A 57,671-nucleotide genomic window follows, 5' to 3' on the forward strand; every position below is an offset into this window, starting at 1 on the left:
GCACCTGTCTGTGCTGTTTCCCAATCATACCTTTTGCCAAATAAGTTAAAATGATTGATTTCGGCAAAATCGTGATCTTCGGTGGCCATCCAGTATATAGGCACAAAATTGTAGCTTGGATACTTTTCCTGCAACTGTATGCAAGTATTAATGGCTGTGATGATTTTGTATATAAAGTATAATGGGCCAGTAAATATATTGAGTTGATGACCGGTAGTAACGGTGTAGGTGTTTGGCTGCTGCAGCAGCTCCAGGTTTTGCTGTACTTTGGAGCTAATGTTGGTTACAGAAGTATACTGCTGCTGTAGCGCCTGGTAAAGCACTTGTCGCTGTGCTGCACTAAACTGCTTCTCCTGTATCTGAGCCTCAAAAGCTTCCAGCGTCGGGAAGCGATTATAGAACGGTTGTAGCTTTTCGCTTTGACAGAGATAGTCTGCTACAGTTTTTGAAAACGCACCAGTGGCAGCGTAATCTATTTTAGTCACTTTCATAGTTGATACTTCCATCCGCATTCTAGGCTTTGGGTATAGCCTCTTTAACAGTTTTAGCCCAATTGTGTTGCAGCTTTTAAACTTTAACAGCTGCTGCGTAAAGTTAAAATTTTTATAATGGTATTTCAGACATTACGACAGAAAGCAGGTGCAGAGGGTCAGGTGCTAAAACTTATCAACTGTAAATCGTAAATAGCTTAAACTATTCAGACAAAACTATGGGATTACTAAGCGGTATGATGGGACACGCCTCTGAGGTGTCTATCGAAAAAATAACCAGAGAATTTCAGCCTATACTTTTAGAGGACGAACGAATTGAAAAGGCCTATAAATTGATCCGGGATATGTTAGTGTTTACTAATAAGCGGCTTATACTTGTAAATAAACAAGGCCTTACCGGCTCCAAAATCGATTACCGCAGTATACCCTACGGAAGTATTAAAATGTTTTCTAAGGAAAGTGCGGGCATAGCCGATTTAGACGCAGAGTTGAAGATCTGGCTTACCGGCGAATCAGAGCCAACTATTAAGCAGGATTTTAGAAAGGGAGATAACATTAACGAGGCGTATCGGGTGTTGAGCAGGTATGTGTTATGACCTCCCCCTGCCCCCTCCTTTTAAAGAGGGCCCCTACCCCCAAAACAGGAGGGGGTACTTTAGATACTTATAAATGTAGCGGCTATCTTTTGTAGTACCTGTTCAGGCTGTTCAAATACTTCGCTGTTTCTGATTCTGACAACTGTATATCCTAAGTGTTGAAGTGTTTCATCTCGTAACAAATCATTTGCTATTGCCTCCGGCCTGTCGTGCACAGAGCCATCAACTTCTATTACCAGCTTTTCAGAGGCGCAGTAAAAGTCTACAATGTAGCTGCCGATGTTATGTTGCCTTCTGAATTTGCGGCTACCCAGCTTGTACTTCCGAAGTAAACTCCAGAGCTCTTCTTCTGCAGGAGTCATATTACTTCTCAATTGTGATCGCACTTGCCTTAGATACGGCAAGGTGTGCAGCTGGTCTTTTCGCATGATTTTATACTTTGCCCACTAACACAAATGCACAATAATTCTGTTCCCTAAATACAAGAGCCCTTAGCTGAAAACAGCTAAGGGCTCTTGTTAAATATCTTACACCCCCTCCTGTTTTTAGGAGGGGCAGGGGAGGTAATTAACTTACCACTTCCCCATATAAATCAAAGTCAGAAGAATCAGTGATCTTCACGTTAGCAAAGTCGCCTAAGCGTACGTAGTAGTTATCAGCGGGCACCAATACCTCATTATCTACTTCAGGAGAGTCGTATTGCGTACGGCCAACAAAGTAGCCACTTTCTTTACGGTCGAACAATACTTTGTAGGTCTTGCCAACTTTCTCTTCGTTCATCTCTACAGATATACCCTGCTGCAACTCCATGATAGCATCGGCACGTTCCTGCTTAACCTCGTCCGGCACGTTGTCTTCTAAAGTATAGGAGTGCGTGTTATCCTCGTGTGAGTAAGTAAAGATACCTAGTCTATCAAAGCGTGTTTCCTCTACCCAATCGTACAACTCCTGGAAATCCTGGTCAGTTTCGCCTGGGTGGCCTGCGATAAGCGTTGTTCTTAAAGCAATGTCCGGTACACGCTGACGGATCTGGTCTACCAGCTCAATAGTTCTGCGCTTGCTAATGCCACGGCGCATAGTCTTCAGCATGTTATCGGAGATGTGCTGTAACGGCATGTCCAGGTACTTACAGATGTTATCGCGCTCGTTCATTACGTCAAATACATCCATCGGGAACTGCGACGGATAGGCATACTGCATGCGTATCCACTCAATACCGTCTACGTCAGAAAGGTTCTTTAACAGGTCAGCCAGCTTGCGCTCACCATAGTGCTGCAAGCCATAGTAAGTCAGATCCTGGGCGATAAGTATAAGTTCTTTTGTACCCATGCTTGCCAGTCGCTTCGCCTCCTTTACCAAATCCTCAATTGGACGGTCTACGTGTTTGCCGCGCATTAAAGGTATGGCGCAGAAAGAGCAAGGGCGGTTACAGCCCTCTGCAATCTTAAAGTATGCGTAATGCGAAGGTGTGGTTAAAAGGCGCTCCCCGATAAGCTCGTGCTTATAGTCGGCTTCCAGGGTTTTAAGTAGGCGCGGCAACTCTAGTGTACCAAAGTATGCATCTACCTGCGGTATCTCTGCTTCCAGAGAATCCTTGTAGCGCTGCGAAAGGCAACCGGTTACATACAGCTTATCTATCTGCCCGGCTTCTTTTGCATCAGCGTAGCGAAGTATAGTATCGATAGACTCCTGCTTGGCATTATCTATAAAGCCGCAGGTGTTTACGATGATGATATTGGAATCGTCTTTATCAGACTCGTGCGCCACATCGAACTCGTTGGCACGCAGCTGCCCCATCAGTACTTCCGAATCCACCAGGTTTTTAGAACAACCCAATGTGATCACGTTTACCTTATCCTTCTTTAAAGATCTTACTTTCACGTATTAATAACTTGCTTGATAATTGATCAGAAACTCTACGTTTGTTACCTGCCCCTTCTGTACCTCAACCGGATGGATATTCATCTCTCCGTCGAAAAGGTTGGCAAACATACCCTTCTCTTCTTTAGAGAACAGGCTATACTTGCCGGGCTTCAGGCTAACCGCAAAGTTGCCATTAGCATCTGTAACAACCTGAGTAACTAAATTAGTTTGAATGTTGGTGTGAAAAACACCATCTGTGGTTTTTGCCTGGTTGCTATTGGTAAGTTCGTAGATGTATAAGGTGCGTTGCACACCTCTGCCCTTGCTTGGCGGTGCATCCGGCGATGGCATTTGGTTGCCTGCTTCCCACAGCACTTTACCGGCTATACCCTGCTCTATAGGTGCCTGCTGGTCCTGGGCTTGTTCGGCAGTAGCTATAGGCACCTGCTCTTGTTGTGTGTTTGCCTGCCCGGCCTGCTCTTGTGGATTGGCAGATTGTGAGGACTTAGAACCGTTACACTGCAAAAATAACAGCGCCAACGGCAACAGCAGGAGCTTTTCCATGGCTTTTATACTTTACTTGCGTGAAAAGAAAGACTCAACAAATTCGTGCTTGTCGAATAGTTGCAGGTCCTCAATTTTCTCGCCAACTCCGATATACTTTACCGGAATTTTAAATTCATCCGAAATACCGATCACCACACCGCCCTTAGCAGTGCCATCCAGTTTGGTAATGGCAAGCGCTGTAACGTCGGTGGCTTTGGTAAACTCACGTGCCTGCAACAATGCATTCTGCCCAGTGCTGCCATCCAGTACCAATAGTACTTCGTGTGGCGTATCTTCGGTTACCTTCTGCATCACGCGCTTGATCTTGGCAAGCTCGTTCATCAGGCCTACTTTGTTGTGCAAACGTCCGGCTGTGTCAATGATCACTACATCAGCGTTCAGCTCCACACCTTTCTTTACAGCATCGTAGGCCACAGAAGCAGGGTCGGTGTTCATGCCATGCGATATTACCGGCACTCCTACACGCTCTCCCCAGATGATCAACTGGTCTACGGCAGCGGCCCTGAAGGTATCGGCAGCGCCAAGTACTACCTTTTTGCCTGCTTTATGGAATTGGGAAGCCAACTTACCAATTGTAGTAGTTTTACCTACACCGTTCACGCCTACTACCATAATTACATATGGCTTAATGTTGGCGGGCAGTTCAAAGTTGGCTCCGTCTCCGGCGCGGTTCTCTTCCAGCAGGGCTGCAATCTCCTCGCGCAGGATCTTGTCTAGCTCGTCGGTGCTCACGTACTTGTCGCGGGCAACGCGCTTCTCGATGCGATCAATGATCTTCACCGTTGTCTCTACCCCTACATCGGCATGTACCAGAATCTCCTCCAGCTCGTCCAGAACATCCACATCAACTGTAGATTTGCCAACAACAGCCTTGCTCAGCTGCCCGAAGAAGCTGGTTTTGGTTTTCTCTAGCCCTTTGTCTAGCGACTCTTTTTTCTTCTCTTTACTGAAAAAGTCAAAAATGCCCATACCAATGTTTTTGTAAGGATGAAGACGTACAGTGAAACTGTAATATACTAAAAAAGTCCCAGTAACGGGACTTTTTGATGTTGTCTATCTATGTAAAATAGAGTCGGCTTATTACTTCTTAGCAAGGAACTCCTGTACCTTATCTACAGGTACCATCTCCTCTTTAAAGCTGTAAGCACCAGTTTTTGGAGATCTCACAGCCTTGATAACTTTTGCCCAGTCTTTACCTGTAGCGGTCTTTAGGGTTGCAACTACCTTCTTAGCCATGGTTATTTAATTTCTTTATGTACAGTTACTTTTCTCAATACTGGATTATACTTCTTAAGCTCAAGGCGCTCAGTCGTATTCTTTCTGTTTTTGGTAGTGATGTACCTTGAAGTTCCAGGCATGCCAGTCGCTTTATGCTCTGTGCACTCCATGATAACCTGGATTCTATTACCTTTTGCTTTTTTAGCCATCTCTCTATCGTAATTTTTTATTTAGGACTGCAAATATAGGGGCTTAAATCTCTAATTACAAACAAAGTATACTATTTATTGTAAAATTTAAGCCGGATGCTTCACAAATGTTACATAAACCGGTGACAGTGTGCTATTAGTCTATCTCTGGAAGTATAAAATTGTCTAATCCACTAGGCTGAGCCATCGTCTTTTCTAAGTCTGCGACGGTGCGCGGAGCCAGCTTTGAGAGGTTTTCCCAGCCTTTATCTGTGATCAGAATATCATCTTCTATCCTTACCCCGATGTTCCACCATTTCTTATCGCAGGGGCTGCCTCCCGGAATGTAAATTCCCGGCTCTACTGTTATAACCGTGTTATGCTTAAAAGCACCGTAAGAACCTGGATCGTGTACATCTAAGCCTAAGTAATGTGAGGTTCCGTGCGGAAAATACCGTTGTACTTCAGATCTGTCTTTGATGATACCCAGCTTTAGTAAGCCGTTAGCTATTACTTCCTCTGCCGCTCTATGTGGAGCCTGAAAATTGTTGCCCACTTTACAGGCGGCAAAAGCTGCTTCCTGTGCTTTGTATACTAGTTCGTAGATTTCTTTTTGCTCTTTAGTAAACTTACCGTTGGCAGGTATGGTTCGGGTAACGTCGGCAGTATAACCTTTATACTCTGCTCCCACATCCATCAGCACCAGATCGCTATCTACTGTTGGCTTTTTGCTCTCAATGTAATGCAACACACAGGCATTTTTACCGGCGCCAACTATAGATGGATAGCCTACATGTTGGGCTCCGTACTTTTTGTGCACAAATTCGTGTATCCCCTGAAGCTCCATCTCCGACATCTTTGGATGCATGGCTTTCATTACCTCTATCTGCCCCTGCGCCGATATGCTAATAGCTTTGCGCAGCAGTTGCAATTCTTGCTCGGTCTTTACCTCGCGCAGGCCAGCCATGGCTTGCCCTAAAGTATGGCCATCCAGTTTGCTTTTAGGTGTTGCCGCCACAGCTTTTACACGACTACGGGCATCAGCCGACTGTAAATAATCGTTCAGGTATCTATCCTGCCGCAGTGCCGGGTAGTACTGCATCATCTGGCTCAAATAACCTTTTATTTCCTCAGGCTGGCTTGCCCCCTGCTCGCGCACTACATTGTAAAGCATGTTACGCTGTGCATCGAAACCAATTGGCATTTTCACCTTGCTTCTGAATTGGCCCAAAAGGCTATAAAGATCAGCCTGGTCAGCAGTAGCATCGCGTACATCGTGAGGAAGTTCTTTAAAGAGAATGTGCTGGAGACTAGCAGTATCTAGCTTAAAAGCAGCAAAGGTAGTATTAGGCTGCGTAGCTATTCCTGTTATAGAAGCTGCACCTTCTACACCTAAGCGTTCACCGTTCCAAAGTTCATACTGCGGATCGTTTGGCTGCACAAAAAGCAGCTCTTTGGTCTGCTTACCATCTATACTTTGCGGCTCCGAGAAAAGCACCAGCACCGCATTCGGCTCTTTATACCCTGTCAGGTAGTAAAAATCCGGGTCGGGATGGTAATAGTAATCCACATCGTTGGCGCGGTTGCGAACGGGAGAGGCAAAAAAAACAGCAACGGAGCGAGGCGGTAGCTGCTTACGCAGTTGCTCTCTCCGTTGCTGGTGAAATGTTTTATCTAAAGTATCAGATGGCTTATCCGGGTTAGTGCGTACCTGAGCTGTTGCAGCAGTTAAAGCTGCTAAAAGTATAAGTACACACAGCCGGAAGGCTGCCATTAGTACAGGATGTAGCCTTGCTCTACTGCCTTCTTCAATACTGCTGTGATACCGTTCTTATTGATCGTTCTCAAAGCAGATGTAGAAACTTTAAGTGTTACCCAAGCATCCTCTTCCGGGATGTAGAAACGCTTCTTCTGAAGGTTTGGATAGAACTTACGCTTCGTCTTATTGTTAGCGTGAGATACGTTGTTACCTACGCGTGGTCTTTTACCTGTTAAATCGCAAACTCGTGCCATCTTGTATTTTCTTCTAAATTATTTCAATAGGGGTGCAAATATCTGCAAAAAGATACAGAAATTCAAAAGCATAGAGAATATTTTTCCTGAAATTGTGTATTCTGCCATGTCTGGGCGCATTCTTAACACAAATTTTATACTTGCTTCTGCTCCTCTGTAGCTATTTTTCCTTTCTTAAAGCCATAAGGGCAGTGCTTGCAGGCGTTCTTGCAGCAGTATCCTCGCTTTTGCAGATACTTTGCTGTCAGCACCATCAAGCCTTGTTCATTAAAGTAAAAATCCTCCCCTTCTGTCAGTTTCTGGCTCACGTTGTATGTTGTTTATGCTTTGCAAAGTACGTTAAATACACCCCAAACACCAAAACCATAGTATAAAACCAGAAAGCAGTGTACTTATACTATTTACCAAAGCGTTATACTTAGGCACCAGCTGTTATACCTTAAAACATAGCCTATGCCAACTTACAGCACTTTTAAAGAAGCCATTTGCGCCATGCGTGATCGTGGGTTTACACATACGTTTAGCATACAGAATCAGAAACTTTACTGCTCTGAGTTAGACAAAACAATAGAACCCGAAAGGCTAACATTGGTAGAACAGCACCACGTAAAAATTAATGGCCAGGCCAGCGAAGAGCGGGATGTGTATGGTTTTAAAACCGACGAAAATATTTTGGGCTTGATGACGAGTACTTACGCAGCCTATGACCCTGAGGGCTTTAACAGTATTTTCAGGCGATGCAGAAAGGCTTGACCAAATAAAGGAGATACTGGTTAATATAAACAGGTTTTAAAACAGGCGCCATTTCACTATTTTTACAACAATAAATTAAAGCACCTGTACTTATATTATGCTGTTGCCGCTTGCGCATTACAGCCGTATGATACAGAGAAACCCCATAACTGAGAACTATGAGTACGCAGACAATTACTTCGAGCCAGCAGGCCATCGATACAGAACATAAGTATGGCGCACATAACTACCACCCACTACCGGTTGTACTAAACCGCGGCGAAGGTGTGCACCTTTGGGATGTAGAAGGCAAACACTACTACGATTTCCTGTCGGCCTATAGTGCCGTGAACCAGGGCCATTGCCACCCCAAAATTGTAAACGCGCTGGTAGAGCAGGCACAGCAGTTAACACTTACCTCACGTGCCTTTTACAACGACAAATTAGGCGCTGCAGAAAAGTATGTTTGCGAGCTCTTCGGTTACGATAAGTCGCTGTTTATGAACTCCGGCGCAGAGGCCGTAGAAACTGCCATCAAGCTTGCCCGCAAATGGGGCTACCTCAAAAAAGGCATTGCTCCGCATAATGCTGAAATTATTGTAGTAGAGCACAACTTCCACGGCCGCACCACCGGCATTATCTCTTTCTCTACCGATCCGGACTCCACAAAAGGATTTGGCCCATATATGCCAGGCTATAAAGTAATTCCTTATAATGATGTGGATGCCCTGGAACTAGCCTTGAAAGAGAATCCAAACGTTTGCGGGTTTATGGTGGAGCCAATCCAAGGTGAAGCAGGTGTTGTATTGCCCGACGAAGGTTACCTGGCTAAAGCATATGAGCTGTGCAAAGAGTACAGTGTCCTGTTAATGGCTGATGAAATACAGACTGGCATCGGACGTACCGGTAAACTACTAGCCAGCTATTACGATGACGTAAAAGCCGATATACTTATACTTGGTAAGGCCCTATCTGGTGGTGTGCTGCCTGTTTCCTGTGTACTAGCCAATGACGATATCATGCTTTGCATACAGCCAGGCGAACATGGCTCTACTTTTGGTGGTAATCCGCTTGCTGCACAGGTTGCCGTTGCTGCACTAGAGGTTATCAAAAACGAGAAACTAACTCAGAATGCCAACAAACTAGGAGAGGTATTTAGAGAGCGCATGCGCAGCCTGATGAGTAAACGCCCTGAGCTGGTAACGCTGGTGCGCGGCAGAGGCCTGCTTAATGCTATTGTTGTTGAGCCAACCGCAGATGGCCGAACTGCTTGGGATGTATGCGTGGAACTGATGAACAAGGGCTTACTTGCCAAACCAACTCACGGCGACATAATACGCTTTGCGCCACCACTGGTGATGACCGAAGACCAGCTGCACGAGTGCTGCGATATTATTGAGGATGTGATCCTGAATTTTTAAAGTATACTTTACTTATTGATTTTAAAAGGCGAGGCTAATGTGGTCTCGCCTTTTTTGTGAGCATGTATATCGATTGGAGTTATACTTACCTATTATATTACCTTCAACCCCTGATCCGCCTTAACCAGAGAGGGAATTCAACCACCGCTCTACTTTTAATCTTAATCATCCTAGAAATAGCAAGCTGCAGTCTGTCCTTACAAAGTATACTTATGTCTTAACTTCCATTGCAAAGCACATGATCGCAGCTATTGCAAAACCGCAATCCTTATCAATTCAACAATTAAATCGTACCTTTGAAGCAACTTGATTTTGAACAATTTCTGTAACAGGATTTATACTTATGATCAGAAGACCAAGACGTAATCGCCAGACAGAGGCGATCCGAAATATGGTGCAGGAAACAAGCCTGAGCACCCACGATTTTATTTACCCGCTTTTTATTATTGAAGGTCAGAACCAACGCATTGAAGTGTCTTCTATGCCAGGCATTAATCGCTTTTCTATAGATACCGCACTGGAAGAAGTAGCAGCTTGTGTAGAGTTGGGTGTGAAAACGTTTGCGCCATTCCCAAGCATAAGGGAACAACTAAAAGATAAATATGCCACCGAAAGCCACAACCCAGAAGGACTGTTCCCGACGCTAATCCGCGAGATTAAACGTAATTTCCCAGATGTTGCCCTCGTAACTGACGTAGCAATGGACCCTTACAGCTCTGACGGCCACGATGGTATTGTGATAAACGGCGAGATCATTAACGACGAGACCTTAGAGGTACTAGGCAAGATGGCGCTTACACAGGCACAGGCAGGCGCTGATATTGTTGCTCCTTCTGATATGATGGACGGACGTGTAGGCTATATACGCAAGGTACTTGATGAGAACGGCTTCCATAAGGTGGCTATCATGTCTTACACCGCTAAGTATGCCAGCGCTTTCTACGGTCCATTCCGCGACGCCTTAGACTCTGCACCAAAGGCCGGTGATAAAAAGACTTACCAGATGAACTACGCTAACAGCCGAGAAGCCCTTATTGAAGCTGAACTAGACACGTTGGAGGGAGCTGATTATTTGATGGTAAAGCCTGCTCTTTCGTACTTAGACGTGATTAAACTGCTGCGCGAAAACTCTAACCTACCCATTGCCGCCTACAACGTTAGCGGTGAGTATGCCATGGTTAAAGCTGCTGCACAAAAAGGCTGGATAGACGGTGAGAAAATTATGGTAGAAACTTTGACAAGTATAAAACGTGCCGGCGCTGACATTATTCTTTCATACTTTGCCAAGGAGTACGCGCAATACCTAAAAAAGTAAAAACAATAAATCCCAAAAGAAAATGCCCTGAAGAAGTTCAGGGCATTTTCTTTTGGGACCATTCAGATAAGCCTCTTATAACACCACATCAAAGATTAAAGCGACTTCACAATAATTAAGTACCTGTCTTTGTCATTCTTATCAATTTGTTATAAATTGAGAGAGAATTATATCTACCCAAGTACATTTTATGAGAAGATTAAGCCTTTGGTTTGTTGCTGCAGCAATGGCAACAACCACGACGGCATTCGCACAGCGTGGCGAAAACACTACCGCCCGCGCTAATGTAAAAGAGCTGAACCGAATAGCTGTTGCAGCAGAGAAGGATTATAAGGCCAGTTATAGCAAAGCTTTACAACTTGCTAAAAGGAATGATTGGGTAGTAGAAAAAACGTTTTCAGATGGCTCTCATATTTCGCTGCAGGGGCTTGATGCTAAAGGCATGCCCGTTTACTATATTACTTACAACAATAGCAGGGCCGCTGCCTCTGTAGGCACTACCGAACTGTGGGCCGGCGGCTCACTCGGCTTAAGCCTTAGTGGGGCCAATAGCTCTGTTGCGGAGAAGCTGGGAGTTTGGGACGGCGGCCGTGTGAGAGAAACGCACCAGGAGCTAACAGGACGTATACAACAGAAGGATAGTCCCTCATCATCCAGCGAGCACGCTACACACGTAGCGGGCACCATGATGGCGAAAGGTATAAATCCATTAGCTAAAGGCATGTCGTTTGGGCTTAAGAAACTACTTGCTTACGACTTTAACAACGATGCAACAGAGATGGCTAACGCTGCCAGCGATCTGCTTATCTCAAACCACTCTTACGGCTCTATCTCTGGCTGGCGCTATAATTCCGATAGAAAAGGAGGCACAGATGACCCTTATTGGGAATGGTGGGGCGACACAGACATCAGCACAACAGAAGACTACAAGTTTGGCTACTACAACGAAACCGCTGCCACTTGGGACCGCATTGCCTATAATGCACCTTACTATCTTATCGTAAAGTCAGCGGGTAATAACCGGGTAGAAAACGGGCCAGCTGTAGGCCAGCCATATTACCAGCGCGACAACTCCGGAAAATTTACCAAAGTAACTAGCAGGCCGGCAAACTTAAGCAGCAACAATGGTTATGACATCATCTCTACCTACGGTACTGCTAAAAACATACTTTCTGTAGGAGCTGTAAATCCCCTGTCAGAGGGCTACAGAGATACTTCTGATGTGGTTATATCTTCGTTCAGCAGCTTTGGCCCTACCGACGATGGTCGTATTAAACCAGACTTGGTGGGCAATGGTGTTGCTGTACTGTCTACTTCAGATAAAAGCAACACAGCCTATACTTCGCTTAGCGGTACCTCCATGGCAGCACCAAACGTATCTGGTAGCTTGCTGCTGCTACAGGAGCACTACGCTAACCTTAACAATGGGAAGGTAATGCTTGCCGCAACGCTAAAGGGTTTAGCCATTCATACTACCGACGAGGCAGGCAAGCACCTTGGCCCTGATTATAAATTTGGATGGGGCCTTCTGAACGCAAGGCGTGCGGCTTCTGTCATCTCTAACACAGATAAGACAAACATTATCCAGGAAAACACATTGGCACAAGGCCAAACATACACGCACCAGATAGTAGCATCTGGCTCAGGCCCTTTGGTAGTGACTATATCCTGGACAGATCCGGAGGCCACCGCTTTTGCTGTTGGCTCTGAAGCATTAAATAATCGTATGGCACGCCTGATAAATGATCTGGATGTGCGCGTAACAAAAGGCAACACTGTTTATCAACCTTGGATTTTGGACCCGTTAAACCCTGCTAGCCCTGCCACTACCGGAGATAACAAGTTAGATAACGTGGAACAGGTAAAAATCATGAACGCCGTGCCAGGTGAGTCTTACACTATAACTGTTAGCCATAAGAAAACATTAACGAAAGGCCCTCAAGCTTATTCGTTAATTGCTAGTGGCGTAGGCGGCACTGCAGTTTGCGAGAGCAAGCCCTCTTCTGATCAGGGAGCAAAAATTACTGCACTCACTGTTGGGGGAGAATCCTTCACATACAACAGCGGCTGCACTACTTATCAAAACCTGACGGATAAGGTGCTTCTTTTCGAGCCAGGGCAACAGCAAAACTTAAGCTTAACATTAGGCAACTGCACAGCCGATGCTGCTAAGATTGCAAAAGTATACATCGACTGGAATGGCAATGGCAGCTTTACCGATGCCGGCGAAGAAGCAGCTGCTTCCGGAGTGTTAAATGGAAGTGCTTTTGCCTCTACTATCACGGCTCCTGCCAGTGCTCAAGTTGGCACGACAGTGCGTATGCGCATAGTGGTACAGGAAACAAACAATAGCACAGAGGTATTACCTTGCGGCATATATGCTAAAGGCGAAACACAGGATTACCTGGTTCAATTTGTACAGCCTAAAACGGATGTAGGTATATCGGCTGTTTTACCTGCAGGCTCGGCTTTATGCGCAAACTCAGCACAGCAAATTGTAGTTAATATTAAAAACTTCGGCACCACGCCACAAGGTAATATACCTGTAACAGTACGTATACTTAAAAACAGCATAGAGGTCAAACAAATTTCGTTTGTTTATGCTGCTACTCTTCAACCTTATGCACAGGCAGAGGTACTGCTAAGCGAAACATTTGCTACACAGGATGGCGAAACGTACGAACTTGTAGCTACGTCATCGCTACAGGGAGATCCTGTAGAGAACAACAACAGAATGATAAGAGCCTTTAATGTAGGAGGAGCGGCTTCCACTCCAGCAGATGCATCAGCCTTCCGTTGTGGTACAGATCCTAATTTCGTTCTTTCTGCCAATGGTAGTGGTACACTTTTCTGGTACGAAGACGCTGCATCTACAAGACCAATTGCTGTTGGCAATCAAATACAAGTCCCGGCGAATCAGATAACAGGTAAATTATATGCAGCCTATAACGACTACAGCAGCAACATAGGCCCTGCCAATAAAAAGTTTGCAAGCGATGGCGGTTATAATGCTTTTAGCCCAGATGTAATTGTCACGACCAAGGCTCCTATACTTTTAGAAAGTGCCAGGCTCTATATCGGGCATAGTGGTAAAATTACATTCACTGCCTTTAACGATGAAGGTGCCCCTGTTTCTGCTAAAACACTATATGTAACGGCTACGAGAACTACGCCTGCTACAGGTGCCCAACCAAATGACCCAAATGACGAGGGTGCTCTATACTATTTAGGATTAGAGCTACCGGCAGCTGGCACTTACAGAATAGCCATCGCCTATGAAAACGGAGCCACCATCTTCAGAAACAATGGAGGTGTAGCGGGTTACCCATTTAGGTCTGCCGGAGGAGTTGTGGCTATTACTGGAAACACTGCCACTACTACGCCAGAAGCTTTTTACTATTACTTTTATGATCTTAAAGTACGCTCTCTTGGTTGCCCTAACCCACGTATAGAAGCAAAAGTAAAAGGAGGAGTGCCACTTGACAAGCCAGTTATTGCGCGTCAGGGCCAAACACTTGTATCCAGCGGCGAAGATGGCAACCAGTGGTTTAAGGATGACAAGCCAGTTGATGGCGCAACAGGCAAAGTGTTTGCTCCTACTGAGAGCGGTAACTATAGCGTTATGATCTTTAAAGATGGCTGTATTTCTGAAATGTCGATGGCGTACAACTTCTCTTTTAAACCAGGTATACGTGAGCTAGGCACTGAACTGGTAGTATCACCAAACCCTACTACAGGCCGCTTCAGGTTTGAGCTGGAGACAAGCCAAGCTGAAGATATTACCTTTGAGGTAGTGGACATGTTAGGCAACTTTATACTTTCCGGTGATGTGAAGAACTACTACGGCCAGTACGAAGGCTTTATAGACCTGAGCAACAGAGCTTCAGGCTTGTACATCTTCAAATTGCGCCACGGCGATAAATCATACTCTAAGAAAGTGCTGGTGCAACACTAAGTATAGCAGTTAACCAAAAAAGATAAGCCCAGGCATCTGACCAATGTCTGGGCTTTTTTATACTTCTTTTCAGAGTCTTTTTGTTAATTTGACCTCATGAAGCAACTCCTACTATCTCTTTGCCTGCTGGTAATATTTTCCTGTACTAGGCAACAGCACCAGCTAAGCAATTCTCAGCAGTCTTTCTACAAAAGTATAGCTAACCACTGCGGAAAGTCATATGCTGGCAAGGTAATTTTTCCTTCCGATGGCAAAGACCCATTCGCCGGTCAGGCACTTACCATGCATGTAGCCAGTTGCTCCGATACCACTATCCGTATTCCTTTCCATGTGGGTGCGGATAAGTCCAGAACGTGGGTATTAAATAAAACAGCAGAAGGCTTGCAACTAAAGCATGATCATCGCCACGAAGATGGCACTCCAGATGAGGTAACCATGTATGGCGGCATAGCACTTGCCTCTGAAGATAAACTAGAGCAGCGCTTCCCGGCAGATGCCTACACAGCGCAGCTTATTCCTGCCGCTGCCACCAACGAATGGACAATGGCTTTGAGCCCAGACGGCAAAACCTTTAGCTACATTTTAAAGCGTGACAACCAACTCCGTTTCCGGGCAGATTTTGATCTAACTAAGCCATTGTAAAAGCTATACTTTCATAAACAGAAAAGCCGAAGTAAGTATAGCTTCGGCTTTTCTGTTTTATAAACTAGTAGCATCAGGATTTTTTCAGCTTATTTTTCAGGGTAAGGTAATCTATGTAATAAAGCACCTTAACTGATAAGCTGTTATTTTGTGGCGAGGAAATAGTGTTAGAGAAGTTGTCCAAGTAACGAGGTACTACAACATCTTTACTTTCTTCTATGGCATTTTTCCAGACAATGCTTATTTCGCTGCCAGGGGCAAACCACCATGAGTATACCATATCAATATTAAAAGCATTAAAGTTGATGTTGTGGTTGTTATTTTTGTATTCATCGCTGTAGCCGCCTGGGTATGCATCAGGACTTAACAGGCCATCTGTAGCTAGCCTGTAGTAGCGGTTATACTCTGCTTTAGACCAGTAATGGCGTGAGCGTAACGAAAGCGTCATGCGGTTGCTGAAGCTGTAACTTGCCGTAAGAGTGCTGGTAGTAGCATTTACATCGCGTAGTCCGAAAATAACAACTTGCTCTTTTACTTCATCGCCGTTTTCATCAAACTTAAATTTGTTGGCGAAACCCATATCATCTAGGCGCAGGTTTCGGCTAAACTGGTATACAAAAGAGAGCTTATCATTAACCCGGTAACGCGGCGAAATAGCATAGCTGTAGTTGTAACGGCTGTTCTCATCAAACCAGCGATAGTTACCACTAATATCTAGGGCAAACTTTTTCCGGTAATCAGACGATACATAACCTCCTGCACTGTAGTTAACCGGGAAAGTATAATACATGCCATCTACACGCGGTTCAAAGAAGTCATAAGTTGTAACCGGCTCCAGGTTAAAGTTAAGCCCTGCACTCATGAAGTTTTTAAACGTGGCATTTACATTACCATAGATCACAAAATTTTGAAATGTATCTGGTTTATAACGGCGGGCATAAACAGCACCCACGCTAGTATACATGTTCAGGAGCTTCCAAAAAGGTTGGTAAAAGTTATAGTTAAACTGCAGGTTTTCCTCCATAGAGTTGTTGACAAACAGTATACCCAGGTCGTTGGGGTCATAAGTATCAGAGATGAGGGTGTGGGAAGTATAAACCTGAAACCGGCCACTTGTTTTGCTTAACCCAATGCGGTAAGTATGGCCTAGAGCTGTGCTATCAGAAAAGTACTTCTGGCTTAGTGCAGCTCTACCTTCTATGGCATAGGTATTTGTTTTATCATTAAACCTGAATAACCCTCCTGTTAGGTTAGCATCGTAAGTACCTCCCTGCCGCATTACATTGTTATTTATTAGCGTAACATAAGAGTTGTTTTTCAATGACTGATCGAAAACAGTGATATTATAATTTGTAAGCGGCTGTATCTGCTTTTTAAACCTGTTGCCCTCGCTGTCTTCAAGTGTGGCATACTGCCGGCCAACTACAGCATTAAAAATACCGATACCTAAACCAGAACTGGTGCGGCCCGATACTTTAGTACCATTTAACATTTTGGTTTCTATTGGGTGGTCAATTATGGTATTACCCTGCTCCTCTTCTTCGTCGCTGTTTAAAGGATTAACAGGAGCTCCACCTATACGCCTGGAGTAAAAAAAGCCACCTTTGTTAAACAACTCTGTTCCCTCCATAAAGAAGGGGCGGTTTTCGTTAAATTGTACTTCGAAAGGAGAAAGGTTCAGCACCTGGTTATCAGACTGCACCTGGCTGAAATCTGGAATGAGGGTCATATCCAACGTAAAAGCATCGCTGATGCCATACTTCACATCCATGCCGCCGCTAAAGCTGTAGTTACTTTTATAATCTACATCTTCGCTTCCCTCCTTTTGGCGTGGGTAGCTTTCGGCAAAGGCAGCCACATAAGGCGTAAAAGATAAGCGGAGCGGAGCTTCAATGTTTTTGAGACCAGTAAGCTTACCCCACTGGTTGGCAAAACCGTCTATTGCCGGATCAACATGGTTCCAAAAATAACCTTGTTTTGTAGACTGACGGTTGCGCATAAAATTAAGCCCCCACAACTGTTCAGGCTTGCTGCTGAAGCGAATAGCGGAGTATGGTATTTTGAACTCGGCTACCCAATTAGAACCTTGAATACTAGCATTGCTTTCCCATACGGTATTCCAGCTCCAGTCTTCGCCATTGGTTGAATAACGGGCATCTAGTTGTACACCAGCAGGTGTAACAAGAAAACCAAAGCCGTTGATCTGATCATTATAAGTATCCAGAAAAACGCCGAAAAAGTCGGTATTACCCAAATCATCCCGCTTCCCCATTTGCCGGAAGATGCTATCCTGCGATACATCGTGCATGATGGCACCCACATAAATAGCTTCGTCATCATAAAGTATTCTGACTTCGGTTGGGTGTACTTCTAATGGGCCTGGCGTTGGCCTGTTTTGAATAAAATTAGTAGCAATCTGCGCCTGCTGCCAAATAGCTTCATCTAATACACCATCTATCTTAGGAGCATCGTTGATACGCAGCGCTTGCAACTCTTTTGGAGGCTGCTTTTTGGCATTTTGAGCACTTACGTTGGCGCCAAACAAAGCGGCTACAACAAAAACAGCCAGAAACAGAAAGGAATCAGGTAATATTTTTTTCATAGTAAAGGTATGGGTAGCAAAATTTTAGCTGTAAATGTACTATAAAAGTACAGCTATTTATAAAGATAGACCAACCACACCTAAAGTTGCTTCTGCTGAATTATTTTTTAAAAAAATTCTCAACAAGCTACTTTACCATTACCTAAGCCCCTCGCCCTGCACTCACCACCACTTGGAAATTTAAATTTTAGCAACAATAATATAAAAAGGCGCTGCTCCTATCGGAACAGCGCCTTGTATTGCTCAAAAAAGTATAGGCTATAAATCTTCTTCGCGCACCAGCATTAGTACTGCCGACTGTGGCACTATAAAGTACTTTTCGCTAAGGTAGTTAATCTCTATAGCATCGCGTTGCAGGTATATGGCCAAGTCGCCTTCTTTCGCCTGTAGGGGTATGTAGCGCACCGGCTCTTCATCATCCTGCTCCCAGGGCTCCTCGTCAAAGCCATAATCGGCAGGAATTGGATAACCGGGGCCAACTTTCATAATATAGCCTTCCTGTACTTTCTCTTTTTCCTGCACGCCTGGCGGTAAGTATAAACCGCTTTTGGTTTGCTCTTTAGAAGACTTAGGTTTTATCAGCACCCTGTCTCCTACAATAATTATCTTTTCCAGTTTATTCTTTTCAGAAATCCTCATGGGTAGTGTGTGCATCTTATAAAGGATCTGCAGTTACTTTAAATCGCATGCTGGCTTCTATCGTTACATCTTTGGTTACAGCTTTTGCCAGTGTAGCGCGTGTGCCAATCGTGTAGCTATCGCCTTTAATATACTTGTCCAGTTTTGCGTTAGTTGAGACAAGCTCAATTTTGCTAACATTCTGAGGCACCTGCTCCAGGTAAGCAATTTTTACATCGTCTTGGCCTTCGGCAGAAATATAGATTTCGATTTTCTTCAGAAAGTTAAAATTCTCTGTTTGCGGATCAGTTATTTCAAGCTCCAACTTATTCAACGTAACATCTTTTACCAGCTCGGCACGCGTTTTATTGTTTTTGAAATCTTCGTTAGAGTTAGTAGTTATTGGGATTGGGGATATCGGAGCTACAGTACCTACCGGGAAGTAAGACTTAATTTCAATCGTCTCATTCTCTTCAATATAAAATGTAAGTAGATCGTCTATTTTGTCGCAAGCTAATCCTGCAAAAGCAAAAATAGCAACAAAGGCAAAAAGCGCTTTCCTCATAAGGGTAAATTAAGGTAATATAAAATATAATTGCGGCAGGAAAAGCAAGTGTAAACCACTTCTCCTGCCGCAAATTTACAAAATCTAGATTGTATTAATCAAACATATCGCCTTTTCGCACAGTACCGTTTCCTTTCTCGTTCCAGCTCATCGGGTAGTTTTCATCCATATAAGCCACAGCATCTTCGGTTAAGTATAATGGCTTAAAGGTATCAATCATAACAGCATACTCGTGCGTTTCTTTTTTACCTATACTTGCCTCAACCGTGCCTGGATGCGGGCCATGCGGTATACCTCCTGGGTGTACAGTAAACGACGCCCTGTCTACACCCTTACGACTCATAAAATCGCCTTCTACGTAGTATAAAACCTCGTCAGAGTCTACGTTGGAGTGGTTATATGGCGCAGGTATAGACTCAGGGTGATAATCAAATAGGCGTGGCACAAAAGAACAGATCACGAAGTTGTGCGCCTCAAACGTTTGGTGTACCGGAGGTGGCTGGTGTATGCGGCCGGTAATCGGCTCAAAATCATAAATAGAGAAAGCGTAAGGGTAAAAATATCCATCCCAGCCAACGGCATCAAACGGGCTGAAATCGTAGTAGAACTGGTGCAGTTCGCCTTCTTTTTTTACTTGTACCAAGTGCTCACCTTTTTGAGTCTCAGTGATAAGCTCTACAGGCGGTCTCATGTCTCGCTCGCAAAACGGCGAGTGCTCCAACAACTGCCCAAAATGGTTACGGTAACGTCGTGGCGTTTCAATCGGGCTAAATGATTCTATCACCAACAGCCTTACCTGCCCCTCATCAAATCTAAACTTATGGATAACCGTGCGCGGAATTACAAGGTAGTCGCCGGGCCTAAACGGAATGCGCCCCATCTGGGTAAGCAGGTCACCGGTGCCGTCATGCACGAACACAACTTCATCGGCTTGGCCATTTTTGTAGTAGTAATCCATTTCACGCTCCGATGGGTTGCAGATGCTAATCGCCACATCGCTGTTAAAGAGCATGGTTTTGCGGGCGTTCAAGTAATCGGTGCCGGTGGATTCTACATTTAACGTGCGCAGGTGGTGTGGTTGTAGCTTAATGCCTTCGGCTTTTTTAGGAGCAAAGGGTTTAGGCTCGCCTATACGGCTCATTTGTGTAGGCGGGTTAATATGGTATAGCAACGACGAAACGCCACTAAACCCTAATGTGCCCACCAGCTGCTCTGCGTAAAGCGTGCCATCAGGCTGCCGAAACTGCGTATGTCTTTTATGCGGGATTTCTCCCAGCTTATAATAGAATGCCATGCTTTGGATGCTTATTAGTTCTGGTTCTGTTTTAGGTAGCTATAAGGCAATTTAAGAAACTATACTTATACTTTGTCCTACGCACCGCCTTTTGCCAAGCGCTGTGCATGGTTAAAGTGCTTCAGAGCCTGCTGAAACTCCTCGTCCTGCTCATGCAGCACCGGAAAAAAGCCTTTGTTGCCGTATACGCTTCGTGCAATAAATGCTTTCAGGTTATTACGGATCAATTCTTTAGAACGGCCATACTCTGGTCCGTTATACTTTACTCCGGCTTTATTGGCCATCTGCACCACCTCTTGCAGCATTTTATCGGTAACCATAAAGTTTTTGTTAAACTTATCGAAGGTCATCTTTTCTAAGGCTTTGCGATTATCTCGGTAATAGTTTAAAGTATACTCTCTGATAATGTTGTTATTATACAGCTCACTTAGGTACTGGGTAAGAGCCATGGTATCGCGTGGTACAAACACATCCGGCATTATGCCGCCGCCGCCATATACAGCACGACCTTTGGCCGTTTTATACTTTAATGAGTCTACAAACAAGCTGCTGTCTGGGTGGAAATACTCTCCGTTTTCGTAGCGGTGCAGCATGTCCTGCTGATACTCTTCTGGTTTACCGTTATAAGGTTTTTGTATAGAGCGGCCACTTGGTGTATAGTAGCGTGAAATTGTCAGGCGAAGCTCAGAACCATCGTTCAGCGGAATCGGCATCTGCACCAAACCTTTACCAAATGAACGCCGGCCCACAATTAAAGCACGATCGTTGTCTTGTAAGGCACCGGCCACAATCTCAGAGGCAGAAGCACTGCCTTCGTCCAAGAGCACGATAACAGGACCATTTTCAAAATCGCCTTTGGTTCTTGCAAACGTCTGAGAGTCATACTTCTCACCTTTCCCATCTGTGTACACGATCATTTTTTCGCCGGCAATAAACTCGTCAGCCATACGTATGGCATGATCCATATAACCGCCGGGGTTGCCGCGCAGATCAAGTATAAGTTGCTGCATCCCTTTCTGGCGAAGCGCTGTTAGAGCTTTACTAAATTCCTCGTAAGTAGTAGCTGAAAAACGGCTTACTTTAATATAGCCCACATGGTTATCCACCATGTAGCTTACATCTACTGAGTAAGTGGGTATTTTATTACGGTTAATGGTAAAGCTAAGCAGTTTGTTAGATCCTTTACGCTGAACATCAAGCTTTACCTTAGATCCCTTAGGACCGCGCAGCCGCTTAAACACACCCTCGTTATTTATGCCTATACCTGCTACTGTCTCTCCGTCTACTTTGATGATCTTATCGCCGGCCAGTATACCAGCTGCCTCCGATGGACCGCCACTTAATGGAGAGATAACATAGATAGTGTCTTTAATGATATTAAACTCCACGCCGATACCTTCAAAGTCGCCTTCCAGGTAGGAGCGGGCCATGGCTAGCTCATCAGCCGGAATATAAGAAGTGTGCGGATCCAGCTTCTCAAGCATCTTGTTAATAGCATAGTCAGAAAGCTCCTCTATATCAACCGTGTCTACATAGTCGCGGTCTATGTAACTGAGAATATCCCGGTATTTAAGATAGCTTTTGGCTGTTGCCTGCGGGTTATTTGTTGATGGTGAAAAAGTTGTAGCACCAATTAGTACGCCCACTGCCAGTGCCAATGCAATAAATAGTGGCAGCTTTACCTGAAATGGCGAATTGCTGACTTTACCTCTCTCCTTTCCATTCTCCATATTTTCCATAGTATACTTTTAGGTGTAGCTGGCTTAAGGTCTCCTGCGCCAGCAAGTGCTACAATTTAATAAATTCCTGTGTGGGGCTATTCATCTATACAAGCAGAAAATTGCGAAGGTTGCAAATACCCATGCTCGCACACTAGTTATAACTGCAACAATATTTTATATAAAATGATTTAAATTAAGGATTTACACTTTTATACCTTCTCACACCAAGTATACACAGGCATCAGTTAAAATTCTTACCTTTGCAGTGCAATTTATACTTATGGGCAGGATACTGGCAATAGATTACGGAACTAAACGTGTGGGACTGGCTGCAACCGATGTGCTGCAGATAATCGCGAACCCATTAGAAACCGTTCATGCCAAAGATGTGTTAACTTACTTGAAGGATTATGTGCAGCGCGAGCCTGTGGAGGCTTTTGTGCTGGGCATGCCAAAGCGCCTGTCTGGCGAAGATACACAGGCAACGCAACATGTAGTAGGTTTCCATAGGCAGTTACAGAAGCAATTTCCTAGCATTCCGGTACATCTGGTAGATGAACGCTTTACCTCTAAAATGGCTCAGCAGGCAATGCTGGCCGGAGGCATGAAAAAGAAAGACCGCCAGGACAAAGGTACCGTAGACCGCATTAGTGCGGCCATAATTTTACAGTCGTATTTAGATAGCAGAACCATATGATTTACCCAATCACCGCTTACGGCGATCCAGTTTTAAAAGAAGAAGCACAAGACATTCCGCAGGACTACCCAAACCTGCAGGAGTTGATCCAGGATATGTTTGACACGATGTACTATGCACATGGTGTTGGCTTGGCAGCTCCCCAAATTAGCAAGAGCATCCGCCTTTTTGTTATCGATTCTGAACCGATGATGGATGAGAAAGACGAAGGCAAGGGTGTGAAGAAAGCCTTTATCAACCCGGAGATTATTGAGGAAGATGGTGAAGAGTGGGGCTTTGAAGAAGGCTGCCTGAGCATACCAGGTGTACGTGAGGTAGTTTACCGCCCAGAGCGCATCGTTATCCGTTACTTTGATGAGGAGTGGAACGAGCACGAAGATACGTATGATGGCATGACAGCCCGCGTTATCCAGCACGAATACGACCACATTGAAGGCATACTTTTCACGGACCACCTGAACGGTTTAAAGAAGCGCCTGATCAAAAATAAACTAGCCAAAATCTCGAAAGGTGAGGTTGACGCAGATTATAAGATGAGATTCCCATCGCTGGCTAAGAAGCGATAGTTTTATACTTTAAATAAACCAGAACAGCCTGCTACAATTCTTGTGGCAGGCTGTTCTGGTTTACAGCTTTACACTTCTCCTAAGCAGGTTTTTGCTCAACAAGTACTTGATTCCTCAGAGGATTAGGACTGCTATTGTGCATAATGTTGTTATCTAACAAATCTAGAATTTCCTCACAGTATTCTGCGTCAAACTTTCTTGCAAACATCTTGTTGTTAGCTCTTTGACTAATGAGCTCTTCTAAGTTATTACTAGTAAAGGTGATAGGATGAGGTTCTTGTTTGCTTGACCAAGTTACATATGTCAAAGAAGGTTTGACCTTTATCTTTTTGTCAGTTAACGCCAGGTGCTTTATAATACTGTGAAAAAATATTTCATCAGGCACTAAGGTATCCTGATGAAATGTAACATACCTGTTATTGTTATGGGTAAACTCTACAACTTGCCGTAATGTATTATAGGTGAGCCCCCACCATAAACTGCCACCATAGTGTGCTATCAGACTTGGCTCCCGCTTTTTGAAAATCTTCCTCACCTCCAGCACTATCCTAAAATTCTTCCTTTGACATGATTTTATTGCCAACGCACCTATTTTTTTTAATGCACTTTTAATGCTACTCCCAAAAATATAAGGGAGTACCATATAGTCTCCCTTTTTGCTACTCAAGTTTATTTTATAGTTATAAACTCTTGCTCTCCAATTTTTCCATACTTCTGCTACAGGAAATATATCGATATGCTCATATTGGTAGTTCTTCTTCAAGTAGTTATTGAGTGCATCATTATCAACTATAGGATAACATTTTTCGCTTAAAAGGATTGTGTAGTTACATTTGTTGTCTGCAATAATCTCTGCATACAATTTAGTATAGCACCTACCAACGAAAAGTCTCCCCAAATACAAGATAGCCTATCTTTTATGAGGATTACATTACTAGACTGTTTTAGACTTTCATACTGACTGATGTCTAACCTTTTATCAACATGTATATAAAAGGCAGAAAAACCATCATCTAGTTTTTTTACAAGGCGAGTTAATTGACATGGATTATTATATGCAAGAATTATATAATTTTTATTAACCATAATCGCTCTTTGAGGTCAAATCCTTAAAACTGGTGCAGGTTATGGGTGAGGCAGCGGCTAAGCAAAAGTTTGCGTTACGTGTAGTTCTTGCTACTATTAAAGATATTATACGATTATTTCAAATAATAGCTATAAATCTACTTATATATTGTATAGATAGCTTGTAATGTTTTAATACAAAAAACTAAAATTGATAAAATATTTGATCGGTAACAGTATCAGATTTTGATAACTCCTCTTCTTAATTTGGCTTTGCCGATACGTTTCAATTAGTTACCACTTTGCTTTACCAATGCAATATGTTACCTCAGTTTGTTCTACTAACTGTTATAAAACTTATAGGAATTTGCAAAAGCACCATGTCTGTCAGCTAGTTAAATATAAAATCTCCTGTATTAAGCTCTAGGATAAAGGCTGGCATTGATATGGAAAATAGTAGTAATACCTAAGAATAAAATCCTGCACCTCTTATCATCTAAGTTTAACCTAATTTCAAGCTCATTGGCATTATTGCTCTGCTATTTATACTTTCTCTCATTCAAGTCACGGGGCAAGACCCGAAATGCAGCTTGTAGCTACCTTAATAGCTTATCAACAGAAATAACAGAAAATGAGCCATTTATTAAAATACATATTGTAGTTTAAGTCTACAAGTCCCAATTATCGTGCGTAACTTTACTCATAATCATTCGATTTGTGTTTAACTAACTTCAGTATTCACTCCATTTCAATCAACTATGAACGCAGTAAAAAGAAACAATGTAAAGGTTATCGGAGCAGGAGAAAAGACAATGCTGTTTGCTCATGGCTACGGCTGCGATCAGAATATGTGGCGCTTTATCACTCCTGCTTTTGTAAACGATTATAAGGTTGTTCTTTTTGACCATATAGGATTTGGAGACTCTGATACTTCCAGCTATAAAAAAGAGCGTTACGCTTCTTTACACGGTTATGCAACTGATGTACTGGAGATATGTAAGGAACTGGACCTGCAGGATGTTGTTTTTGTAGGCCATTCAGTTAGTGCCATGATAGGGGTATTAGCTGCTATTAAAGAGCCTTCTATCTTTTCAAAGCTGGTTTTAGTTTGCCCCTCACCAAGCTTTATAAACGATGGTGATTATGTTGGTGGCTTCAACAGGGAAGATATTGAAGGCCTGCTTAACTCTTTAGACAGTGATTACCTTGGGTGGTCTAATAATATTGCCCCAGTAATTATGGGTAATCAGGATCGCCCTGAGCTAGGGCAGGAACTAGCTGGCAGTTTCTGTAAAAGTAACTTAGAGATAGCCGCAGATTTTGCACGCATCACTTTCTTAACAGATAACAGAAAAGAATTACCTCAGGTAAAAACACCTACCCTAATCCTGCAGTGCTCTGAAGATGCCATTGCGCCTTTATCTGTAGGAGAGTACACCAACCAAAACATAGCCGGCAGTGAGCTGATTTTGCTGGAGGCTACAGGACATTGCCCGAATCTAAGTGCTCCGGAGGCAACCATTGCAGCTATTAAAAGCTTTTTATAGAAAACACCGTACAAACAATAAGCAGGAGCCTTTATGTGTTCCCTAACCATAAGCTCAGTAATTTGATGAAGTTGAAAGCAAGGTATCACTATTGATAGGCAGTATAAGTAGCAGTAAACTCAAGAAGGCAAACGGAGACGTTTTCTTCGAAGCGCGAAGAGCCTCTGATAATGCATATATTGTTGTTAATTGGATTGGAATACAATCACTTGAAACAATAGTTATGGGAGGCAATCATGTGTTGGCGATGCTACGGGAAAAACCTTGCCAGGGAATGCTGAACAGCAACCGGGAATTAATAGGACCTTGGGAAGTCGCGGTAAACTGGTTATCTAATAAATGGACACCTCAGGCTAAAGAACTGGGCCTACGTTATTATGCTCATGCGCTGTCTCCAGGAATTTATGGACAACGTTCTTTCGATTCATTTTATCCAAGCCTGAAATATAAATTAGAAGTAAAGGCATTTGTCGATGAAGAAGCAGCCAAAATGTGGCTTCAGTCAAAGTCCTTTTAAACTAGTGCCCCTTCTACCCTAGTATAGCGTCCCACAAAAATCTTGTTGTCATCAATATCAGACATCTAAATCAGCCTTACCTGCCAGATTTTTGAGCAAAACTCCGATACAAGAGTCACTCCAAAGTATACGTTAGCCTTATCAAGATCTATGGAAGTTACGTAAGCAGCAGTATGGCTAACAATGCTAAATTTATACTTCTACTCCTTGTCATACTGCTGCCAATACAAAGCAACGGCTGGGGCTTTTACGCGCACCAACGCATAAATCGATTGGCAGTTTTTGCCTTGCCACCGGAGATGGTAGGCTTCTACAAAAAGCACATCCGATACATTACCGAAAATACGGTAAACCCTGACAAGCGCCGCTATGCTGTTAATTACGAAGCCCCTCGCCATTACATAGATTTAGATGTTTACGGAGACAGCGCCTTGTACAAAATGCCACGCTTTTGGCAACAGGCCGTCGAAAAGTATACTGAAGATACGCTTCAGGCTTATGGTATAGTGCCCTGGCACATCAACTCTATGAAATACCAGTTAACAAATGCTTTTAAAGAGCGAAACGTAGACAAAATTCTACGACTGAGCACAGAGTTAGGACACTACGTAGCAGATGCCTGCGTACCACTGCACACTACACAAAATTACAATGGGCAGCTAACTGGGCAGCGTGGTATTCATGGCTTTTGGGAGTCGCGGTTGCCGGAACTGTTTTCTAATAACTATGACTTTTTTGTAGGACAGGCACAATATATTGAACAACCACAGCTAAAAGCATGGGATATTGTAGCAAGCGCACACATCGCCCTCGACTCAGTTTTATACTTTGAACGGCAGCTAACACAGGAGTTTGACGAGGAAAAGAAGTACAGCTTCGAAGCCCGGAATAATCTTACTACCCGGGTATACTCGCGTGCTTTTTCGCAGGCTTACAGCAACAGGCTAAAGGGGCAAGTAGAGCGGCAGATGAGATTAGCTATTAAAATGACCGCAAGTTTTTGGTATACCGCTTGGGTAGATGCAGGTCAGCCGAACCTAGGCACACTTAAGTCCACGTTATCGCTGGAGGAGTTACATCGCTTGGAGATGGAGAAGAGAGAGTATGAATCTGGCAGCCACAAACTCAGAGAGGATCACGAAAATTAAAATTTTAGCTTTTGGTAAGTAGTTGCGGATATCCTAATCTTCCGTTTTTAAAATTCTACCTACAAGTGAAGGCTACGCTACTTTACAATCAGCCTCTTTCGAACAAACAAAACAGTTTTATACTTACCAGCTTCACCTAATTCTGCTACGACACTCTTTCAATTAGATTACTGAACACCAATTGATTACGCATGACGCCTATAAATTCGGTAATGTGGCAGATGCTTACTCGGTTTGCTATAAAGGTATAATAACTTATTACTACGACCACTTTTCCCACTTCTTTAAAAATGAGTAACTTGCCGCATCTAACTCACAACATTTTTAACGAATGATACTAGCCCCTAAAAGCCTTTTTAGGTTAACGTTACTGTTGCTGCTTTGCGCCATATATGTGCTGCCACAGGCACAGGCTCAAACCAAAGTAGATCTAAACAAATTGGATACTTATTACCAAAAAGCACTTAAAGATTGGAATGTACCGGGTATGGCCATTGCCATTGTAAAAGGCGACTCTGTAATCTTTGCAAAAGGCTATGGCGTGCTTGATAATAAAAAGGGTGGTACTGTAGATGCAAACTCAGTTTTTGGCATTGCCTCTAACTCTAAGGCTTATACTGCTGCTGCACTTGCCACACTTGTTGATGCCGGCAAGATAAACTGGAAAGATAAGGTTAAAAAGTACGTGCCGAATCTACAACTTTACGATCCTTTTGTTACTGAAAACTTAACTATAGAAGATTTACTGAGCCACAGAGTTGGCCTTAAAACCTTCAGCGGTGACCTGCTCTGGTATAATACTACCTACAGCCGCGAAGAAATTATACACCGTATGCGCTATCTTAAGCCGACGTATGGCTTCCGTGATGGCTATGGCTATTCTAACCTGATGTTTATTACAGCCGGCCAGGTAGTAGAGAATGTTACCGGCAAAACATGGGAAAACTATATTAAGGAGACATTTCTGCAGCCACTGGGCATGAGCCGCACTTATACTTCGGTGAACGAGTTAAAAGGTGTTAGCAATGTAGCCTCTCCGCATGGCTTTGATGAAAACGGAAATCCATACGCTACCACACAGGTTGCATGGGATAATTGGAACCCAGCTGCCGGTATCTTTACCAGCGTAAACCAACAGGCACAGTGGATGCGCCTGCAGTTGAACAGGGGCATGTATAACGGCAAACGTATCTTCAGTGAGAACTCAAGCCGTAACATGTGGGCCGCACACAACCCAATGCCTATTTCTAAAAGAGCCGAAGAAATTACCCCATCTACTCATTTTGCGGCGGCAGGATTAGGCTGGTTTGTCAGTGATTACCAAGGTCGCAAACTAATTTACCACGGTGGCGGCCACGAAGGCATGAATAGCCGCACAGTGCTTGTACCCGAAGAAAATCTAGGAGTTGTAATACTAACCAACAGTATGAGCAGCATCATGTCTCCGTTGGCCAATTATACTATAGATCAGTTTCTAGAGATTGAAAACAGCCGCGACTGGAGCCGTTTTAACTTAGATGCAATGGCACAGGCAAAAAAGCAGTCAGAAGAGAAGAAGTCGAAGGAAAAGAAGAAATCTGCTAAGGCAACCCGAAACCTAAACGAATATGTAGGTACCTACCGTAGTCAGGTTTATGGCGATGCCACAATAACCCTCAAAAACGGCAAATTAGAATTGCAATTAGTACCGGCGCCTGCATTAGGCGGAACATTAGATTTTTGGCAACACGAGATTTTTAACCTGGACTGGAAGAACAAATTTGCCCTGTTACACCCAACAAAAGTGCGCTTTCTTACAGGTGAGGATGGAAGTATAGCTGAGATGCGTTTAGATTCAAATAACCCTGATTTCCACTTTGATGAACTAGAGTTTGTGAAAGTGAAAACTAACACTTCAGCCAAACTTTAATTATAGCTTCGCAGCAGGTCTTGCTGCGAAGCTATAATACACTAAATTAATTACTGAACAGCAATTGCGGCAACCACGCTTACAGCCGCTAGCCAGCCTGCAATAATCCAGTAAGCTAATGTTTCACTGCTGGTAGGGTAGACTTTTTTCATAACTCTAAATTGTTTAATTATACATTATATTATCCTAAAGCCATAAAAGCTTTAATATTAATAATATACGCTAAAATTTAAATTGAGTTATATTGATATTATACAATAATATTCTAATAAGCATCTATTGTTATAATGATTTCCTGTTTACCTTCTATATAAGTATAATATTATTTAACAGTCTGGCATTAACACATGTTATATCAACTTTAAAAAAGCAAATGATATAAGGATATTAAAAAAGGCCACTGCAGAAATTGCAGTGGCCTTTTTTAATTGATTAAACTATTGGATTAGTTTATGCAAGCTTCTTGTAACGAATACGCTTCGGCTCGATGTTACCCATGCGCTTCTTCTTGTTTTCTTCGTAATCTGTGTAGTTACCTTCAAACCAGTATACCTGAGAATCACCTTCAAAAGCAAGGATATGCGTACAGATACGATCCAGGAACCAACGGTCGTGAGAAATAATTACGGCGCAACCTGCAAAGTTCTCCAAAGCATCCTCTAGTGCACGGATGGCGTTCACATCCAAGTCGTTGGTCGGCTCATCGAGTAAAAGTAAGTTACCGCCTTCTTTCAGCGTCATGGCCAGGTGCACACGGTTACGCTCACCACCAGATAGCTTATCTACTTTCTTCTCCTGATCACCGCCCGAGAAGTTAAATTTACTTACATAGGCACGTGAGTTTACCTGGCGTCCGGCCATCATCATGTGCTCTGTTCCGCCAGATATTACCTCAAATACAGATTTGCTTCCATCCAGCTGAACGTGTTCCTGGTCTACATAGGAGATCTGTACAGTAGAACCTACTTCAAAATCACCGGCATCCGGTTTTTCCTGTCCTGTTATCAGCTTAAACAAGGTTGTTTTACCGGCACCGTTCGGACCAATGATACCTACAATGCCACCTTGCGGCAGGGCAAAGTTAAGATCTTCGAACAGCAGCTTATCACCGTAAGCCTTGCTAACGTGGTTTACTTCTACTACCTGGCTACCCAAACGCGGGCCGTCCGGTATAAATAGCTCCAGTTTTTCTTCCTTCTTAGAAGCATCCTCACTGGCAAGCTTATCATACTGGCTGATACGCGCTTTAGACTTAGCATGACGGGCTTTCGGGGCCATACGCACCCACTCCAACTCGCGCTGTAGTGTTTTCTGGCGTTTGCTTTCAGTCTTCTCTTCTTTAGCCAGTCGGTCAGCTTTCTGCTCTAACCAGCTGCTGTAGTTGCCTTTCCAAGGAATACCCTCGCCACGGTCCAGTTCTAGAATCCAGCCAGCCACGTTATCAAGGAAGTAACGGTCGTGGGTTACAGCGATTACAGTACCTTTATACTGCTGCAGGTGCTGCTCCAGCCAGTCCACCGACTCAGCGTCGAGGTGGTTGGTAGGCTCATCCAACAGTAGAACATCTGGCTCCTGCAGTAACAGGCGGCACAGGGCCACGCGGCGCTTCTCACCACCTGAAAGGTTTCCGATAATGGCATCTTCCGGAGGAGTACGCAGCGCGTCCATGGCACGCTCCAGGCGGTTGTCCAGTTCCCAGGCATTATGGTGGTCCAGTTTTTCCTGCACTACACCCTGGCGCTCGATAAGTTTGTTCATCTCATCGTCGGTCATCTCCTCGGCAAACTTCATGTTGATCTCGTCAAACTCCTTCAACAAAGCCACCACTTCAGCTACGCCTTCTTCTACTACCTCGCGCACAGTTTTGGTCGGGTCCAGCTGGGGCTCCTGCTCCAGGTAGCCAACACTATACCCCGGGCTCCAAACTACTTCGCCTTGTATCTGCTTATCAACGCCGGCAATTATTTTTAGCAAGCTTGATTTACCCGAGCCATTAAGGCCCAGTACGCCAATCTTGGCACCATAGAAAAAGGACAGGTAAATATTTTTAAGCACTTGTTTCTGAGGCGGGTAAATTTTGCTTACCCCAGCCATCGAGAAAATAATGGTTTCGTTACTCATACGTTAGCTTTATAATTATTCGCTTATTTTATTGCTACAGACAAATGTACTTTTACGAACATGGGCATCCATAGCCATACATTGCGTAAATATTTCGTACTGAATCACAAATATCGCAAAAATTCATGTGTTTTTGCTTCACAAAATTGATTTGAAATAGTTAAACTTGTAAAAAACTGTATGGGTAAAGTGTGTCCAAACTTATTTTAGCACCAACTCTGTACTTATCGAGCTTCATTTCTGTAGCTGCTTAACAAATAAAGCAAACGATGAGTGCTTAGCTGCGTATGCTACAGTTAGTTTAAAATTAACGCCTTACCCTAATTTTCGATCCATAACCTAGTCCAGTAACATGGAAAACAACAACCTATTGGAAGAAGCCAAAAATTATGGCTTTATTCAAGACCAGCAAGTGTGGTTAAAGCCCTTTATGAACTACCCTGCCAGGCAAGTGGGAGAGGTAAAAGAGTCGGAAGACGACTCGCTGGTATACTTCGCTAAGCGTTTCGAGATGTTTCAGGGCAAGGTGAACAACCTGCTGGAGCGTATCGCAACCTCCGAAAACAAAGGCTCCTTTTTAATGAAGGTGCTGCACATGAAAGAGCAAGTAGGAAACTACGATGCCCTCGGCGATTTTGAACAAATCTACCACACGCTAACCAAAGCTGAGGAAGATATTAATGAAACTATTAAGCAGAATCGCGAGAAGAACCTTTCAACCAAAATTGCCCTGATACAGGAAGCAGAAGCACACAGCAACAGCATAGAGTGGAAAGAAGCCACCGAAAAGCTGAAAGAACTGCGCAGCACCTGGATTAAAACAGGTCCTGTAGAAAAAGAACTAACCGACGAGATAGAAGAACGCTTCAGAAACGCTATTGATAAGTTTTTTGAGCGTAAGAAAAATTACTTTGAGGATAAGAAACGCATGCTTAACCGCACCTACGAGCGGTACAGAGACCTTATCAGACAATCTGTGGCCCTGCAGAACTCGGAAGATTGGGAGGCAACTACAGCCAAGCTAAAACAACTCCAGAACCAGTGGAAAGAAGTTGGTGGCAACCTGCCGCGCAAAACCACCACTAACCTCTGGACGGAGTTCCGTAAGGCGCACAACCATTTCTTTGACCGCCTGAAGCAAAAGATAAACAACGAAAAGAACGAATCGAGAGAGAAGTTTTACGAGGTTAACTTTGAGCGTAAAAAAGAGCTTGCCATAGAGGCTGAAAGGCTGCTACAGCAAAACAGCCTAAATGATGCTGTTAGAAGAGCTAAAGAGCTGCAGGCAGAGTGGAAGAAGGCCGGCCCAGTGCATCCTAGCGTATCTGACATGATTTGGGAACGCTTTATCAAAGCCTGCGACAGAGTATTTGAAATGAGCAGCCTGGAGCACTACATCCGTAAGCGCCAGCAAGCCAGCAACGATACATTTACTGAAACTGACGGTTTACAGGCCCGCATCAACGCATTAAAAGACTTTATCAAGTCTGATAAGAATGAGCTGAGTCTGCTTGAAGATAACTTAGGCAAATTAAGTGATGCACCAGGTAACGATTCATTCCGCAACATGCTGAAAGGAAAGATCCGCAACTTTAACCGCAAGATCAACACAAAACAGGAACTGATCGAGATGTTCCAAGGCCAGCTTAGCGCCATCAGCAAATAGCATTTTAAAAAATATACATTTTTAAAAAAGTGCCTGCTGCAGCTGCAGCAGGCACTTTTTTTGTACACTTATTTAAAGTACATTCATTGTTACAGCCCAGCGAAAAATAATTGCTCATTTTTGAACATTTGCTAATCATTTGCGTTGTGTTGTTAAAAACAGACAAAAAAGCAAACTTTTTTTCACAAAAAATTTTAGTTTATATATTTATTTATACTTTTGCAATCCATTCAAAACAGCCAATAAGTTAAAGGAGAAAATACTATGTACTGGACACTTGAATTAGCTTCATACCTGGAAGATGCACCCTGGCCAGCAACTAAAGATGAGTTGATCGACTTTTCAATCCGCTCAGGTGCCCCAATGGAAGTTGTAGAAAATCTACAAGCCCTGGAAGATGACGGACAGCCTTACGAGAACATCGAAGAGATCTGGCCAGATTATCCTACAAAAGAGGATTTCATGTTTAACGAAGACGAGTACTAAGATTAGTTATTAATGATGAATTAATAGTTATGGATGGATGCTCTGGCAACTGTTTATAATTTAGAATTCAGAATTTATAATTTAGAATTCAGAATTCATAATTAAGTAAAACTTGATCATCGAAGTAAAAAATCTGGTTGCGGGTTATGGCCAACGGGTCCTGATCCGCAACCTTTCTTTTTCTATACCCTCTCCCGGTTTTATCGCCATTATAGGCCATAATGGCGCCGGTAAAACAACTTTCTTTAAAACATTTCAGCAGAAGGTAGAGTACCAGGGGCAGTTGCTAGTAAAAGGCCACGACCTAAAGCACCTTTCCAACGCCGCCGAAAAAGGTATACTTTCCTACCTGCCCCAGAAAAATGTTATCAACTTTCCGATAAAAGTGCACGACCTGGTAGTGATGGGACTGTTCCGGAAGAAGCGTTTTTTCGAAAACTACGATGCTGCAGATTATGCACAGGCCGAACAGGTGCTGAAGCAGCTACAACTTACCCACTTAATTGACCACGATTTTACTACCCTCTCCGGAGGTGAACAGCAACTGGTATGGCTGGCTCAGTTGATGCTGCAGGATGCCGAGATTATACTTTTAGATGAGCCAACACAGCAACTAGATGTATACTATAAAAACAAAGTATTTAGCCTGCTGCAGGATTGGGCTGTAACAAAGGGTAAAACCATACTTTGCATTACCCACGACTTAGTTAATCTGCTGCCGCTTCAGGGTTACCTTTTAAACTTGTCTAAACCTGAACCCATACTTGAACCTATTTCCGAAGAGGTAGTACAGGAAAACCAGACATTCCTGGAGGCTGGCCCTCAAGTAATAACCAAAACCGGTACTGCCGGTAGTTTGCATTAATTATTTAAGCCCCTTACCCACCAGTTGCAAAAGCTTCAGCCAGAATAAGATCCTCGGGTGTAGTGATTTTGATGTTACGGTAACTGCCATCTACCAAAGTTATTTGCTGGCCTATACTTTCCACAACAGAGGCATCGTCGGTAAAGTGCTCCTGCTCGGGTTGCTCGTAGGCTTTGCGAAGTATACTTGTCTGAAAAACCTGCGGTGTTTGCACTAATTTATACTTTGTACGTGGCACGGCACGGCTTCCCTCCTGCGTCAGCTCCCGGATAGAGTCTTTGGGTGATACGGCTACTACGGCACTGCCATACTTTGATGCGGCATCAAAAGCAGCTTTAATAGTTTCTACTTCTACAAAAGGCCGTACGCCATCATGCACTGCTACCAACCCATCTCCCATAACAGCGTCCAAACCATTTTTAACAGAACCGAAACGTGTAGCGCCGCCGGCCACTGTCATATGAAACAGCTTGAAGTTATACTTACGGCACAGCTCACGCCATGTAACCAGCTGCTCCTGTGGCAGCACCACAATTAGCCTTACCGCAGGGTTATACTTACTGAAACGCTCAATTGTGTGCATCAGGATTGGTTTACCAGCTACCTCTATAAACTGCTTAGGTAAATCATGTTGCATGCGAGTACCGCTACCGCCAGCCACTATAATTGCGTATTCAAGTGTTTGTGCCATGCTGCAAAGTTACAAAGTATAGAAGTTAATGCATGGAAGCATTTATACACAATTTGCCAGTGCCTCAATGTCTGCAGAATGAATCAGGTGCAGATGGCGGGTGATCTTTTCCACATCCCAATTCCACCATGCTATACTTAGCAGTTGTTGCACCTGCTCTTCAGAGAAACGCTCTTTAATTATCACCGCTGGGTTGCCTGCTACAATAGCATAATCAGGCACGTCTTTCGTTACTACTGCTTTCGCAGCTACCACAGCACCATTTCCAATTCGCACGCCAGGCATAATCACTGCATCCGTTCCTATCCACACATCATTTTCAACAACAGTGTTTCCTTTTATAGGATATGCAACACTATCAGCAATACGCTCCCAGCCATTACCGAAGATCGAGAACGGGTAACTCGACACTGGCTTTGTTTCGTGGTTGCCTCCGTTCATGATAAACTTTACGCCAGAGGCTATCGCACAAAACTTACCAATCAGGAGTTTATCACCAATGAAATCAAAGTGATAGAGCACATTTTTCTCAAAATTATAAGGATCATCCAGGTCGTCGTAATAGGTGTAGTCGCCAACTATTATGTTAGGGTTCTGGATGATATTTTTAAGAAACACCATTTTATTATGGTGGGGCAGCGGAAAAGTTAAATTAGGATCTGGTCCGTTCATAGTTTTAAAAGAGCATCAAGTTTACAATACTAGCACCTACTGCAAGATTATGGCATCCGTAGCCTAAACTATAAAAAAATGCCCCAACCGTAGTGGCTGGGGCATCTGTATTTTTAAGCAAAGTATACTTTATATGATAAGCATCACATCGCCGTAGCTAAAGAAGCGGTATTTCTCTTTCACAGCCTCTTCATAAGCTTTCATTACCAAGTCATAACCGCCAAAGGCAGCAGCCATCATCAACAGCGTGCTTTCTGGCATATGGAAGTTTGTTACCAATGCGTTTGCGATTTTAAAATCGTATGGAGGGAAGATGAAACGGTCTGTCCAGCCTTCGTTTGGCTTCAGTCGGCTATTCGCTGATACTGAAGATTCTAACGCACGCATACTAGTGGTACCAATCGCACATACACGCTTTTTGTTGTCCAGTGCTTTGTTTACCAACTCAGCAGTAGCAGCTGGTACCGAGAAGTTCTCAGAGTCCATTTTATGCTTGGTTAGGTCTTCCACATCAACAGGACGGAAAGTACCCAAACCTACGTGTAGTGTTATCGGAGCCATTTCCACGCCTTTAATCTCCAGGCGCTTCATTACCTCTTTTGTAAAGTGCAAACCAGCCGTTGGAGCGGCTACAGCACCTACGTTTTTAGCATAAACTGTTTGATAACGTTCTCTGTCTTCAGGCTCAGCCTCACGCTTAATATACTTTGGCAGCGGCGTTTCACCTAAGTCGTTGATCGTTTTGTAAAATTCCTCGTCTGTGCCATCGAACAAGAATTTGATCGTACGGCCACGAGATGTTGTATTATCAATTACTTCGGCTACCAGATCACTTTCACCAAAGTATAACTTGTTGCCTACACGTATCTTACGCGCCGGATCTACTAGTACATCCCATAGGTGAATGTCTTTGTTAAGCTCGCGTAGCAGGAAAACCTCAATCTTGGCACCAGTTTTTTCTTTGTTGCCATAAAGGCGCGCCGGGAAAACTTTTGTGTCGTTTACCACCATCACATCGCCATCATCAAAGTACTCTAGTATGTCTTTAAAGATGCGGTGCTCAATCTTACCTGTATCGCGGTGCACTACCATCATGCGCGACTCATCGCGGTTTTCGGTTGGGTGCGTAGCCATCAGGCTTTCAGGGAGGTCAAACTTAAATTCTGATAATTTCATAAATTTAATATTACGGTATTAAACTTTTAGGTAAATTTCTGGTGGTAGAACAGGCAAAATACCTGTAAGGGTTCATATGGCCCCACGCCATCAAAAAACAAAAAATTGAGCCGCAAATTTACTTAGTTTGGCCGAATTATTCTTACTTTTAAGAAAATTACTTGCATATTACCTGATCTTACTACCTAAAATACTATGATATACCTGCGCCTAGTTGCTGAAAGCTTTCGATTTGCCTGGCAAGCCCTACGGGCTAACCTGCTACGCACTATCCTTTCTTTGCTAGGCGTAACTATCGGCATTTTTGCTATTATCTCAGTATTTACGCTGGTAGACTCGCTGGAGAAGAATGTGCGCGACAGCATGAGCTTTATTGGCGATAAGGTAATTTATGTGCAGAAGTGGCCGTGGTCTTTTGGGGGCAACTATCCCTGGTGGAAATATTTTCAGCGACCAGAGCCCAATATGCGCGAGTTCAGGCTAATGGAGCGTAACCTGACGAACGATGCCGGCACTGCTATTTTTGCAGACAAGGGCAACAATACATTTAAGCAAGGCAGCAATAGCTTCTCAGATGCAGGCCTGATCGGCGTTACCTTTGAATATAACAAAGTTTCTGAGATACCAGTTGAAAAAGGGCGTTACTTTGTACCGCAAGAGGTAGACGCAGCCCGAAATGTAGTAATTATTGGCCATGAAATGGCCGAAGCCCTTTTCCCATACACAGAGCCACTAGGCCAGGTAGTAAAAGTTAAAGGACAGAAGCTTGTAGTGATCGGGGTAATGGAGAAGCAGGGCGAAAGTATGTTTGGGATGCCCAATTTCGATCAGATGGGTATTGTTCCGTATGGTGCCTTTGCCAAAATGTTTGATGTGGGCCCTGATGGAATTGGCTCTACGATTGCCGTAAAAGGGCGCGAAGAGGATACCGGGCTGCTGGAACTGGAGTATGAGATTCGTGGCCTGATGCGCAATATAAGAGGCCTGCGCCCCCGCGATGAAGATAACTTTGCACTTAACCGCCCTGAAATGGCCACTCAAGCGATCGGAGGATTCTTTCAGGTGGTTGGTTTGGCCGGCTGGGTAATTGGTGGCTTTGCCATACTTGTTGGCGGCTTTGGTATTGCCAACATCATGTTTGTGTCTGTAAAAGAGCGCACCAACGTCATCGGGATACAAAAATCACTGGGAGCTAAAAACTATTTTATACTTTTCCAGTTCTTGTTCGAGTCGGTATTCCTGAGCTTAATTGGCGGAGGCATAGGCATTTTGCTGGTGTTCCTGCTCACGCTCATACCCCAGGATATGATGAAGGTAACGCTATCGGTGGGTAACATTATACTTGGGCTTGGCGTATCGGCGGTGATAGGAATGCTTTCCGGTATTATTCCGGCAGTTATGGCATCTAATCTGGATCCTGTAATTGCGATCCGCTCCAAATAAACAGATTTACACCTTTGGTTGATTTGCAGTGCTTCCTCACTTGATGCAAAACACCCTTAAATTTTTATTTTAACTGAGATGATGTGCGCCGGAGAAAAAGGCGCCCAGGGGCTAACGCGCCTCTGCGATGAAGATGACGAAAAAATTATGACAAAGCTTAGAAAGACAAGCAAAACCAAGCTCCAGGACCAGGAGCTTAACACTGGCAGCGGGCAAACTATCCTAAAGCCGGATGTAAACGAAAATAAAGCAAGATCGGTAACAGATTTGCGCGAAAGCGGTCAGGTAACGGCACCACCAGCCTCACCGGAAGACAGAAAAATTCGCCAGGCCTTTGTAGACAAAGACTGGAACGAGATTAAAATTGCGGACTCTTGGCAGATATTTAAAGTAATGTCGGAGTTTGTGGAGGGATTTGAGAAGCTGGCTAAAATTGGCCCTTGCGTTTCTATCTTCGGCTCGGCGCGTACTAAAAATACGCACAAATACTATGTAATGGCCGAAGAGATCGCTGCAAAACTAGTGCGCCATGGCTACGGCGTAATTACAGGCGGTGGCCCGGGTATTATGGAAGCCGGCAACAAAGGTGCTCACTCTGAGGGCGGTAAATCTGTGGGACTCAACATCCACCTGCCGTTCGAGCAGTTCAACAACATTTACATCGACTCTGATAAGCTAATCAACTTTGATTACTTCTTTGTGCGCAAAGTAATGTTTGTGAAGTATGCGCAGGGCTTTGTTGTATTGCCTGGCGGATTTGGTACGCTTGATGAATTGTTTGAAGCTATTACCCTAATCCAAACCAAGAAAATCGGAGCTTTCCCGATCGTGCTTGTAGGCCGTTCTTACTGGGAAGGCCTGTTTAAGTGGGTGGAAGACGTGATGCTGAAAGAAGAAAGCAACATCAGCCCGGAAGACCTGAACCTGGTGCATATCGTGGATGATGCAACTGAAGCCGTGAAGGTAATCGACGACTTCTACAGCAAATACCTGCTGTCTCCGAACTTCTAAGAGAAAAGAGGTTTTATACTTATACGAAAGCCCGCTACCCTAGTAGCGGGCTTTTTGCTTTTTTAAAATTAACACTTTAGTGTAAGCGACGTTACCTTAGGCTTTTTTGGTACTACATTTAATCCTGCTCAAAGCTTTATTTTATGCACTATTGTAGAAGAATTGCTACGCTTCTAGATGTTACTTTAAATGCAATCTTTCTTTTTTTCAGATTTGCCAGCATATGAAATTTAACTATATCCAACCTAAACCTTATTATGAAACAAGTTTATTTTAAATTACTGTCAGTACTGATGGTGGTAGCACTCCTTTCCTGTGAGAAGGAAAGCGAATTTATAAAACCAAATTACAGTGAGCAGGGCCTATCTGTTCATGAGGCAAGGCTATACTTTGAATCAGCTATTCCCAGCCAGCATACAACAGTTAACTAAGAAAACCGACAACAAGAGCGAAGCAGATCGCCTAAATCACCAGAATGGAACAGGGCTTATTACAAGCAATTACCTAACGGTCGGGTGGTAGTAGTACCACTTGATCTTTTAAATCAAGTAGCTTACAAGTTAGACAATGGAAGATATGAACCCTTGACTGGCAAAGTCTTCATGCTGCTGTACAAAGATGCAGCCGATTCAATTCGAATAGAAGTTGTAACCAGAATGCCAGACTCCGAGCATTTATACTCTGTAGAAAAAGATAAAAAATTCTCCGGAACCGTCTTAGTGGAAGACTGGCAAGGAAACCTGTTAAAAAGGTTTGAGATAAGTAAAGATAAAGTCAGTTAGGTATCTCCTCTTTCGCCTTCTGGTAAAGCCCAGACAGAGCAGGAGAAACTTAGTGGCACAGCAACCAATTCAGTATGGTGCCAGACTAGGACGTGGCAAGTCTGTGCATATGCTGCTTCAAACCCAGAAAATCGGTATTGCTATACAGAGAGTGAGAGTTATTGCTGGGGCAGTTGAGATGAGGGCAGTTCTGGAGGCTCCGACACCGATGAAAGTCACTACTGGGATGAAGGTAGCGGTGGCGGTAATTCTGGCTCACAGCCAGAGCCAACACCGACTGAGACCTTTGTTGCCTTAATCAATGACTCCAATTTAGCGCCATGCATGCAACCAATCATGAGTGATATTAAAAATCTGACGCAGGGTGTCGGGCAGATTATAATTAAATTTGCAGGTAGTACGCCAGGTTACAATTGTGAGGTAAAGAATGGAGTTATTAATAATCAATATACTAATGCATTTACTAACTCCAATTATGACCGCTTGAACGGAATAGTAACCACAACCTTTGATTCAAACGAATTTATTAATTCTAGCGATATATCTGTTGTGAGAACGATACTTCATGAGTCTGTCCATGCTTATTTAGTAGCGTATTTTAGTACTGACCCTCTTAGTTTTAACTAAACCTATGCTCAGTTAGTACAAGATTGGAATTCTCAAAAAAGGTCAGATTTAAATTCGATACAACATGATGAAATGGTTAGAAGTTTTGTTAATGATATTGCTCTAGCCCTACAAGAATATGGACAGTTAAACAACTATAATCTTTCAGCTCAATTTTATCAAGATCTCGCATGGGGAGGTTTAGAAGGCACGAGTGCCTTTAAAAACTTATCTTGGAGTGATAGAAATAGAATCTCAAATACTATACTAATAGAAATAAGTGGGAAAGATGCCTCTGGCCAAGCTCAGACACCCAAAGGTCAGCTTTCTGGATGCTAAATAGATATAATTTATGTGGAAAATAATATTACTTACAGTACTAACCTTTTTAGTCAGCGCGGCACATGGCCAACATAAGCTGTCTGGCAAATATAGTGCTATGCTGTCACATTCAGGTGCTACCACCACTTTAGTGTTTGTAGGTTCTAGCTTTACTTTTGTTGAAGACAATGGCATGACACAGTTGTTAGGTAGCGGTAAATTTGCTGTTAAGAAAGATAGCTTGTTCTTAACCTACCATGAAGTCGCAGCCAACGACTCTTCGAGATACACTATAGAATTTGCAGATGAAAAGTATCCGGCTACAACTGCTGCAGTAACTGTTAATGTTTTTGAAAAAGCTACAAAAAAACCATTTGGCCATGCATATGTAACAGCAAAAAATGATACGGGTAGTCCTGTTATCACTACAATTGCTGATGCCACTGGTCAAGGGAACTTTATTCTTTATCCAAATCAACATATAAGCATCTTAGATATTGGAGCAGTAGGTTACTATAGTGCGACAATACCATTTGTTAAGCTTTTAGGCAAGGCAGCAACTATTAATGTGTATTTAGAACCTGCCTCAAAAATTTATGTACCGGCAAAAACTGATGCCTACAGAATCTTGAGCTATAATGGCAAGCGTTTGGTACTTCAGTTAGGGGATGAGAAAATTGTTTTTTTAAAGCAATAAATATTTAAAGCTATAGCTATAAAAATTACTGATGTACTATCAAGGTGTTAAAATGTGAATTTTGTAGTGCCTGATGCACTCTCTGACTTAACCACTAAAGATAGAGCAAGGATATTGAACTTAATTATTGACTTGTAGAAAGAGTTATTGATAGATAAATTAAACATTAAATAAATGCCCCCCTTTACCAGAAAACTTTTACTTGTATCCACGGTAATTATAGTTTTATTTATATTATTCACTACTTATACATTTTGGCTTAGCCCAGAGGCGAGAGAAGGAAAAGCTAATAGAGAGAAAATACAGCGAGTAAAAGTTGGTATGACCAAAGATGAACTCATCCTTATTATGGGTCCTCCAAAGTCTGTAATTGCTCCAGTAGATTGGAAAAATGGAGCGCAGAAAGAGGGACAAGTATTTATATACCAGGCTCCTCCCCTTGCATCTGATAACCTGACTTTCTATTTAGATGCTGATAGCATCGTTAAAAGTATAAGCTATGGTGATTAACATTGTTTATTACATAGCATTGTTGGAATTTCAGTTTTAAAACAGCCTATTAGAGAAAACGTTTTTTATACATACACTAAAGCCCGCTGCCTTGGTAGCGGGCTTTTGCTTTTATACTATATTTGCTAATGCTGTTTAAAGTATAAAACCATGCCCAAGCAAAACATCCTGCACTTCGACTTTCTGCGGAACAAGTATGGGCCGGAGCTGCTGCTGGATGTGGGGCGGATGGAGTCGCTCCAGAACTTTATACTTTCGGACACGCCGCACGTGCTTTCGTTTTACGACATCATGTTCCTGGAGCGCGGCAGCGGCACTTTTAACCTGGATAGTGTGGCTTACACTTTGGAGCCGGGGTGTATTGTGTTTACCTCGCCGGGGCAGGTTCGGCAGTGGCATGCAGAAGGCGAAGTATCTGGTTATACTTTGTTTTTTGAGGAAGGCTTTATCACCACCTTTTTCAACGACCCGCTTTTCCTGAGCCGCTTCCAGTTCTTTAACAATGCAGGCAAACCATCTGGTATACTTGCCCCTGCAGCAGATTTCCGGCAGTACCTGCAAAGTATAAAAGCCATTGTGCAGGAGTTTAAAGGGCTGCAAAACGATAGCCCACACATGTTGCGTGCTTTGCTTTACCAGCTGTTGATTAGCCTGCACCGCCTTTATGCTCAGCAGCACAGCACCCACGCCGACACTGAGGGCAACCACACCGTTTATACTTTCCGGAAGCTACTGGAGCAGCATTACCAGCAAAAGCACCAGGTACAGGAATATGCTGAACTTTTGCATACAACACCAGCAAACCTCAACAGCATTACCCAACGCTACTTTGGAGCTACGGCCTCAACGTTGATTAAAAACCGCCTGTTACTAGAAGCAAAGCGGCAGCTGCTGTATACTTCTAAAACCGTTGCTGAGATTGCCTACAGCCTTAATTTCTCCGACACTGCCAATTTTAACCGCTTCTTCCGCACTCAAGTGGGAGTATCGCCTAAGATCTACCGCAGCAGCCAGGTTATAAATTGACCATAACAACCTACGAAACGACCTGTTGCCAAGCCATATTTTAGCAGACCTTTGTAGTGTGCAGTTACAAGTATAAACTGCTATTACAGCACTAGTACAAAGTATAAACTATGAAAAAGCTATTTATTTTCGTGTGGAGCATGGCCATCAGCGCGGCAGCGCTGGCCAGCGAAGGAGAATTTTCATTTAACTCCGGTAATTGGGCATCGGATGGGGAGAAGGTTAAAGTAGAGAAGCACCTGGGGCAGGAAAGCCTGCACCTGCAGCGCGGACACCTGCTTTACAAGGAGGCTGAAATGCAGGACGGCATACTGGAGGTAGACGTTGCCCCCGACCCAGCACGTGGCATGGCCGGCATTATCTTCCGGCACGATGGCAAAAACAACTACGAGGAGATCTACATCCGGCAAGGCAAGTCGGGGCAGCCAGACGCGCTGCAGTATACCCCTGTTTTTAACGGCAGCAGTTCGTGGCAGCTGTATGCAGAGCACCAGGCAAGGCAGGTATTTAAACCCGGCGAGTGGATACACCTTAAAATAGTGGTGCAAGGCGCTATGGCAAAAGTATACTTAGACCACTCCGATACTCCTGCTATGGTGATCCCAAACCTGCGCCTGGGCAGCAAGGGCGGCAAGTTCGGCCTCTGGACCCTAAATGGAGCATATTTCAGCAACTTCAACTTTACTCCATTAGATCCGGCCACAGCCCCTACCAAAACAGCTTCCACCGATGTACCGGCTAATATCATCAATAAGTGGCAGGTGTCGCAGCCGTTTCTGGTAAAGGATGTGCAAACTGAAGTATGGCCTAACCAGCAACAGCTGAAGTGGGAAACTCTTTCCACTGACGCGCAAGGTCTTCTGAACATTGCTCAGTTCCGCAGCAAGCAAGAAGCGGAGGCTTTCGAGAGCAATACTGACGACATGGTATGGGTAAAGCTGGAAATAAATTCAGATAAGGCCCAGACAAAGAAGTTATACTTTGAGTACAGCAACAAAGCGCACGTGCTCGTAAACGGCCATCCTGTATACTTCGGCGACAATAGCTTCAGGGCTAAAAACAATTTGTACCGAGGCGAGATAGACAAAAGCCTCCGCACCAATGCTGTTTATCTGCCGCTCAAAAAAGGGCAGAATACAGTACTCGTAGCCTTAGCATCCAGAGCAAATGGATGGGGCATTATGGCACGGCTAGAGGATGCAAAAGGAGTAAGTATAAAATAACTATCTAAATAAACTTAATGCATAGCCTTTGCCGGAGCGGTAAAGGCTATTCTCTTTCACTAAAAAACTATTTTCCACTCCCTAGCCATCATGTATTTATACCTATATTTACATCATCCTGGATAATACAGCTTAATCTAAAATTATGGCGCTTGGGTATCGACTTACAGTCTGCTGCAAATGGTCTTTTCTTATACTTCTGATCACCTTTTTGCTCCAGGTGCCAGCGCAGGCGCAGAAGGAAAACAACGTTTGGTATTTCGGCAATGGAGCAGGCCTTGATTTTAATTCCGGAACTCCTAAAGTGCTTACCGATGGTGCCTTTGATGCTTTTGAAGGTACAGCCTCCGTAGCCGATGCCTCTGGCAAGCTTCTCTTCTACTCTGACGGCGCAAGTGTTTGGAACAGGCAGCATCAGATCATGGCAAATGGCACTGGGCTAATGGGGAGTCCTAATTCAGCGCAGGCTTGTATTATTATTCAGAACCCTGGTAAATCGCACATTTATTATCTTTTTACCACAGATGCCGCCGGAGGAAGTAATGGATTACGATATTCTATTATAGATATAACCCAAGCAGGTGGTTTAGGCGAAGTAACAGTAAAAAACATCCCGCTCTATGCCCCCACTTCTGAGCGACTGACGGCTACACATCATCAGAATAAGCGTGATGTATGGGTTATGTCGCAGCACTTTGGCACCAGCAACTTTAGGAGCTTTCTTATTACTGAAGATGGAGTGGGCATAAGCACAAGAGTTACAAACGAACTAGACAACAAATTCTTTCCTGTATCATTAGATCCATTTAGTGGGATGAGCTGCATGAAGTTTTCGCCGAATAGCAAATGGTTAGCCGCTACGCATCGAAACACAAATACGGTACGGCTGTTTCCTTTCAATTCTGAAGATTCGGGACTAAATATTTACCCGTTGCACGGATCTCCGGGTGCAATAACTTTAAACGCCTTAGAAAACCCCTATGGCGTAGAGTTCTCTCCAGACAACTCTAAACTTTATGTGAGTACTAATTCCGGCACAAGAATTTACCAGTATGACCTTACCTCTAGTAATGAGGCTACTATAAATGCATCTAAAACAATTGTTGGCCAGGCTAATCTTGATACACAACTGAATTACATAGGTGCTAGCCTACAATTAGCCCCTGATAATAAAATATATTTTGCCCGGCCTGCCAGCGCACATCTGGGAGTAATAAATGATCCCAATGCTTCGGGCTCGGCTTGCAATTATCTAGATAAGGCAATCTATTTGAACGGGAAAACCAGTGCTTTAGGACTTCCTGCCTTTGTGCAGAGCACTTTTAATTTTTCTTATGAAGTAAAGTATACTATTAACTGCTTCGGCCAACCCAGCAATTTCGCTTTTGATGCACCTGCCACTGAACAACCTGATTTTATGCAGTGGGACTTCGGTGACCCCGCCTCAGGAGCAGATAATAACGCCAGCACCCTGAGCACCAGCCACAACTTCAGCGCCCCCGGAAAATATACCGTTACCTTTACCCGCCATATAAATAATAAGATAGAAACTTACTCTATCACTTTTGAAATAAAGGCCCCACCGATAGTTAATCTAGGACCAGAACGAAAAGTTTGTCCGGGTACAGCGGTAACCTTAGATGCCACTACACCGGATGCAGTTTACAGATGGAGCAACGGCAGCACCTCTCCTACCATTACCACGTCCACACCCGGTAACTATTGGGTAGATGTTACTGTTGGCAACTGCACCACCCGCGCAGAAACTAAAATCTCGCAACTGCCTTTGCCTACTGTGAATCTGGGGCCAGGTAAAGAATTGTGTCAAGGCGATGTACTGGAACTGAGTGCTTTTAACCAAGGCGCTACCTACCGTTGGCAAGATGGCTCTACAAAATCAACTTTTAGCGTTAACCAAGCTGGAACTTATAGTGTAGAGGTAACAAGCGCCGAGGGCTGTACGGTAGCTGACGAAATCAACATAAAGTATAACGACCTACCTGTTGTAAACCTTGGCTCTGACAGAGCTATTTGTGCCAACACCACAATCACCCTGGATGCTACCCAACCCGGCATGTCCTATAAATGGCAGGATGGCTCTACGGCTCCTACTTTTACTGTACGGTCTCCCGGAACTTACGCCGTTACACTTACTAACAGCAAAGGCTGCAGTGCCACTGGCTCCGTTCACATCAGCTATTTACCACTACCTGAAATCAACCTCGGCCAAGACACCACCCTTTGTACCAATGAAACGCTTCTATTAAATGCCACCTTTCCCAATTCAACTTACGTGTGGCAGGATGGCACTAAAGGCCCGACATTTACAGTAAAGCAAAGCGGCAGATATTGGGTAGAGGTAACCAATGAGCAAGGCTGCACTGTGCGTGACGAAATCTGGGTACCTTATCTGGAGCGCCCTACTATTTTTCTAGGCAATGATACTACCCTCTGCTTCGGCGACACGTTGGAGATTGGGAAGGAATTACCAGGCGACGTTAAGTATAAATGGCAGGATGGCAGCACCAATGCAAAGTATAAAGTTACAAAACCCGGCATCTATAAATTAAGTGCCTACAACCAGCACTGCGAGGCAAACGACGAAATAATAGTGCGATTTAAAGACTGTATCGGAGGTCTGTTTATACCTAACATCATCACTCCGAACGGCGACGGCCTGAATGATGTATTTTTTATACACGGCCTGACCGAGGATAACTGGGACCTGCGCCTGTTTAACCGTTGGGGCAAAGAAGTATACCGCACTACTAACTACAGAAACGATTGGGCACCGCCTGCCGCTGCCGGCACTGGCGTATACTTTTACCACCTTACCCACCCAGCTACTGGCCGCACCTACAAAGGCTCCCTCGAAGTAGTTTTTTAGGCTTAATCCGCTTCAGTTTGGCAGACGTATACTTTACTTATGAACCTGAGAGCAATACTAAGCCGGAAAAGCTAGACCAAGTAATAAGTATCTGAGAGTACATTAACTTAAAAAAGTATAGATGCCTTCATTTTTACCTGAACACAATGCTTAATCCTGATAAAGAGAAAATCAAGAAGCTGAAAAAGAAGCTAAAGATACAGGAGAAGAAGAATGCAGAAATACGTGATCAGATGGCAACCCAGCGCACCATTTTCGCCAATGAGCGCACTTTAATGGCTTACCTGCGCACTGCCATGACTGTAACTGTAGGAGGCTTTGTAGCCATTAAATTCTCTGACGACCTGTATCTGGAAATAATTGGCAGCATTCTTATACCCTTCGGCATTGTTCTGGGCATCTATAGCTTTATAAGATACAGAAACAAACAGAGGCTAATTGAAGGTCACCACCAGAGCTACAGCCCCACCAGTCACGAACATGCTAAGGCTCACAATGCTGAAAAAAGCTATAACGATGGCGGCAACAGCATTTAATTTGCTTTGATGCAAATCTTATCTTATTCTTTTAAGCTTTCGTACAATTCATCTCTCCACAAATATCACGTTATGCTGGATCAGGAAAAAGCAGAGATAAAAAAGCTAAAGAAGAAGTTAAAGCGACAGGAGAAAAAAAATGCTGAGATTCGTGATCAGATGGCTATACAGCGTACCATTTTTGCCAACGAGCGTACTTTAATGGCGTATCTGCGTACCGCACTTGCCTTTGCCGGCGGAGGTTTTGCTGCGCTTAAACTATCGCAGCACGTGTACATGGAAGCAATGGGAGTTGTTATGATGACTATTGGAACAGCACTTACTTTGTACAGCTTTTACAGGTACTTTCAGAAGCAGCAGCTTATAAAGCGCCAGCGCGAAGACTACACACACACCAGTAAATACCACGAAGAGCTACACGAAAAGCAGGCTAGCTCCTTTGGCAATATAGATTAAGCTCCTGCTGCTACTTTAGTTAGCAAAAGGTAAACCAATTAGCTGTATTTGCTGTTAAGAGTGGTTAGGGTTTTGCTGCTGTAAAACCCTTGCATTTTTGTAAATTGCGATTTAAAACCACTTATCCTGAATGGATCTCAACCAAGAGCAACAAACTGCTTTAACAGGCACAGCAATTAACGCGCAACCTCAAAGTATAAATGGCGATGCGCAGCAGATTGAAGTATACGGTGCCCGTGAACACAATCTCAAAAACATTTCAATTAAGCTTCCGCGCTACCAGCTAGTGGTGTTTACCGGCATTAGTGGCTCGGGCAAGTCCTCGCTGGCTTTTGACACGATTTATGCCGAAGGGCAGCGCCGCTACATGGAAACTTTTTCGGCCTATGCCCGCAGCTTTATGGGTGGCCTCGAAAGACCTAATGTAGATAAGATTGAGGGGCTATCTCCGGTAATCTCTATTGAGCAGAAAACCACCAGCCGTAACCCGCGTTCTACCGTAGGTACCATCACCGAAATATATGACTTTATGCGTTTGCTATGGGCACGTACCGCAGAGGCATTTAGCTATGTAACCGGCGATAAAATGGTGCGCCAAAGCGATGACCAGATCGTAAGTCATATACTCGATAACTTTGACGGCAAGCGCATTGTAGTACTGGCACCGGTGGTAAAAGGCCGTAAGGGGCACTACCGTGAATTGTTCCAGCAGATCCGAAAAATGGGCTTTATCCGTGCCCGTGTAGATGGTGAACTTCTGGAGATTACACCAAAAATGCAGGTAGACCGCTACAAGATTCACGATATCGAGATTGTGATCGATAAGATTGTGGTGAAGGAAGAGGACCGTTTCCGTTTGTCCAGCTCTATACAAAATGCGCTGACGCACGGCAAAGGCACAACCCTTATACTTGATGTGGATGCAGATAAGACACACTTCTTCTCGCGCCACCTCATGGACCCAGCCACAGGCATTGCCTACGATGATCCAGCTCCTAACTCTTTCTCATTTAACTCGCCTTACGGTGCCTGCCCAGTATGTAATGGCCTCGGCGAGATACAGGAGATCACTGAAGAATCGGTTATACCAGATAAGGATTTAAGTATACGCCGCGGTGGTATAGCACCATTAGGTGAGTACCGCGATATCTGGATTTTTAAGCAAATAGAGGCGCTTTTCAAGTATTTTAAGGTATCGGTGTCTACGCCGATAAAAGACTTACCAGAGGATGTGCTGAAGGTGCTACTATATGGGTTGGAAGAAGACCTGGAGGTAAATACTAAAAAAGGCAGCTACATTGTAGAGTTTGAGGGCATCATCAACTTCCTGAAGAACCAGATGGAGTCTGATTCTGATAACATACGAAGCTGGGTAGAAGACTTTACACAGACCAATACCTGCCCGGAATGTAACGGCCACAGGCTTAAGAAAGAATCGCTCCACTTTAAGATAGACGGAAAGAATATTGGGGAGCTATCGGTACTGGATATTACAAAACTGGCTGCCTGGTTCGAAGGATTAGAAGACCGCCTGAGTGAACGCCAGAATGTAATTGCGCGTGAACTGCTGAAGGAGATCCGTAAACGTATTGGCTTCTTGCTGGATGTAGGCCTAGATTACCTGAGCCTGCACCGCCCTGTAAAAACACTTTCAGGCGGGGAAAGCCAGCGTATACGTTTGGCTACTCAGATTGGTACGCAGCTGGTGGGTGTGCTTTACATTATGGATGAGCCAAGTATAGGCCTGCACCAGCGCGACAATGAACGACTTATAAAAGCCCTGCAAGACCTGCGCGACTTGGGTAACTCCATTATAGTTGTAGAGCACGACAAAGACATGATCCTGCAATCGGATTACGTGGTGGATATTGGCCCGGGTGCAGGTATACATGGTGGCCAGGTAGTTACAGCCGGTACGCCGGAGCAGATGATGCAAGCTGGCACGACCACAGCCGATTTCCTGAGCAACCGCCGTGGTATTGAGATACCACGCGAGAAACGCCCCGGTAACGGTGAGAAGTTGGCACTAAAAGGAGCAACTGGCCATAACCTGAAGAACGTAACACTGGAGCTGCCGCTGGGCAAGATGGTTTGCGTAACAGGCGTTTCTGGCAGTGGTAAATCATCCCTGATACACGATACGCTGTACCCTATCCTGAATACACATTTCTTCAGGGCTAAACGCGAGCCGCTACCCTACAAAAGTATAGAAGGCCTGGAGCACCTGGATAAGGTAATTGAGGTAGACCAGTCACCGATTGGCCGTACACCACGCTCTAACCCCGCTACCTATACAGGTGTGTTTACTGATATACGTACGCTGTTTGCACAACTGCCGGAAGCCAAGATCAGGGGTTATACCCCAGGCCGTTTCTCGTTTAACGTAAAAGGTGGCCGCTGCGAAGCCTGCGAAGGAGCCGGTATGCGTACCATTGAAATGAACTTCTTGCCGGATGTATATGTGCCATGCGAAGTATGTAAAGGCAAACGCTACAACCGCGAAACGCTGGAGGTACGCTTTAAAGGCAAAAGTATAACCGATGTGCTGGATATGACCGTGGAGCAGGCTGTAGAGTTCTTCGAAAGCCAGCCACGTATCCTACGTAAAATCCAGACACTGAACGAGGTGGGCTTAGGATACATTACTCTAGGTCAGCAGGCGACAACACTATCAGGTGGTGAGGCGCAGCGAGTAAAGCTGGCAACAGAGCTTTCTAAGAAAGATACTGGCAAAACGCTATACATTTTAGATGAGCCAACTACTGGTCTTCACTTCCAGGATATTGAGCATCTGACAGAGGTACTGCATAAGCTGGCTGATAAGGGCAACAGTGTACTCATCATTGAGCATAACCTCGACCTTATAAAGATAGCAGACTGGATTATTGACATTGGGCCTGAAGGTGGCGAAGGTGGCGGTACTATTGTTGCCGCCGGCACACCTGAGGAGGTAGCCAAAGTAAAAAAAGGATATACTTCGCGCTTCCTGAAAGATGAGTTGGCAACCAGCCACTACCGGGAAAACGGAAATGCGTAAGTTATAAGCTAAGAATAAACGAAAAGGGCAGCCATAGTATAGATGGCTGCCCTTTTCGTTTATTCTACTTTATCATTCAGGCGTTCAGCTGCTTCGGTGTGTTGGCGCAACACAGGCAGCTGCCGCGAAGCATATTGCTTTACTTCCATGCTGGTGCCGTTCTCGGCAATGTCATCGTAGCGCTTCAGCAAATCTTTGTGCAGGTCCAGCATTGTCCGGATAAATTCAATATCGAAAGCAATCCCTTCTTTTTCAGATACTCGGTTATATATGTCTTGATGGTTTGACCCCAGTTCCTGTGGCAACACTATGTTTGCCTGCCTTGCCGCATCTTGCAACTCATTCCCCATTTGGGTATGTGCATGTTCTGTTCGCTGCGCAAAACTTTTAACCTCAGGGCTTACACCTTTGTTTAAGGCTACTTCGCTTAGCTGTACCTGCAGCATGTTAGCACTGGCGGCCTCTGCTGCAAATAAGGCATCGTTTTTCATGTTCTGTATACCAGCTGCCTCAAACTGCTGCATACTTTGCTCCGTTGCCTGTTCTATACTGTCGCCGGGGCCACAGGCAGTGGCCAAAAACAAAATACCAGCTGGCACCAAGCTAAGAATAAGCTTTTTCATGCGTTTTGCTTTGAAGTATAAAGCATCTGCAAGTATACCTTACAGATGCTTTAATTATATCATATTAATGTAATGCAATATAAGTATACATTTAATTTTTATCAACTACTCCTTTAAGCTGCTGTGCCCTTTCGTGGTGCTGGCGTAGCTTAGGTAGTGTAGTGTTTGCAAAGTTTTGAATCTCGGCATCTTGTATGTTATTAGAGGCATCCTCAAACAGACTGACAGCTTCTTCATGAGAACTCACCATCAGGTCCATGTAAGCTTTGTCGAAATCTGCACCAGTCTTATCGCGCAGGTTCTGCATCTGGTCCATATGATCCTGGCTCATGCTATCGGGTACCATAACGTTCTTTTGCTGCGCCAACGACATAAGCTTACTATTTGCGTCAGTATGGTCTGTTACCATCATCTGGCCATAGTTCTTCACTTCCTGGTTTTGCGCTTTCTCCTGCGCCAGTTTACCTGCTTCTACCTCTAACATGCCAGTGCTGGCTGCCTTGGTCATAAAGTCAGACTGCTCTGTCATCTGATCTTCCATCTCAGTGCCTTCGGCCATTTGCTCGTTTGTTTCCTGAGCCTCTTCTACGGCACCTTGTTGTTGGTTACAGGAAGCTACACCAAATATCAATGCAGCTAAGAAAAGCCCTGTTGATGCAATTTTTTTCATAGTTTTAAATTGTTTTCTTTTAGATATATAGAACTTTGATTTGAATATACGCCCTATATCTAACTGAGTTATAAAACTATGCTTGTTCTGTTCCAATTTACGTTTTCTGCTTAGAACTACCGTTTAGTACATGCCTCAACACAAGGCGTACGCCTAACGTAGGCTAAGTATTTATAACTGAGGGTAAATCTTTCAGTGCCTGATATTTATATTACGCTTATGACTTACTTTAAAATACTCTTCCAACTGGTTTTTGTGGCAGGGGTGCTGCTATTATCCGTTAACACAGCACAGGCGCAGCTGTATGAAGAGGAGCCTCAGAACATAGAAGACAACGCAATTAACCCGGATCATGACAGGATACTTAAGCTCAGGCCTCTCGACATCGATCGCATCAGCTTTGCTTTTGAAAAGCTTAGATCTTCGAGGGTGGCCAATGAATTGGGGTTGAGCTACATTTACAGAGCATATTTTAAGAACTCTGGCTTCTTACCTGAGGAGGAAAAAGTAAACGGCTTTGGAGTGCGCATGAGCCAGCGCCATTATACTTCTAAAAAAAGACAATCGCCTTTTGGCTTCTACCATGGCCCGGTGTTCGGCTACCAGTTGCTCATCTTTAAAGAAAATGTGTTTGGACTGCAGGATCTCCCTCCTTCAGATCCCAATTACCGGTTTGTGGGCAGGCTATACCAAAACTCCCTGGATCTGGCATACCAGATAGGGTGGCAGTTTAAATTAGGTAGACATTTTACGACAGAACTTGGAGCAGGCTTGGGTGGCCGTGTAAAATATGCCCGTTCTGTTGGCGCAGATGAGTTGCTCACCGAAAATATAATTGGGCACGCAGTTGTCGCTGAAAGAAATTCTGCTGTTTTCCTGATGCCCCTCCCGCTGTTTAATTTCTCAGTTGGCTATTCTTTTTAACAGTTGCTGTGTGTATAACTATTTTTGAATATAAGATTTAACTTTTAAATATCGTGCTCATCTAAACGTTATACACACTAAGTAAACTATCATGAAGAAACTATCTTTCAACTTTATATCGCTGGTGTTGCTGGGAAGCATGTTAGCCATTACAGCTTGCCAAAAACAAGATGACACTCAGGCTGCCATTGAAGTAGAGTCGGCTGAAGACAATGCGCTTGCAGAAAACGAGCTAACCTCTGTAGACTCTTTTGTAGAAGATGCCTCTGCCGCGGAGCCTTTGTTGGCCGGAAGTATGGCCACAGCAGAAAGTTTACCTACTTGTGCTACCACTTCTTATAACAAAGACACACGCACCCTTACCATCGATTTTGGAGATAAAAACTGCGTTTGCCGCGATGGCTTAATGCGCCGTGGAAAAATTGTAGCAGTGTTCAGCGGCGCATTTGGAGCGGTAGGTTCTTCGGTAACCATTACGCCTCATAATTATTTTGTAAGCGACAATAAAATACAAGGCACCAAGGTTAAAACTAACTTAGGAAACAGGAAAGTTAGCGTGGTAGTAACTGGTGCAAGTATAACAACGCCACAAGGCGTAACCGCTACCTGGCAAGCAAACCGTGTAGTAGAAAAAATTGCAGGCCATGATACGCCTCGTATCTCAGACGATGTATGGCTTATTACAGGAGAGTCGTCTGGGGTGAACCGCAGGGGAATTGCCTATACTGCTAAGATTGAGCAGCCACTTAAAAAAGCACTTAGCTTTGGATGCGCCAGAAACTTTATATCCGGTATACTTACTATCACCAACGAGCGTGGCGGAACGCTTTCGGTAAACTACGACCCTGTTGGTGGTGAGCCTTGCGACAAAGTTGCGGAGGTAACCTTAAACGGCAGGAAGAGAATTATACAATTGCGTTAATTTTAACTGCACATACCTCATAAAACAAGTGCCGGCCATACTTTTAAAAGTATGGCCGGCACTTGTTTTATGAGGTATGTGCTTATTTGCTTGCCTTGCTCAATACACTATAAGAAACTAGCTTACCATTACGGTAACTTTCTGAGCGAACCATACCTATATTGGGTACATAATACTCTATGGTTTGCACACGCATGCCCGGCATCTTTATGCCCATTGCACGGTTTTCCATTTCCGTACTCTGCTTAATTTTGTAGCTATCATAGGTTCCGGCCGGCACTTTTATACTTTCTTTTCCTTCTACTGTGCGGTCCATTACCTTCATCACCATGGTGCTCATAACTTGTCCGCTGCTTTTATCTTTAACAGTTACCGTCATTACGCCATCTTCTAGCTTCTGGCCAGCAGTCAGGTTACTTGGGTACAGCATTTTATCACCTTCCATGGTTACCTCCATGTTCTTGTAGGCCTCCATCATATCAGAACTCATCATAGAACTCATGTCCATAGATACAGTGCCTCCGTCGCAACCAACTGTAAACTCACCTTCCGAGCTAAGCTTATCTTTGTTATCGTATACTTTGGTTTTAATAGTAGCTTCTACCTTATCGTTATTCTTGTTAACATCAGACACCTGGTAAGTAGCCTTGCTCATAAGCTTATCCTTACCGTTATAAGTAAGAATTTCATATTGTGCATTATTGTTAAACAGCATATAATCGCTGCAGTTCTGGGCTTTGGCAGGAGCAACCAGGAAAACAAGGCTCATCAGCAGTAAAAGAAGGTATAAATTCTTTTTCATAATAGTACACTTAAAGGGGTTATTATACTTATAATTTAGGCAAAAAGTATAAAAATAGCAGATTAAGTATTTGTAAGTATGGCATTTACAAAGCAAAACACATCGCATTGATGGTGGAACGGCAGAATTATTTAGTAATAAAAAAAGCCGACACTAAGGTCGGCTTTGAATTATGGTAGTATTTAGATCAGGCACCCTTAAACTGGGGCTTTCTTTTCTCATTAAAGGCTGTAACTCCCTCTTTATAATCTGCTGAGTTGCCTGCTATTTTCTGGCAATAAGCCTCATAGTCCAGCATCTCATCCAGCGTAGAATTAAACGACTTGTTCAGCATTTTTTTCATCAGACCAATAGCTTTGGTAGGTCCGGCGGCATAACGTGCAGCCAGTTCCGCTACAGCAGCATCTAACTCTTCAGGGGCCACTACTTTATTTACCATACCTAATTGCAGCGCCTCTTCAGCCGATACTTTTGAGCCTAGGGTACTTAACTCGAATGCTTTTAGGGAGCCTACCACGCGCGGCAGAAAGAAAGATGAACCAGAATCTAGTACCAAGCCTACATTTACAAAAACTTCAATCATACTTGCCGCTGTAGAGGCCACTACCATGTCGCAGGCTAGTGCAAGAGAGCAGCCGGCACCTGCAGCCACACCGTTCAGCTTACAGATAATAGGCTTAGGCAGGTTGCGCATGGCACGTATAATAGGGTTATACCGCTTCTCCAACGATTCGGACAAATCGCGTTTGCTGGCACTTGCTATGGCTTTTAGGTCTTGGCCAGAACAGAAGGCCTTTCCTGCTCCCGTCAGTACCACCACACGCACCTGCTCATCGCGGGATACCTGTTTCAGGGCATCCTGCAAGTCGTAGCTTTGCTGGTCGTTAAAGGCGTTAAAAACATCAGGTCTGTTAAGGGTAATGGTAGCAACACCATTCTGCACCTCATATAGTAAACACTCGTAAGTCATACTTTAGTCTTTAGTTATCTTAGCCAAAGTTAATAAATCAGTGGCTTATGGCAAGATATTGCTTGCCATACCATCATATAGCTAATGTTATATTAAAAATTAAAATAATTTTACTAATATGTTATACAACCTATACTAACCCTGCTTATATTTGCCTTGATTATCATTAGTTTACCATTGATAATCAAAGGTATACTTGCGTATACTTAGTTAGCTACCAAACCTATAAACTATAATATTACTATGAAAAAAGTTTTTACACTTCTGCTTTTTGCAGCGGCAGTTCTGCTGCACCCGGGCCTACAGGCTCAAAAAATAACTCATCCGTCTCAAAATGCTGTTTTTAAAGCGGCACTGGAGCGTGCACAAAAGATAGCAGGAGCCAAAGATGCCCGCTTTGCATCAATAGCTCAAACTGTGAGGGTGCCACAAAGAGAAGTTATGTCTACCTGGACAGGCACTCAGTGGCAGGACGATGTGCGGATTGACTATACTTACAATAACCGAGGCTTACTTGAAACTGTTACCGAAATTGAGTTACCCTCAAACACCAACTCTGCTCAATATATTTACACATACGATAGCCAAGGTACACCAACCGAACTAATTGTTAAGGAGTGGAATGGCAGCGCTTGGGTAAACAGCTCTAGAATAACCATAGAACTTGAAGGTGAACTAATAAAGTCTTTTGGTATCTACGGTTGGGATGGTAACGCCTGGGCCCTGGCAATTGGAGAGCGCAGCAACCATACATATACCAACAACCGGGTTACTGAGACTATAACAGAGATCAATTCAACTAACCCCCAGGCACCTACCAATGGTTGGGTACTGGCTGAGCGCATAACTTACGGCTACACCGGCAGCGATAACAGACCAACAAGTATCACCACTTTTGAAAGGCAGGATCCAAATTGGGTAGAAGTAGAAAGAGAGACTGAAATAACTTACGAAGGCAGTACCAACGATAGAAAAAGCTATATCTATGAGGAGTTTGATGCGCAGAATAGTGTATGGAACAAGTATAATTATACCTTAACATACAGCCAGAATGCTGCAAACCAAACTCGCACCGTCGTAGAAACAGTATCAGAAGTAGTGGGCAGCACAACAACGCCTAGCCTGAGAACAACCACTACTTATCTTACCTCCGGCGAGGTATATGTAACAGTGCCTTATGTAGCTTATCTAGAAGAAGAATATGTAAATGGGAACTGGGTACGCAGCACTGAAGAGAAAGCAACGGTTACTAGAGGATCAAGCGGAGAGATAACTCAAATTGTTGTTCAGGAGTTTGA

The 57,671-nt window shown here is 43.9% G+C and carries 54 protein-coding genes and 1 pseudogene (2 of these 55 only partly in view); 31 read left to right on the forward strand and 24 right to left on the reverse strand.

All coding sequences use genetic code 11. The annotated features are described in order from the left end of the window. Positions 1-491, reverse strand: partial view of a bacillithiol biosynthesis cysteine-adding enzyme BshC gene (gene bshC / locus WG943_RS04405; protein ID WP_340406997.1) — the start only. The gene continues 1,072 nt to the left of window position 1, outside the view; the window shows 491 of its 1,563 coding nt (coding positions 1-491); its start codon is at positions 489-491; the stop codon falls past the left edge of the window. 218 nt (positions 492-709) lie between these two features. On the opposite strand from bshC, the gene WG943_RS04410 reads away from it, so the two are divergent. Continuing rightward, the gene (locus tag WG943_RS04410) at positions 710-1,087 is read left to right on the forward strand and encodes a PH domain-containing protein (protein WP_340406999.1); all 378 of its coding nucleotides are present in this window, start codon (positions 710-712) and stop codon (positions 1,085-1,087) included. 59 nt (positions 1,088-1,146) lie between these two features. Here WG943_RS04410 and WG943_RS04415 read toward each other — a convergent pair whose 3' ends face one another. The 9 genes from WG943_RS04415 to WG943_RS04455 form a co-directional block, all read right to left on the reverse strand. Continuing rightward, complete coding sequence (locus tag WG943_RS04415; RefSeq protein ID WP_340407000.1) at positions 1,147-1,515, reverse strand: endonuclease domain-containing protein; 369 nt, start codon at positions 1,513-1,515, stop codon at positions 1,147-1,149. A 139-nt stretch (positions 1,516-1,654) separates the two neighbouring features. Beyond that, positions 1,655-2,968 (reverse strand): 30S ribosomal protein S12 methylthiotransferase RimO, encoded by a 1,314-nt coding sequence (rimO, locus tag WG943_RS04420; protein WP_340407002.1) that lies wholly within the window; start codon positions 2,966-2,968, stop codon positions 1,655-1,657. A 3-nt stretch (positions 2,969-2,971) separates the two neighbouring features. Next, the gene (locus WG943_RS04425; RefSeq protein WP_340407004.1) at positions 2,972-3,514 is read right to left on the reverse strand and encodes a carboxypeptidase-like regulatory domain-containing protein; all 543 of its coding nucleotides are present in this window, start codon (positions 3,512-3,514) and stop codon (positions 2,972-2,974) included. A 12-nt stretch (positions 3,515-3,526) separates the two neighbouring features. Next, positions 3,527-4,486 carry a signal recognition particle-docking protein FtsY gene (gene ftsY / locus WG943_RS04430; protein WP_340407005.1) on the reverse strand — a complete coding sequence of 320 codons (960 nt, stop codon included), beginning with the start codon at positions 4,484-4,486 and terminating at the stop codon, positions 3,527-3,529. Positions 4,487-4,597: 111 nt separating this feature from the next. After that, positions 4,598-4,753 (reverse strand): DUF4295 domain-containing protein, encoded by a 156-nt coding sequence (locus tag WG943_RS04435; RefSeq protein WP_119432107.1) that lies wholly within the window; start codon positions 4,751-4,753, stop codon positions 4,598-4,600. Between the two features lie 2 nt (positions 4,754-4,755). Next, positions 4,756-4,944 (reverse strand): 50S ribosomal protein L33, encoded by a 189-nt coding sequence (rpmG, locus tag WG943_RS04440; RefSeq protein ID WP_219875937.1) that lies wholly within the window; start codon positions 4,942-4,944, stop codon positions 4,756-4,758. 136 nt (positions 4,945-5,080) lie between these two features. Further along, a complete protein-coding gene (locus WG943_RS04445; protein WP_340407012.1) occupies positions 5,081-6,697 on the reverse strand; it encodes an aminopeptidase P family protein in 1,617 nt (538 codons plus the stop codon). Next, entirely contained in the window at positions 6,697-6,936 is a 240-nt protein-coding gene (rpmB, locus tag WG943_RS04450; RefSeq protein WP_299826280.1) for a 50S ribosomal protein L28, read from the reverse strand. The genes WG943_RS04445 and rpmB overlap by 1 nt, the downstream gene beginning before the upstream one ends. Positions 6,937-7,070: 134 nt before the next feature. Continuing rightward, a complete protein-coding gene (locus WG943_RS04455; protein WP_340407016.1) occupies positions 7,071-7,244 on the reverse strand; it encodes a DUF5522 domain-containing protein in 174 nt (57 codons plus the stop codon). Positions 7,245-7,389: 145 nt separating this feature from the next. Here WG943_RS04455 and WG943_RS04460 point away from each other — a divergent pair, with 145 nt between their 5' ends. From WG943_RS04460 to WG943_RS04480, 5 genes are all read left to right on the forward strand, one after another. Next, positions 7,390-7,689 (forward strand): hypothetical protein, encoded by a 300-nt coding sequence (locus WG943_RS04460; RefSeq protein ID WP_340407017.1) that lies wholly within the window; start codon positions 7,390-7,392, stop codon positions 7,687-7,689. A gap of 158 nt (positions 7,690-7,847) precedes the next feature. Continuing rightward, a complete protein-coding gene (gene rocD / locus WG943_RS04465) occupies positions 7,848-9,089 on the forward strand; it encodes an ornithine--oxo-acid transaminase (RefSeq protein WP_340407018.1) in 1,242 nt (413 codons plus the stop codon). Between the two features lie 343 nt (positions 9,090-9,432). After that, positions 9,433-10,404 carry a porphobilinogen synthase gene (gene hemB / locus WG943_RS04470; protein WP_340407019.1) on the forward strand — a complete coding sequence of 324 codons (972 nt, stop codon included), beginning with the start codon at positions 9,433-9,435 and terminating at the stop codon, positions 10,402-10,404. Positions 10,405-10,594: 190 nt separating this feature from the next. Continuing rightward, a complete protein-coding gene (locus WG943_RS04475) occupies positions 10,595-14,359 on the forward strand; it encodes a S8 family serine peptidase (RefSeq protein WP_340407020.1) in 3,765 nt (1,254 codons plus the stop codon). A gap of 96 nt (positions 14,360-14,455) precedes the next feature. Next, positions 14,456-15,001 (forward strand): hypothetical protein, encoded by a 546-nt coding sequence (locus tag WG943_RS04480; protein ID WP_340407021.1) that lies wholly within the window; start codon positions 14,456-14,458, stop codon positions 14,999-15,001. A 73-nt stretch (positions 15,002-15,074) separates the two neighbouring features. On the opposite strand, the gene WG943_RS04485 is transcribed toward WG943_RS04480, so the two are convergent. The 5 genes from WG943_RS04485 to WG943_RS04505 form a co-directional block, all read right to left on the reverse strand. Continuing rightward, entirely contained in the window at positions 15,075-17,603 is a 2,529-nt protein-coding gene (locus WG943_RS04485) for a DUF5916 domain-containing protein (protein ID WP_340407022.1), read from the reverse strand. Between the two features lie 258 nt (positions 17,604-17,861). Further along, complete coding sequence (locus WG943_RS04490; protein ID WP_340407024.1) at positions 17,862-18,242, reverse strand: co-chaperone GroES; 381 nt, start codon at positions 18,240-18,242, stop codon at positions 17,862-17,864. Positions 18,243-18,258: 16 nt separating this feature from the next. Beyond that, complete coding sequence (locus WG943_RS04495; protein WP_340407026.1) at positions 18,259-18,786, reverse strand: hypothetical protein; 528 nt, start codon at positions 18,784-18,786, stop codon at positions 18,259-18,261. 94 nt (positions 18,787-18,880) lie between these two features. After that, on the reverse strand, positions 18,881-20,080 hold the full coding sequence (locus WG943_RS04500) for a homogentisate 1,2-dioxygenase (protein WP_340407028.1): 1,200 nt from the start codon (positions 20,078-20,080) through the stop codon (positions 18,881-18,883). A gap of 77 nt (positions 20,081-20,157) precedes the next feature. Next, positions 20,158-21,819, reverse strand: coding sequence for a S41 family peptidase (locus tag WG943_RS04505; protein WP_340407029.1), 1,662 nt, complete (start codon positions 21,817-21,819; stop codon positions 20,158-20,160). Positions 21,820-22,081: 262 nt separating this feature from the next. On the opposite strand from WG943_RS04505, the gene ruvX reads away from it, so the two are divergent. Next, complete coding sequence (gene ruvX / locus WG943_RS04510) at positions 22,082-22,498, forward strand: Holliday junction resolvase RuvX (RefSeq protein ID WP_340407031.1); 417 nt, start codon at positions 22,082-22,084, stop codon at positions 22,496-22,498. Continuing rightward, a complete protein-coding gene (def, locus tag WG943_RS04515) occupies positions 22,495-23,064 on the forward strand; it encodes a peptide deformylase (RefSeq protein ID WP_340407033.1) in 570 nt (189 codons plus the stop codon). The genes ruvX and def overlap by 4 nt, the downstream gene beginning before the upstream one ends. A gap of 79 nt (positions 23,065-23,143) precedes the next feature. On the opposite strand, the pseudogene WG943_RS04520 reads toward def, so the two are convergent. Continuing rightward, positions 23,144-24,150, reverse strand: a pseudogene (locus WG943_RS04520) (beta-1,6-N-acetylglucosaminyltransferase). Between the two features lie 737 nt (positions 24,151-24,887). On the opposite strand from WG943_RS04520, the gene WG943_RS04525 reads away from it, so the two are divergent. From WG943_RS04525 to WG943_RS04540, 4 genes are all read left to right on the forward strand, one after another. Further along, positions 24,888-25,676: an alpha/beta fold hydrolase gene (locus WG943_RS04525; RefSeq protein WP_340407036.1), complete on the forward strand. Its 789-nt coding sequence runs from the start codon at positions 24,888-24,890 to the stop codon at positions 25,674-25,676. A 223-nt stretch (positions 25,677-25,899) separates the two neighbouring features. Next, complete coding sequence (locus tag WG943_RS04530) at positions 25,900-26,193, forward strand: hypothetical protein (RefSeq protein WP_340407037.1); 294 nt, start codon at positions 25,900-25,902, stop codon at positions 26,191-26,193. 173 nt (positions 26,194-26,366) lie between these two features. Next, positions 26,367-27,341, forward strand: a complete 975-nt coding sequence (locus tag WG943_RS04535) for a zinc dependent phospholipase C family protein (protein ID WP_340407039.1) — start codon at positions 26,367-26,369, stop codon at positions 27,339-27,341. A 331-nt stretch (positions 27,342-27,672) separates the two neighbouring features. Continuing rightward, a complete protein-coding gene (locus WG943_RS04540) occupies positions 27,673-29,250 on the forward strand; it encodes a serine hydrolase (protein WP_340407040.1) in 1,578 nt (525 codons plus the stop codon). A gap of 450 nt (positions 29,251-29,700) precedes the next feature. Here WG943_RS04540 and ettA read toward each other — a convergent pair whose 3' ends face one another. Further along, a complete protein-coding gene (ettA, locus tag WG943_RS04545) occupies positions 29,701-31,371 on the reverse strand; it encodes an energy-dependent translational throttle protein EttA (protein ID WP_340407042.1) in 1,671 nt (556 codons plus the stop codon). A gap of 352 nt (positions 31,372-31,723) precedes the next feature. Between ettA and WG943_RS04550 the strand changes: the two genes are divergently transcribed. The 3 genes from WG943_RS04550 to WG943_RS04560 all read left to right on the forward strand — a co-directional run bounded on the left by WG943_RS04550 (position 31,724) and on the right by WG943_RS04560 (position 34,388). Then, positions 31,724-33,037, forward strand: a complete 1,314-nt coding sequence (locus tag WG943_RS04550) for a DUF349 domain-containing protein (protein WP_340407044.1) — start codon at positions 31,724-31,726, stop codon at positions 33,035-33,037. A 264-nt stretch (positions 33,038-33,301) separates the two neighbouring features. Beyond that, a complete protein-coding gene (locus tag WG943_RS04555; protein ID WP_025608825.1) occupies positions 33,302-33,523 on the forward strand; it encodes a DUF2795 domain-containing protein in 222 nt (73 codons plus the stop codon). A 112-nt stretch (positions 33,524-33,635) separates the two neighbouring features. Beyond that, positions 33,636-34,388, forward strand: a complete 753-nt coding sequence (locus WG943_RS04560) for an ABC transporter ATP-binding protein (protein WP_340407050.1) — start codon at positions 33,636-33,638, stop codon at positions 34,386-34,388. A 13-nt stretch (positions 34,389-34,401) separates the two neighbouring features. Here WG943_RS04560 and WG943_RS04565 read toward each other — a convergent pair whose 3' ends face one another. The 3 genes from WG943_RS04565 to queA form a co-directional block, all read right to left on the reverse strand. Beyond that, positions 34,402-35,079 (reverse strand): 2-C-methyl-D-erythritol 4-phosphate cytidylyltransferase, encoded by a 678-nt coding sequence (locus WG943_RS04565; RefSeq protein ID WP_340407052.1) that lies wholly within the window; start codon positions 35,077-35,079, stop codon positions 34,402-34,404. A 42-nt stretch (positions 35,080-35,121) separates the two neighbouring features. After that, positions 35,122-35,751 carry a CatB-related O-acetyltransferase gene (locus tag WG943_RS04570; RefSeq protein ID WP_340407054.1) on the reverse strand — a complete coding sequence of 210 codons (630 nt, stop codon included), beginning with the start codon at positions 35,749-35,751 and terminating at the stop codon, positions 35,122-35,124. A gap of 129 nt (positions 35,752-35,880) precedes the next feature. Next, entirely contained in the window at positions 35,881-36,927 is a 1,047-nt protein-coding gene (gene queA, locus WG943_RS04575) for a tRNA preQ1(34) S-adenosylmethionine ribosyltransferase-isomerase QueA (protein WP_340407055.1), read from the reverse strand. A gap of 195 nt (positions 36,928-37,122) precedes the next feature. Between queA and WG943_RS04580 the strand changes: the two genes are divergently transcribed. From WG943_RS04580 to uvrA, 13 genes are all read left to right on the forward strand, one after another. Beyond that, positions 37,123-38,370 carry an ABC transporter permease gene (locus tag WG943_RS04580; protein ID WP_340407057.1) on the forward strand — a complete coding sequence of 416 codons (1,248 nt, stop codon included), beginning with the start codon at positions 37,123-37,125 and terminating at the stop codon, positions 38,368-38,370. 147 nt (positions 38,371-38,517) lie between these two features. Beyond that, on the forward strand, positions 38,518-39,381 hold the full coding sequence (locus tag WG943_RS04585) for an LOG family protein (RefSeq protein WP_340407127.1): 864 nt from the start codon (positions 38,518-38,520) through the stop codon (positions 39,379-39,381). Between the two features lie 257 nt (positions 39,382-39,638). After that, on the forward strand, positions 39,639-39,812 hold the full coding sequence (locus tag WG943_RS04590; RefSeq protein WP_340407059.1) for a hypothetical protein: 174 nt from the start codon (positions 39,639-39,641) through the stop codon (positions 39,810-39,812). A gap of 687 nt (positions 39,813-40,499) precedes the next feature. Then, positions 40,500-40,790, forward strand: coding sequence for a hypothetical protein (locus WG943_RS04595; RefSeq protein ID WP_340407060.1), 291 nt, complete (start codon positions 40,500-40,502; stop codon positions 40,788-40,790). Between the two features lie 72 nt (positions 40,791-40,862). Continuing rightward, positions 40,863-41,108 carry a hypothetical protein gene (locus WG943_RS04600; protein ID WP_340407062.1) on the forward strand — a complete coding sequence of 82 codons (246 nt, stop codon included), beginning with the start codon at positions 40,863-40,865 and terminating at the stop codon, positions 41,106-41,108. A 13-nt stretch (positions 41,109-41,121) separates the two neighbouring features. Further along, positions 41,122-41,787 carry a hypothetical protein gene (locus WG943_RS04605; protein WP_340407064.1) on the forward strand — a complete coding sequence of 222 codons (666 nt, stop codon included), beginning with the start codon at positions 41,122-41,124 and terminating at the stop codon, positions 41,785-41,787. Positions 41,788-42,108: 321 nt separating this feature from the next. After that, a complete protein-coding gene (locus WG943_RS04610) occupies positions 42,109-42,297 on the forward strand; it encodes a hypothetical protein (RefSeq protein ID WP_340407066.1) in 189 nt (62 codons plus the stop codon). A 150-nt stretch (positions 42,298-42,447) separates the two neighbouring features. Next, positions 42,448-43,323, forward strand: a complete 876-nt coding sequence (locus WG943_RS04615) for an AraC family transcriptional regulator (protein WP_340407068.1) — start codon at positions 42,448-42,450, stop codon at positions 43,321-43,323. Between the two features lie 110 nt (positions 43,324-43,433). Beyond that, positions 43,434-44,546 carry a family 16 glycoside hydrolase gene (locus tag WG943_RS04620; protein ID WP_340407069.1) on the forward strand — a complete coding sequence of 371 codons (1,113 nt, stop codon included), beginning with the start codon at positions 43,434-43,436 and terminating at the stop codon, positions 44,544-44,546. A gap of 145 nt (positions 44,547-44,691) precedes the next feature. Continuing rightward, the gene (locus WG943_RS04625; protein WP_340407070.1) at positions 44,692-47,433 is read left to right on the forward strand and encodes a T9SS type B sorting domain-containing protein; all 2,742 of its coding nucleotides are present in this window, start codon (positions 44,692-44,694) and stop codon (positions 47,431-47,433) included. 146 nt (positions 47,434-47,579) lie between these two features. Further along, on the forward strand, positions 47,580-47,969 hold the full coding sequence (locus WG943_RS04630) for a YidH family protein (protein ID WP_340407071.1): 390 nt from the start codon (positions 47,580-47,582) through the stop codon (positions 47,967-47,969). Between the two features lie 72 nt (positions 47,970-48,041). Continuing rightward, positions 48,042-48,425, forward strand: a complete 384-nt coding sequence (locus WG943_RS04635) for a YidH family protein (RefSeq protein WP_340407073.1) — start codon at positions 48,042-48,044, stop codon at positions 48,423-48,425. Positions 48,426-48,555: 130 nt separating this feature from the next. Then, positions 48,556-51,462, forward strand: a complete 2,907-nt coding sequence (uvrA, locus tag WG943_RS04640) for an excinuclease ABC subunit UvrA (RefSeq protein ID WP_340407074.1) — start codon at positions 48,556-48,558, stop codon at positions 51,460-51,462. A 59-nt stretch (positions 51,463-51,521) separates the two neighbouring features. Here the strand turns inward: uvrA and WG943_RS04645 are convergent, their stop codons facing one another. Next, positions 51,522-52,085: a DUF4142 domain-containing protein gene (locus WG943_RS04645; RefSeq protein ID WP_340407075.1), complete on the reverse strand. Its 564-nt coding sequence runs from the start codon at positions 52,083-52,085 to the stop codon at positions 51,522-51,524. A gap of 91 nt (positions 52,086-52,176) precedes the next feature. Beyond that, positions 52,177-52,755, reverse strand: coding sequence for a DUF4142 domain-containing protein (locus WG943_RS04650; protein WP_340407076.1), 579 nt, complete (start codon positions 52,753-52,755; stop codon positions 52,177-52,179). 219 nt (positions 52,756-52,974) lie between these two features. On the opposite strand from WG943_RS04650, the gene WG943_RS04655 reads away from it, so the two are divergent. Both WG943_RS04655 and WG943_RS04660 read left to right on the forward strand, forming a co-directional pair. Beyond that, entirely contained in the window at positions 52,975-53,679 is a 705-nt protein-coding gene (locus tag WG943_RS04655; protein WP_340407077.1) for an ABC transporter ATP-binding protein, read from the forward strand. Between the two features lie 91 nt (positions 53,680-53,770). Further along, the gene (locus WG943_RS04660) at positions 53,771-54,601 is read left to right on the forward strand and encodes a hypothetical protein (protein ID WP_340407078.1); all 831 of its coding nucleotides are present in this window, start codon (positions 53,771-53,773) and stop codon (positions 54,599-54,601) included. Positions 54,602-54,683: 82 nt separating this feature from the next. On the opposite strand, the gene WG943_RS04665 is transcribed toward WG943_RS04660, so the two are convergent. Together WG943_RS04665 and WG943_RS04670 are read right to left on the reverse strand one after the other, a co-directional pair. Further along, positions 54,684-55,403, reverse strand: coding sequence for a TapB family protein (locus WG943_RS04665; RefSeq protein WP_340407080.1), 720 nt, complete (start codon positions 55,401-55,403; stop codon positions 54,684-54,686). A 187-nt stretch (positions 55,404-55,590) separates the two neighbouring features. Next, complete coding sequence (locus WG943_RS04670; protein ID WP_340407082.1) at positions 55,591-56,373, reverse strand: enoyl-CoA hydratase-related protein; 783 nt, start codon at positions 56,371-56,373, stop codon at positions 55,591-55,593. 243 nt (positions 56,374-56,616) lie between these two features. Here WG943_RS04670 and WG943_RS04675 point away from each other — a divergent pair, with 243 nt between their 5' ends. Beyond that, positions 56,617-57,671 carry the 5' portion of a T9SS type A sorting domain-containing protein gene (locus WG943_RS04675; protein ID WP_340407083.1) on the forward strand. Its footprint extends 334 nt past the window's final position, so only the first 1,055 of its 1,389 coding nucleotides appear in the window; the start codon lies at positions 56,617-56,619; the stop codon falls past the right edge of the window.

It is taken from the genome of Pontibacter sp. H249 (assembly GCF_037892465.1).
Lineage (GTDB): Bacteria > Bacteroidota > Bacteroidia > Cytophagales > Hymenobacteraceae > Pontibacter.

Excerpts from the sequence above, each read along its gene's own strand:
- queA (WP_340407055.1), bottom strand. The coding sequence starts at position 36,927 with ATGAAATTATCAGAATTTAAGTTTGACCTCCCTGAAAGCCTGATGGCT.
- uvrA (WP_340407074.1), top strand. The coding sequence starts at position 48,556 with ATGGATCTCAACCAAGAGCAACAAACTGCTTTAACAGGCACAGCAATT.
- WG943_RS04595 (WP_340407060.1), top strand. The coding sequence starts at position 40,500 with ATGAGTGATATTAAAAATCTGACGCAGGGTGTCGGGCAGATTATAATT.
- WG943_RS04660 (WP_340407078.1), top strand. The coding sequence starts at position 53,771 with ATGAAGAAACTATCTTTCAACTTTATATCGCTGGTGTTGCTGGGAAGC.
- WG943_RS04495 (WP_340407026.1), bottom strand. The coding sequence starts at position 18,786 with ATGAGGAAAGCGCTTTTTGCCTTTGTTGCTATTTTTGCTTTTGCAGGA.
- WG943_RS04585 (WP_340407127.1), top strand. The coding sequence starts at position 38,518 with ATGACAAAGCTTAGAAAGACAAGCAAAACCAAGCTCCAGGACCAGGAG.
- WG943_RS04485 (WP_340407022.1), bottom strand. The coding sequence starts at position 17,603 with ATGAAAAAAATATTACCTGATTCCTTTCTGTTTCTGGCTGTTTTTGTT.
- WG943_RS04630 (WP_340407071.1), top strand. The coding sequence starts at position 47,580 with ATGCTTAATCCTGATAAAGAGAAAATCAAGAAGCTGAAAAAGAAGCTA.
- WG943_RS04625 (WP_340407070.1), top strand. The coding sequence starts at position 44,692 with ATGGCGCTTGGGTATCGACTTACAGTCTGCTGCAAATGGTCTTTTCTT.
- WG943_RS04635 (WP_340407073.1), top strand. The coding sequence starts at position 48,042 with ATGCTGGATCAGGAAAAAGCAGAGATAAAAAAGCTAAAGAAGAAGTTA.
- WG943_RS04590 (WP_340407059.1), top strand. The coding sequence starts at position 39,639 with ATGAAACAAGTTTATTTTAAATTACTGTCAGTACTGATGGTGGTAGCA.
- WG943_RS04600 (WP_340407062.1), top strand. The coding sequence starts at position 40,863 with ATGGTTAGAAGTTTTGTTAATGATATTGCTCTAGCCCTACAAGAATAT.
- rpmB (WP_299826280.1), bottom strand. The coding sequence starts at position 6,936 with ATGGCACGAGTTTGCGATTTAACAGGTAAAAGACCACGCGTAGGTAAC.
- WG943_RS04415 (WP_340407000.1), bottom strand. The coding sequence starts at position 1,515 with ATGCGAAAAGACCAGCTGCACACCTTGCCGTATCTAAGGCAAGTGCGA.
- rpmG (WP_219875937.1), bottom strand. The coding sequence starts at position 4,944 with ATGGCTAAAAAAGCAAAAGGTAATAGAATCCAGGTTATCATGGAGTGC.
- WG943_RS04500 (WP_340407028.1), bottom strand. The coding sequence starts at position 20,080 with ATGGCATTCTATTATAAGCTGGGAGAAATCCCGCATAAAAGACATACG.
- WG943_RS04530 (WP_340407037.1), top strand. The coding sequence starts at position 25,900 with ATGGGAGGCAATCATGTGTTGGCGATGCTACGGGAAAAACCTTGCCAG.
- WG943_RS04565 (WP_340407052.1), bottom strand. The coding sequence starts at position 35,079 with ATGGCACAAACACTTGAATACGCAATTATAGTGGCTGGCGGTAGCGGT.
- ftsY (WP_340407005.1), bottom strand. The coding sequence starts at position 4,486 with ATGGGCATTTTTGACTTTTTCAGTAAAGAGAAGAAAAAAGAGTCGCTA.
- WG943_RS04645 (WP_340407075.1), bottom strand. The coding sequence starts at position 52,085 with ATGAAAAAGCTTATTCTTAGCTTGGTGCCAGCTGGTATTTTGTTTTTG.
- WG943_RS04435 (WP_119432107.1), bottom strand. The coding sequence starts at position 4,753 with ATGGCTAAGAAGGTAGTTGCAACCCTAAAGACCGCTACAGGTAAAGAC.
- WG943_RS04540 (WP_340407040.1), top strand. The coding sequence starts at position 27,673 with ATGATACTAGCCCCTAAAAGCCTTTTTAGGTTAACGTTACTGTTGCTG.
- WG943_RS04505 (WP_340407029.1), bottom strand. The coding sequence starts at position 21,819 with ATGGAAAATATGGAGAATGGAAAGGAGAGAGGTAAAGTCAGCAATTCG.
- WG943_RS04620 (WP_340407069.1), top strand. The coding sequence starts at position 43,434 with ATGAAAAAGCTATTTATTTTCGTGTGGAGCATGGCCATCAGCGCGGCA.
- WG943_RS04610 (WP_340407066.1), top strand. The coding sequence starts at position 42,109 with ATGACCAAAGATGAACTCATCCTTATTATGGGTCCTCCAAAGTCTGTA.
- WG943_RS04480 (WP_340407021.1), top strand. The coding sequence starts at position 14,456 with ATGAAGCAACTCCTACTATCTCTTTGCCTGCTGGTAATATTTTCCTGT.
- WG943_RS04580 (WP_340407057.1), top strand. The coding sequence starts at position 37,123 with ATGATATACCTGCGCCTAGTTGCTGAAAGCTTTCGATTTGCCTGGCAA.
- WG943_RS04425 (WP_340407004.1), bottom strand. The coding sequence starts at position 3,514 with ATGGAAAAGCTCCTGCTGTTGCCGTTGGCGCTGTTATTTTTGCAGTGT.
- ruvX (WP_340407031.1), top strand. The coding sequence starts at position 22,082 with ATGGGCAGGATACTGGCAATAGATTACGGAACTAAACGTGTGGGACTG.
- WG943_RS04570 (WP_340407054.1), bottom strand. The coding sequence starts at position 35,751 with ATGAACGGACCAGATCCTAATTTAACTTTTCCGCTGCCCCACCATAAT.
- WG943_RS04555 (WP_025608825.1), top strand. The coding sequence starts at position 33,302 with ATGTACTGGACACTTGAATTAGCTTCATACCTGGAAGATGCACCCTGG.
- WG943_RS04650 (WP_340407076.1), bottom strand. The coding sequence starts at position 52,755 with ATGAAAAAAATTGCATCAACAGGGCTTTTCTTAGCTGCATTGATATTT.
- WG943_RS04535 (WP_340407039.1), top strand. The coding sequence starts at position 26,367 with ATGGCTAACAATGCTAAATTTATACTTCTACTCCTTGTCATACTGCTG.
- WG943_RS04475 (WP_340407020.1), top strand. The coding sequence starts at position 10,595 with ATGAGAAGATTAAGCCTTTGGTTTGTTGCTGCAGCAATGGCAACAACC.
- ettA (WP_340407042.1), bottom strand. The coding sequence starts at position 31,371 with ATGAGTAACGAAACCATTATTTTCTCGATGGCTGGGGTAAGCAAAATT.
- WG943_RS04550 (WP_340407044.1), top strand. The coding sequence starts at position 31,724 with ATGGAAAACAACAACCTATTGGAAGAAGCCAAAAATTATGGCTTTATT.
- WG943_RS04445 (WP_340407012.1), bottom strand. The coding sequence starts at position 6,697 with ATGGCAGCCTTCCGGCTGTGTGTACTTATACTTTTAGCAGCTTTAACT.
- WG943_RS04670 (WP_340407082.1), bottom strand. The coding sequence starts at position 56,373 with ATGACTTACGAGTGTTTACTATATGAGGTGCAGAATGGTGTTGCTACC.
- WG943_RS04665 (WP_340407080.1), bottom strand. The coding sequence starts at position 55,403 with ATGAAAAAGAATTTATACCTTCTTTTACTGCTGATGAGCCTTGTTTTC.
- WG943_RS04490 (WP_340407024.1), bottom strand. The coding sequence starts at position 18,242 with ATGAGGATTTCTGAAAAGAATAAACTGGAAAAGATAATTATTGTAGGA.
- WG943_RS04615 (WP_340407068.1), top strand. The coding sequence starts at position 42,448 with ATGCCCAAGCAAAACATCCTGCACTTCGACTTTCTGCGGAACAAGTAT.
- WG943_RS04460 (WP_340407017.1), top strand. The coding sequence starts at position 7,390 with ATGCCAACTTACAGCACTTTTAAAGAAGCCATTTGCGCCATGCGTGAT.
- WG943_RS04525 (WP_340407036.1), top strand. The coding sequence starts at position 24,888 with ATGAACGCAGTAAAAAGAAACAATGTAAAGGTTATCGGAGCAGGAGAA.
- WG943_RS04410 (WP_340406999.1), top strand. The coding sequence starts at position 710 with ATGGGATTACTAAGCGGTATGATGGGACACGCCTCTGAGGTGTCTATC.
- WG943_RS04655 (WP_340407077.1), top strand. The coding sequence starts at position 52,975 with ATGACTTACTTTAAAATACTCTTCCAACTGGTTTTTGTGGCAGGGGTG.
- rocD (WP_340407018.1), top strand. The coding sequence starts at position 7,848 with ATGAGTACGCAGACAATTACTTCGAGCCAGCAGGCCATCGATACAGAA.
- def (WP_340407033.1), top strand. The coding sequence starts at position 22,495 with ATGATTTACCCAATCACCGCTTACGGCGATCCAGTTTTAAAAGAAGAA.
- WG943_RS04605 (WP_340407064.1), top strand. The coding sequence starts at position 41,122 with ATGTGGAAAATAATATTACTTACAGTACTAACCTTTTTAGTCAGCGCG.
- hemB (WP_340407019.1), top strand. The coding sequence starts at position 9,433 with ATGATCAGAAGACCAAGACGTAATCGCCAGACAGAGGCGATCCGAAAT.